Source organism: Bacteroides sp. 1_1_14 (assembly GCF_000162515.1).
In the GTDB taxonomy this organism is placed as follows: Bacteria; Bacteroidota; Bacteroidia; order Bacteroidales; family Bacteroidaceae; genus Bacteroides; species Bacteroides thetaiotaomicron.
The window spans coordinates 4,406-58,867 of sequence record NZ_GG774705.1 but is presented as its reverse complement, the minus strand read 5'-3'; the positions used below and the strand labels follow the sequence as shown (position 1 = coordinate 58,867).

39 protein-coding genes and 4 pseudogenes are annotated in these 54,462 nt (G+C 43.0%); 8 read left to right on the top strand and 35 right to left on the bottom strand.

The annotated features are described in order from the left end of the window. The 5 genes and pseudogenes from HMPREF9007_RS27650 to HMPREF9007_RS14710 form a co-directional block, all read right to left on the bottom strand. Nucleotides 1-3,446 (bottom strand): annotated as a pseudogene (locus tag HMPREF9007_RS27650) (hypothetical protein); the annotation flags it as partial. Beyond that, nucleotides 3,440-6,451, bottom strand: a complete 3,012-nt coding sequence (locus HMPREF9007_RS27645; RefSeq protein WP_008761275.1) for a hypothetical protein — start codon at nucleotides 6,449-6,451, stop codon at nucleotides 3,440-3,442. The gene HMPREF9007_RS27645 and the pseudogene HMPREF9007_RS27650, both read right to left, overlap by 7 nt. Then, nucleotides 6,340-9,321, bottom strand: coding sequence for a hypothetical protein (locus HMPREF9007_RS27640; RefSeq protein ID WP_008761274.1), 2,982 nt, complete (start codon nucleotides 9,319-9,321; stop codon nucleotides 6,340-6,342). The genes HMPREF9007_RS27645 and HMPREF9007_RS27640 overlap by 112 nt, the downstream gene beginning before the upstream one ends. Nucleotides 9,322-9,331: 10 nt before the next feature. Next, nucleotides 9,332-10,447 carry a hypothetical protein gene (locus HMPREF9007_RS14705; RefSeq protein ID WP_008761273.1) on the bottom strand — a complete coding sequence of 372 codons (1,116 nt, stop codon included), beginning with the start codon at nucleotides 10,445-10,447 and terminating at the stop codon, nucleotides 9,332-9,334. A 16-nt stretch (nucleotides 10,448-10,463) separates the two neighbouring features. After that, entirely contained in the window at nucleotides 10,464-10,943 is a 480-nt protein-coding gene (locus tag HMPREF9007_RS14710; protein ID WP_008761272.1) for a hypothetical protein, read from the bottom strand. Between the two features lie 102 nt (nucleotides 10,944-11,045). Between HMPREF9007_RS14710 and HMPREF9007_RS14715 the strand changes: the two genes are divergently transcribed. Next, the gene (locus tag HMPREF9007_RS14715; RefSeq protein WP_008761271.1) at nucleotides 11,046-11,348 is read left to right on the top strand and encodes a hypothetical protein; all 303 of its coding nucleotides are present in this window, start codon (nucleotides 11,046-11,048) and stop codon (nucleotides 11,346-11,348) included. Nucleotides 11,349-11,499: 151 nt separating this feature from the next. On the opposite strand, the gene HMPREF9007_RS14720 is transcribed toward HMPREF9007_RS14715, so the two are convergent. Together HMPREF9007_RS14720 and ppdK are read right to left on the bottom strand one after the other, a co-directional pair. Further along, nucleotides 11,500-12,981, bottom strand: coding sequence for a phage integrase SAM-like domain-containing protein (locus HMPREF9007_RS14720; protein WP_008761270.1), 1,482 nt, complete (start codon nucleotides 12,979-12,981; stop codon nucleotides 11,500-11,502). Nucleotides 12,982-13,280: 299 nt separating this feature from the next. Further along, complete coding sequence (ppdK, locus tag HMPREF9007_RS14725; protein ID WP_008761269.1) at nucleotides 13,281-16,001, bottom strand: pyruvate, phosphate dikinase; 2,721 nt, start codon at nucleotides 15,999-16,001, stop codon at nucleotides 13,281-13,283. A 199-nt stretch (nucleotides 16,002-16,200) separates the two neighbouring features. On the opposite strand from ppdK, the gene rlmD reads away from it, so the two are divergent. Then, the gene (rlmD, locus tag HMPREF9007_RS14730; protein WP_008761268.1) at nucleotides 16,201-17,619 is read left to right on the top strand and encodes a 23S rRNA (uracil(1939)-C(5))-methyltransferase RlmD; all 1,419 of its coding nucleotides are present in this window, start codon (nucleotides 16,201-16,203) and stop codon (nucleotides 17,617-17,619) included. Nucleotides 17,620-17,654: 35 nt separating this feature from the next. Next, entirely contained in the window at nucleotides 17,655-18,575 is a 921-nt protein-coding gene (locus tag HMPREF9007_RS14735; protein WP_008761267.1) for an RluA family pseudouridine synthase, read from the top strand. 120 nt (nucleotides 18,576-18,695) lie between these two features. Here HMPREF9007_RS14735 and HMPREF9007_RS14740 read toward each other — a convergent pair whose 3' ends face one another. Further along, entirely contained in the window at nucleotides 18,696-19,097 is a 402-nt protein-coding gene (locus tag HMPREF9007_RS14740) for a hypothetical protein (RefSeq protein WP_008761266.1), read from the bottom strand. A 111-nt stretch (nucleotides 19,098-19,208) separates the two neighbouring features. On the opposite strand from HMPREF9007_RS14740, the gene HMPREF9007_RS14745 reads away from it, so the two are divergent. The 4 genes from HMPREF9007_RS14745 (at nucleotide 19,209) to rmuC (ending at nucleotide 24,002) form a co-directional block, all read left to right on the top strand. Beyond that, on the top strand, nucleotides 19,209-20,852 hold the full coding sequence (locus HMPREF9007_RS14745) for a B12-binding domain-containing radical SAM protein (protein ID WP_008761265.1): 1,644 nt from the start codon (nucleotides 19,209-19,211) through the stop codon (nucleotides 20,850-20,852). A 358-nt stretch (nucleotides 20,853-21,210) separates the two neighbouring features. Beyond that, nucleotides 21,211-21,837, top strand: coding sequence for a DUF4858 domain-containing protein (locus HMPREF9007_RS14750; protein ID WP_008761264.1), 627 nt, complete (start codon nucleotides 21,211-21,213; stop codon nucleotides 21,835-21,837). A gap of 81 nt (nucleotides 21,838-21,918) precedes the next feature. Beyond that, a complete protein-coding gene (gene map / locus HMPREF9007_RS14755) occupies nucleotides 21,919-22,773 on the top strand; it encodes a type I methionyl aminopeptidase (RefSeq protein WP_008761263.1) in 855 nt (284 codons plus the stop codon). Continuing rightward, nucleotides 22,773-24,002: a DNA recombination protein RmuC gene (gene rmuC, locus HMPREF9007_RS14760; protein ID WP_008765517.1), complete on the top strand. Its 1,230-nt coding sequence runs from the start codon at nucleotides 22,773-22,775 to the stop codon at nucleotides 24,000-24,002. Before map ends, rmuC begins: the two co-directional genes overlap by 1 nt. A gap of 114 nt (nucleotides 24,003-24,116) precedes the next feature. On the opposite strand, the gene HMPREF9007_RS14765 is transcribed toward rmuC, so the two are convergent. From HMPREF9007_RS14765 to dnaB, 13 genes and pseudogenes are all read right to left on the bottom strand, one after another. Next, nucleotides 24,117-25,505 (bottom strand): M56 family metallopeptidase, encoded by a 1,389-nt coding sequence (locus HMPREF9007_RS14765; protein WP_230850722.1) that lies wholly within the window; start codon nucleotides 25,503-25,505, stop codon nucleotides 24,117-24,119. A 324-nt stretch (nucleotides 25,506-25,829) separates the two neighbouring features. Beyond that, nucleotides 25,830-26,199 (bottom strand): annotated as a pseudogene (locus HMPREF9007_RS14770) (BlaI/MecI/CopY family transcriptional regulator). Nucleotides 26,200-26,417: 218 nt separating this feature from the next. After that, nucleotides 26,418-27,737 (bottom strand): Na+/H+ antiporter NhaA, encoded by a 1,320-nt coding sequence (gene nhaA, locus HMPREF9007_RS14775; protein WP_008761259.1) that lies wholly within the window; start codon nucleotides 27,735-27,737, stop codon nucleotides 26,418-26,420. 45 nt (nucleotides 27,738-27,782) lie between these two features. Continuing rightward, nucleotides 27,783-28,961 carry a hypothetical protein gene (locus HMPREF9007_RS14780; RefSeq protein ID WP_008761258.1) on the bottom strand — a complete coding sequence of 393 codons (1,179 nt, stop codon included), beginning with the start codon at nucleotides 28,959-28,961 and terminating at the stop codon, nucleotides 27,783-27,785. A 141-nt stretch (nucleotides 28,962-29,102) separates the two neighbouring features. Then, nucleotides 29,103-30,885 (bottom strand): annotated as a pseudogene (gene lepA / locus HMPREF9007_RS14785) (translation elongation factor 4). A 128-nt stretch (nucleotides 30,886-31,013) separates the two neighbouring features. Beyond that, nucleotides 31,014-31,214 (bottom strand): winged helix-turn-helix domain-containing protein, encoded by a 201-nt coding sequence (locus tag HMPREF9007_RS14790; RefSeq protein ID WP_008761257.1) that lies wholly within the window; start codon nucleotides 31,212-31,214, stop codon nucleotides 31,014-31,016. A 156-nt stretch (nucleotides 31,215-31,370) separates the two neighbouring features. Further along, nucleotides 31,371-31,829 (bottom strand): C-GCAxxG-C-C family protein, encoded by a 459-nt coding sequence (locus HMPREF9007_RS14795; RefSeq protein ID WP_008761256.1) that lies wholly within the window; start codon nucleotides 31,827-31,829, stop codon nucleotides 31,371-31,373. 14 nt (nucleotides 31,830-31,843) lie between these two features. Further along, on the bottom strand, nucleotides 31,844-32,605 hold the full coding sequence (locus HMPREF9007_RS14800; protein ID WP_016267370.1) for an exodeoxyribonuclease III: 762 nt from the start codon (nucleotides 32,603-32,605) through the stop codon (nucleotides 31,844-31,846). 30 nt (nucleotides 32,606-32,635) lie between these two features. Continuing rightward, nucleotides 32,636-33,889, bottom strand: coding sequence for an Nramp family divalent metal transporter (locus tag HMPREF9007_RS14805; RefSeq protein ID WP_008761254.1), 1,254 nt, complete (start codon nucleotides 33,887-33,889; stop codon nucleotides 32,636-32,638). 164 nt (nucleotides 33,890-34,053) lie between these two features. Beyond that, a complete protein-coding gene (locus tag HMPREF9007_RS14810) occupies nucleotides 34,054-34,299 on the bottom strand; it encodes a TIGR03905 family TSCPD domain-containing protein (protein ID WP_008761253.1) in 246 nt (81 codons plus the stop codon). A gap of 7 nt (nucleotides 34,300-34,306) precedes the next feature. Continuing rightward, nucleotides 34,307-35,050 (bottom strand): YebC/PmpR family DNA-binding transcriptional regulator, encoded by a 744-nt coding sequence (locus HMPREF9007_RS14815; protein WP_008761252.1) that lies wholly within the window; start codon nucleotides 35,048-35,050, stop codon nucleotides 34,307-34,309. 35 nt (nucleotides 35,051-35,085) lie between these two features. Continuing rightward, nucleotides 35,086-37,548: a phenylalanine--tRNA ligase subunit beta gene (gene pheT, locus HMPREF9007_RS14820; RefSeq protein WP_008761251.1), complete on the bottom strand. Its 2,463-nt coding sequence runs from the start codon at nucleotides 37,546-37,548 to the stop codon at nucleotides 35,086-35,088. A gap of 322 nt (nucleotides 37,549-37,870) precedes the next feature. After that, nucleotides 37,871-39,424: a replicative DNA helicase gene (gene dnaB / locus HMPREF9007_RS14825; protein WP_008761250.1), complete on the bottom strand. Its 1,554-nt coding sequence runs from the start codon at nucleotides 39,422-39,424 to the stop codon at nucleotides 37,871-37,873. Nucleotides 39,425-39,622: 198 nt separating this feature from the next. Here dnaB and ispE point away from each other — a divergent pair, with 198 nt between their 5' ends. Further along, on the top strand, nucleotides 39,623-40,447 hold the full coding sequence (gene ispE / locus HMPREF9007_RS14830) for a 4-(cytidine 5'-diphospho)-2-C-methyl-D-erythritol kinase (RefSeq protein WP_008761249.1): 825 nt from the start codon (nucleotides 39,623-39,625) through the stop codon (nucleotides 40,445-40,447). Nucleotides 40,448-40,679: 232 nt separating this feature from the next. Here the strand turns inward: ispE and galE are convergent. The 14 genes and pseudogenes from galE to gmd all read right to left on the bottom strand — a co-directional run bounded on the left by galE (nucleotide 40,680) and on the right by gmd (nucleotide 54,028). Next, nucleotides 40,680-41,715, bottom strand: a pseudogene (galE, locus tag HMPREF9007_RS14835) (UDP-glucose 4-epimerase GalE). A 258-nt stretch (nucleotides 41,716-41,973) separates the two neighbouring features. Continuing rightward, nucleotides 41,974-42,546: an electron transport complex subunit RsxA gene (rsxA, locus tag HMPREF9007_RS14840; RefSeq protein WP_008761247.1), complete on the bottom strand. Its 573-nt coding sequence runs from the start codon at nucleotides 42,544-42,546 to the stop codon at nucleotides 41,974-41,976. Between the two features lie 22 nt (nucleotides 42,547-42,568). Beyond that, the gene (locus HMPREF9007_RS14845) at nucleotides 42,569-43,153 is read right to left on the bottom strand and encodes an electron transport complex subunit E (RefSeq protein ID WP_008761246.1); all 585 of its coding nucleotides are present in this window, start codon (nucleotides 43,151-43,153) and stop codon (nucleotides 42,569-42,571) included. Nucleotides 43,154-43,170: 17 nt separating this feature from the next. Continuing rightward, nucleotides 43,171-43,884, bottom strand: coding sequence for an RnfABCDGE type electron transport complex subunit G (locus HMPREF9007_RS14850; RefSeq protein ID WP_008761245.1), 714 nt, complete (start codon nucleotides 43,882-43,884; stop codon nucleotides 43,171-43,173). After that, the gene (locus tag HMPREF9007_RS14855) at nucleotides 43,881-44,873 is read right to left on the bottom strand and encodes an RnfABCDGE type electron transport complex subunit D (RefSeq protein WP_008761244.1); all 993 of its coding nucleotides are present in this window, start codon (nucleotides 44,871-44,873) and stop codon (nucleotides 43,881-43,883) included. Before HMPREF9007_RS14855 ends, HMPREF9007_RS14850 begins: the two co-directional genes overlap by 4 nt. Before the next feature lie 6 nt (nucleotides 44,874-44,879). Continuing rightward, the gene (rsxC, locus tag HMPREF9007_RS14860) at nucleotides 44,880-46,217 is read right to left on the bottom strand and encodes an electron transport complex subunit RsxC (protein WP_008761243.1); all 1,338 of its coding nucleotides are present in this window, start codon (nucleotides 46,215-46,217) and stop codon (nucleotides 44,880-44,882) included. A gap of 24 nt (nucleotides 46,218-46,241) precedes the next feature. Continuing rightward, on the bottom strand, nucleotides 46,242-47,123 hold the full coding sequence (locus HMPREF9007_RS14865) for a Fe-S cluster domain-containing protein (RefSeq protein WP_008761242.1): 882 nt from the start codon (nucleotides 47,121-47,123) through the stop codon (nucleotides 46,242-46,244). 6 nt (nucleotides 47,124-47,129) lie between these two features. After that, nucleotides 47,130-47,555 carry a SoxR reducing system RseC family protein gene (locus HMPREF9007_RS14870; protein WP_008761241.1) on the bottom strand — a complete coding sequence of 142 codons (426 nt, stop codon included), beginning with the start codon at nucleotides 47,553-47,555 and terminating at the stop codon, nucleotides 47,130-47,132. A 230-nt stretch (nucleotides 47,556-47,785) separates the two neighbouring features. Then, nucleotides 47,786-47,878 (bottom strand): smalltalk protein, encoded by a 93-nt coding sequence (locus tag HMPREF9007_RS27110; RefSeq protein WP_008765124.1) that lies wholly within the window; start codon nucleotides 47,876-47,878, stop codon nucleotides 47,786-47,788. Between the two features lie 35 nt (nucleotides 47,879-47,913). Continuing rightward, nucleotides 47,914-48,435: an HU family DNA-binding protein gene (locus tag HMPREF9007_RS14875; RefSeq protein WP_008761240.1), complete on the bottom strand. Its 522-nt coding sequence runs from the start codon at nucleotides 48,433-48,435 to the stop codon at nucleotides 47,914-47,916. A gap of 156 nt (nucleotides 48,436-48,591) precedes the next feature. Continuing rightward, a complete protein-coding gene (locus HMPREF9007_RS14880; protein ID WP_008761239.1) occupies nucleotides 48,592-51,030 on the bottom strand; it encodes a tyrosine-protein kinase in 2,439 nt (812 codons plus the stop codon). Nucleotides 51,031-51,040: 10 nt separating this feature from the next. Beyond that, entirely contained in the window at nucleotides 51,041-51,838 is a 798-nt protein-coding gene (locus tag HMPREF9007_RS14885) for a polysaccharide biosynthesis/export family protein (protein ID WP_008761238.1), read from the bottom strand. Between the two features lie 18 nt (nucleotides 51,839-51,856). Beyond that, the gene (locus tag HMPREF9007_RS14890; RefSeq protein ID WP_008761237.1) at nucleotides 51,857-52,933 is read right to left on the bottom strand and encodes a GDP-L-fucose synthase; all 1,077 of its coding nucleotides are present in this window, start codon (nucleotides 52,931-52,933) and stop codon (nucleotides 51,857-51,859) included. A 12-nt stretch (nucleotides 52,934-52,945) separates the two neighbouring features. Continuing rightward, nucleotides 52,946-54,028 (bottom strand): GDP-mannose 4,6-dehydratase, encoded by a 1,083-nt coding sequence (gene gmd / locus HMPREF9007_RS14895; RefSeq protein WP_032850380.1) that lies wholly within the window; start codon nucleotides 54,026-54,028, stop codon nucleotides 52,946-52,948. Between the last annotated feature and the right edge of the window lie 434 nt (nucleotides 54,029-54,462).

Sequence of the window (54,462 nt, the reverse complement as noted above, 5' to 3'; positions counted from 1 at the left end):
CGGTTTCCTTTTTCATCTGCCGTTTCTTCAAACTTTTCAAGAGCGTATACATTGGCATAGTCCACATCATTTCGGAGAAACGCAATGGCGGTGTTCTTGTTGAAGTGTCCGTATGTGCCGACAAAATCATCGTATACTTTGTTGAGTTTGTCAAGCAACGGTTTAAGTCCCTCATCGCTTTCATTCGCAGTCTGATAGGAAAGGACTTCCGCAAGAGCTTCCTTGATAGCGGTGTATGCCTCAAAGCATTCCACTTTCGTATGCCCCTTTACCTTGTTGGTATTCACTTCGAGAGGTTGTGCGCTTGCAGTTGAGTTGATGTATAGTTTTCCGTCTTTGACAAACACTTCGCCAATCTTCTTGCCGGGCATTACATCGGTGGCAAGCTCGGTATTGCGCTCACCAAATTCCTCTGCTCGGAATGAGCGGACAAATTCAGCCAACATTTCTTCCTGTTTCTTATTCTGTTTAGGATATAAGCCTTTGCTGGTCGGGCGGAAAGTATCGCCTTTCTCAAATGCAAAGTGCATTTCACCTGCCATGTTTTCGGGGTGTTCAATGAAATAGCGGTTGTAGTCCATTGAAAGCTGCCTAATGACTGGTATCTCCTTGCCTTTAACCTTGCGTGTTTCCCCGGTATCGTACTCTGCCATGCGCTCTCCGCTCACATCACTTACATCAATGGCATGGATAGACTTCTGCCCGTTCACACGCTTGCGGATAACAACGATGTCAGAGGTTACTCCGGTGCCACCGAAAGTCTTGTTGTGCATACGGAAAGCACCCACGAAGTCTGCGCCTCCCTCGCTCACAATCCAGTCACGGAGTTTCTTACTGTTGTCAAGCGTACCATTGGACGTGATGAAGATACCCAAACCGCCCTCACGCAGTTTGCGCACATTCTTTGCTATACAGAAATCGTGTATGTTGTGGAATTTCTTCGACAGGTCTTTGTCGCCCGTGGTATCATTCACACGGAGTCCGGTAACGAACGGAACATTAGTAATAGCTAAGTCCACACTTCCATTAGGAATACGTGTCTGCTCAAAACCCTGTATCTCTACTTTGGCATCAGGATAAAGGAGTGAGAGAATGCCGCCCGAAGTCCCGTCAATCTCAATAGCATGGATGTCGCTGTGCTCGCTGATATTTGTAGGCATCTGCCCCAAAATGTTGCCGATACCTGCAGAACCTTCAAGAATGTTGCCTCCCTTGAAACCCATTTGTTCGGCAATGTCCCAAAGAGTATCTACAACGTATGCCGGAGTGTAATAAGCACTGTTTGCACTCATTACAGCCTCTTGGTATGCCTTTTCGCCAAGCAACTCACGGAGTTTCTTCGCAATAGGATTGAGAACATACGATGTACCCTCGTTGAAAGCCTTACCCAATCCGCCCCAACCGCTGAACTTTCGGAGGGTCTGCATTTGCTTTTCGGTAGCCTGTTCACCGCTTTCAAGCAACTGCTTTGCCAACTCAATAGCCTTGATATTGGCTTCGATACGTGCATCTACCGATGTAGGGGCATGGTCTTTGCCACGTTCCGAATGGTGGTTGCGGGTATTCTTTTTTTCTTCTACGGAATCTGAAAGTCGAGGTCGCACAGTCCTATCGACTGCATTGCCTGTTCTTTCTCCTCTGTTGTCAGTTGCTCGACTGCTTTGTTGTTTACTTCCGCTACCTGTTTCAGTGCTTCTTGATAATCCTTGTTCGTGTCGATTATCGTTGGCTGGCATTCCTTCGGAGCGTTCTGCATCAGTTCTCTGTAATCCATTTTCGTTGATTTTATCGTTCTTTATTAGACCGTCAAACAAACCTAACTCATTTGACTGCTGTAAATTTACTGTTTTTTTCTCACTCTTCTTGCGCGTTGAACGAGTTTTCTTTATACGTTCCTGTGCAACTTCAACTTCCCCCGCCACTTCCGCCTCTTTCGTTACGGTTTCAGCGGTGGCGAGTGCATCAATGCCGGACTTGTCAAAGTTGGCCACGTCGAACTTCTGCACCTCATCGTAAGAGGTCATGTCGGTATTAAATCCGTTTTCTGACACCTCTGGCAAATCTCTCGCACCATTGTAAAATGCTTTAAGGTACGGACGTATGGAATCACCCAAGTCTGCAATCATAGCCTTTGCATATTCTGCAAACTTCCGTGAGCCTTTCTCCAAATGGTAAACAGCCATTTCTGTACCAATAGCAAGTATTTCGGGGTCAAAACCAATATTCATTTGACCGAGTAACTTCTTACGCATACGCTCACGAAGTTCCGCATAACGCTCATCAGTAACAAGACGGTTACCACTCGCTTCAGTCTTTTTCTGTGAATTGTCTTGTTGCTGCTTACTCCGCATATCGTTGATAAGAGTTCGAGCTTCATTAGCAAACTTGTCTGCACTATCTTTGGTCAGGAAAATAATATTTCCTTCATGATAAACGTCTCCACCACGCTTCTCTCCTAAATCCATCACAGCCTGCTTTTCCGCATCAATCATCTTCATCAAAGTACGAACAGAATATCTGTTATCCATTTCTTTATCAACAACGAAATCTGTCCTGCTGTCATGAATTTCATCCTTTGCCTTGCGATCAAGTTCTCGGGTCTTAATTTTATTTTCAAGCAAAACTCCAACTGCATCCAAAACTTCTTGCATGCCATTCTGCGGATTGCGAAGAATGCCTAACATTTCCTCCGGGCTGTTGGTTGTCTGACGAAAACGTGCATCACCAATAGGTATGGGACCACTCACATCATCACGAGTCAAAGTCGTATATCCAGTTTCCTTATCAACAAAAACAGAGTATTGCCATACAGGGGTGTAGTCCTGTTTTTCATCCTTTGCTAGTGCTTTGGGTTCAGTAAACAGCACATCACCATCATTTACAGCCTGTATATCCAACATTGATATGGGAGGTTGGCCTTGTGCATCTACTGCGTACTCTGCTAATCGTTTGGCATCTTCTTCGCTACGCATCATAAAGCCGTGTTTTTCCCTATCCCACCAACCTTTCATTTCTTTGGCGAACATACTTACATGCTTTTGAACTTCCTTGCGCAATTCCGATTGGAACTCAACAAGTTGCATGTCTAACACCTTACCTCGCTTGGTGATGTACTGCGCCGGAGTAATGGTGTACGGAGCATCAGTCGGTGCAATCGCTTCTTCAGTAGAAGCGTCTTGTTCCAACTTGCGTTGTTCGGTAAAAAGGTCGTTAATTTCAGAAATAATACGAGCCTCCTCAAAAATGTCGCTACGGTTGTGCGCTGCTTCTTGTTCCTTGTGCAATTCTTCAATACGGGACTTGACTTCTGAAAGTCTGTTGCCTTGCGTGCCGGAACTTTGCCCCTCGATCGTCTTTACAGACCTGTATTCCGAAAAAGCCTTGGTCTTGCGATGGCTGCTCTCTATCCACTTCTCGAACTCCTCCAAGTTAACGCCCGTCAGCATCGTCTTGTGCTTCTTCGCCCAATTTCTGTCATAATTAGCAAGTAAGCTGCTTCAGCATCGTCAGCCTCATTGAAGCCCAGCATAACCTTGTGTTCGTCAAACGTGCCGTCCTCGTTATATTGGTCAACCACAAACACCTTGCGACCATTCCACCCGTCAATATCATCAGAGAGGAACACGTCTATATGGTCGCCGTCTACACCTTCCGTGCCACGAATATAGCCATAGGTGTTCTGCATGGTCGTTTCCCATTTGTTGCCCTCTGTATCTATTCCACTACGAACGGATCCTTTCGGGTTCTCAATGGTGATATTGAATGTACCAACCTGCACATGACCTTTCTTATAATTGCCGGCTTCTTTCTGTTTCTCCGTAGGAGTAGTATCGGTTTCTTTCTCTGCCACTGCAACGGCATTGGCTAAAGACGAAGATGCATCAATATAATTAACAACATCCAATAAATCTCCGAATGTTTGACCGTCATACTCATAAGTACTACCTGTATAATTACCTTTCGTATCGGGTGCATCAACTTTTATAACTTTATGAGTACCATCAACAATAATTGTCTGTTTATAAGTATCGCCATACTTTCCGCTTTCAACCCAATCATCTTCTTGAACTTCAATGCGTCTTGCTATTTTTGCACTAAGTTGATTGTCAGTATCATCAGAAGATAGCATTTCTTCTTGTGATAAAGAAGGTTCTATTTCGCTTTGTTCACCAATGCTTTCAGTTCTTCCTGTATCATCGGTTGTCCCATTTCCGTCCTCAACTCGTTCTCTTGGCGTAAGAGCTCCATTGCTTCCTTGCTGCCCTCGTTGGCTTGTTGCAGTATCGCCAACCAATACATTGCTTCGCTGTTGTCCATTGTAATCTAAATTTAATGCTTCTTTAATAGCCTGTACGAGCGTCCGAGGGGTATTGTCCGGCTGTTCGAACAGAGTTTCTTCCTGTGTACCTTGTATAAGGTCATAAATCTTGCCGAATGTGTTTTGAATGAAGCTTTGGCTTTCACCTTTATACATTGCGGCCAAATGCAAGACAAAGTTACTGAAATTATCAGCAGGGAGATAACTTTCCCCTGTAACATCATCCATTTGATACTGGCGTTTCCAGTTTTCTACAGCAATACGTGCTTCCTTGAAATTCTTTGCCTCTGCAAACATTTTATCTTGGGACAAAGCATAGTAAGCGCGAACGGAATTCTGTATCTCATCTACCATTCGTTCACTGTTCGGACTGTCATAATCACGGAAAGCAGTAGCAAGAATAGCCTTTTGTGCTTTTACCGGCAATACGTTGAACATTTCCTCCAACCGTGTGCTGCCGTCCTTGAAGATGCTTTGATACATGATGCCACGCAAATCATTCTTGGATTCAGGAGTTAAGTTGCCCTTGCTGTCAAACGCACTCTTGTATTGTGTGTGACTGATGAAACCTCTTTGACTCATCCATTTTAGAACATTTGCACCATTGGCATCCACAAGTCCGGCAAACGACATTTCATCATCCGAAGTCCTAAGCAACAGGTTGGCAAACGAACGCATTTCGGTTCCCATGCGCTGCAAGGTGTTTTTAGGTTTGATACGTTCAACACCTCCACTTTCTGTGTCTTGTGCAACAAACTGACCAAGATTGAGGGCTTCTGTATCGTCCACATGAAGCATATTTACCAACACCGGGCTTTGTATGGGCGCAATGTCCTCGGCACGCAGTCCAAACTCTTCCGCATGGTCTTTCAGGTATTGTCTATATGCTTCGGCCTGTTCCGAATGACTTTCCCACATCAGGCGCAAGGCATCACTACGGTTGTTTCCCTGTATTACTTCACCACGTTCGTTTACGGTCGGCGCACCGGTGTAAGCGGTAATACTTGATGTGATTTCTTCCGGACGAATGTTCTCGGCGATTTTCCGTGCAGACAATACGCTTGCTTCGTCATTGCGTTCCTTTGGTTGCGCTTCATCAATAAAATGCAGAGGATTGCGCACACCTTGTATATGACTCGGTTGCAACAATGACGCATCAATCACAGTCACATTGCCGGGAGCCACTACATCATTGCTAAATTTCACATTCACCTCTTTGCCTTGTACAGCCTGTAATGGTTCTTGTCTGTCAACCTTATGGCCGTTTACACGTCTATATCCTCTTGCACGAGCATCTTTAGGAACATCTTCCACTATATCGGGAACTCCGTTAAGTGCTTCACGTTCCTTGCGTTCTGCTTCCTCACGCTCTGCACGCAATTTTTCTTCTTCCGCCTTGCGCAATGCGGCAGCTTCATCGGCAATGCGTCTGCGCTCCGCATCTGCTTCCATTTTTCTGCGGTTGGCAGTGCCGGCTATCTTTTGCCAGATGGACAATTCCTGTTTGGCTGCATCAATTGCCGCTTTGCGCTCCTTTTCAGCTGCGATCTTCTCTGCAATAGTGTTTCCACCAGCAGATTTCGTTTTCTCGACTTTCTTCAATACTGCTTCCTTGTCCGCAACCATTCCGTCAGCCACGGACTGGGCCATAGCTTCGTCTCCCTCTGTTTGCTCAACAATAGCATCCCAAGCAACATCCGGGGTTTCCGCCTGTTCATAGATAGGATTACCTTGTTCATCTTTAGGGATTCGTTCTAATACAGACGCTTGCAGCTGCTGTTCCCCCAGAGAACTTTCTGCCACTTCCGAATTATCATTCACACTTGAATCGGCAATCTCAACAAGTTGCCCATTGTGTTCTATCAGCATGGAATCAAGCTCTTCACGGGTAAACATATTCACACGCTTACCATTCAAGGCATCTTCCGTATAAACTTCATATAGTCCATCGGCATCCACATCGGCGGTGATGTTACCACGAATACCTATACCATTTTCATCACGGAGCGTCACAAGGTCATTCATTGCATATTGCGGTCGGTCTGCTTCCTGCTCTTCCTGCTGCAAAGCAAGGTTTTCTTCAGCTCTCTGTTGCTCAAACTCTGCGATTCGTGCAATGTTAGATGCATCCACAACTGTTGGATAGCCTCTTTTGCTATAGGGAATACATTTGTTCCGTCTGTCACATTGATAGTTCCGTCGCCATTGTCTATGATTCCGTTCTCATCTGAAACTATTGTGACCTGTATTTGCGAACCGCCTTCACCGGCAATGGTATAGGTTTCGCCCGGATTGAATGTGACAACACCATCAATCTTATCCGCAGCTTCACGTGCAAATTGTTCTCTGATAGATTGTGCAACCAACTCCTTCTGCTCGTATGGGTCTTGTACATCATCAATAGACAATATAGCATCGGGAGATACTTGTTCAAGCCCACCTGTGTCCGCATCACGAACAATGATGCTATTGTCAGAATCAGTCACACTTACACCGCTACCATCTGCATATGGTACAAGAGTCCCACTAAGAACATACACCTTGCGTTCATCCTGCTTCATGGTTGCCCCCTGTATCATACCTGTCTTGCGGTTCACACGTGCATCTATCATCGAATTGCTCTGTTCCACCCGTCCGTCTATATCATCACGTACACGTTGAATCATGCCATTGTAAACCTGCTTGGCATTGATATAGTCGATAACAGAAGACTTATCCTCATCACTCCATTGCTCATTCCCGTTCACAAACTCCAATGCGGCAATCGGATTCTCTTCAATCATCGCAAACATATTCTCATCTGCAAGGTCTGCCACTTGTGTTCGATGGTATTCGTACAGGTTCTTCGCATCGTTCATTTCCTGCGAGGAAGTAACGTTGTATCCGTCAAGATAACTGTCATTTGCCTGTTGTTCGCTTTCACTTTGAACACCGCCACGGGACCGGGCCATAGAAGCAAGATTGAATCCACGCAAATTCAACGAACGTTCCATATAATTCAGTACGGCTGCTTTCTCATCAGCGGTAAAATCTTTATCACCGGCAACAAGTTCCGCAACTTCACCGATATTCTCATTGGTAGTAAGGTCAAGTGTTGCCTTCAACGGCTCCCATACTTCTTTTCCAAGTAATTCATTCACTTTTGCATCTGCTTTGTTCACGCCATGCTTCATGGATGCATAATTTGCGGCAGACAAGGTATGTTTTCCTGCCCCCATCACCCCCATAGAGAGTGCCATTCCACCCCAAATATCACCGTGAAATTGTCCAGTTGCAAATAAGTTAGTACGTGTGCCGTCCGGATTCTGCTGATAAGCATCATCAAGACTAAGCATTGTGCGCCACAATTGACCGTAGTATTCTTCAGAGACTTCACCAACATAATCACTGACACCCATTTTATTGAACATCTGATGAGTTTGTCCCATTATGCTATTCAATGCACCGGCATCTGCCTTTGAGAGTACACCTCCCAATCGCTTTGCCCCTAGAACATTGGCGAGTTTACTCATATTACCAAGTGTAAAAATGGGATCAAGGTGCGCACCGAACATTTCCGAATAATTCTCAATGATAGCATTGGCTTCACCTTGCCATATTGCACTTCCCCAGGTCTTATCATTGGAGAAATCATAGTTACCGTTTTCATCAACAACCACATCACCTAGCTTCCGGTCAATGATGTCAGAGACCGTTTTTCCTGCCTGTATGGTGTTTGTCATCGCCGGAGCACGTACAAGCAAATCATCTGCGGTTGTCCCAAGCGCTTTGATAGTCCAATCTGTTGCGTACTGTCCTAACCCTCTGACACCATTCTCTTTAATATAGGATTTGAACCCCTGGTGAGCCATTTTTTCAGCTGTTTCTTTACCTATGACCTTTGCGGTGACTTTAGTGCTTCCTTTTGAGAATGTAGACAAACCCTTAAATCCGCCACCAGTCAAAATGAAATCCAACATAAATGAAGGCATATATCCAGTCATGACACCGGCTCTGTTCCAAAAGTCGGCATTTCCACCGTATCTTTCCTCTGCCTGTTGTTTCTCATGGATTGCACCCATCATCATATCATGAGATTCACGCTCGCCCTCTGTGGCATTATCACCTTTAAGTTTGTCGGCATTCATCATGGTCATGGCATCCGCCATATCACCCATACCGAAATCCCACGTGCGTACATCACCCATAGTACGACCAAAACCACGCCAAAAGCCTACATCAACCCCATTTTCACGGTCTTTCTGTTCTTCAAGGTTCTTGATGAGCTCTTCTGTTTCTCTAATGGCTACTCTCAATGTGCTGTTTTCCTTGTCTGATTGCTGGCGCGGTGTGTAAGTGGCTGCTCCCAATATGGCAGCGAGCGGCGCTTTGTTCTTTTCCGTTTCTTCTACCCATTCTTTATGCACTTCGGAGGCTCTTTCCGCTTGCTTAGCTTTTAACTCCTGCAAACGGAGATTAGCCTTGCGTAACTGTCCGCCGATTGACATATCGGCAGCTTGTCGGTACCGGAAACTCTCGATGTCAGCAAGAGGTTTACTAGTAGTCTTGTTACCAAGTGGAGTAATATATGTTTTTTCCAGTTTCCCATTTTCAGGATTAAACTGCATTTTACCCTCTTTAGTTTGCAATCCGAGATTCAACCCGTATTCTTGTATATTATCTACACGTTCATTTGCGTCTTGTATCTGTGTTTCCACATTCTGCATCATACGGTTTGTACTGGCAATCATCTCTGCTTTCTCTTGTTCGGTAGGTTGCCACGCCTGTTCTGTTTGTACAGCAGACTCCGGTACAGGTGTTTGAATCTTTCCGAAACCTATATTATTCTCAAACTCTTCAAACGGTTCCATCTCATAACCTTCTTTCACTAGAGCATCATAAGCTGCCTTGCGTTTTGTAGAATCCGATAAGTTCTTGCGGAAATCTTCTTCACTCTCCATATCGTAACCATCAGAAACAAACGTATCGTATAGTTTCTTTATTTTATCCTCATTTTCAGGCATAATGTTTCATTTATGATGTTGGACTTTTCTTTTTATTACTACTATTATCTCCGGCTGTTGGACTTTTCTTCTTATTCGATGCCATTTCAACTTCACCGGCAAGTTGGCTGATAGGTTTTGGAGTAGAGACATTCTTTTCTTTTGCCCCCATTACATCATTTTCTGTGGTTTTCACATATTGGTGAGTCTTAATACCTAACCGTTTAGCCTCACGCTGCACCGCTCTCTCATAATCTTCTTTCGTATCATAGTAAGTGGTCTTACCATCAATAGTAAGTGTCATCCTTTTCTTATTGCCGCCACTACCACCACGGTTATAATACCCAGCTCTAGCATTGGATGCGGAAGCAGAAGCTTTTGAAGCGCCCGCTTTAGCCTTTTCAGTTTCAAGTCTAGCCTTTGCAAGATCATCAGCATATTCGGCCTCCACTCTTTTACGTTCTGCATCAGCTTCGGCTGCTGATATTTTATTGTTTTGGAGCTTAACGTTGAGATCAAATATCTGGTTATCTCGTTTTTCCTTTGCGTCCGCAATGGCATCGGCTCTTTTCTCGCGTGCTAACTGATGTCTCCAATTACGATCATCTCTCGCTTTGACATCATCAGCCTGCATAGCACCGAACAGGCCGCTCAAATAAGCCCGGGCATTCTCATTACGTTCTTTCATTAATCGATCATACCTAACCTGTAACCTTTCCGAAGCTGTGTTTTTTCCACTATACATATTCGGTGCACCCTGTGTTGTAAAGTACAGATTGGAGAGAGCAGATATGCCATCACCAATTGCAGCAAAAATTTGGTCACGTTTCTGCTTTTTCTTCTCTTTAGCAAGTTCTTCGTCGGTCGGTGGAGTATAAGGATTAAGTTTCTTGAACAGTTCAGCATATGAAAGGGCACCACCGTCCGAGCCTTCTTGCTTGGTCGGAGGGGGCGGTGTAGTAGTTGTGTCAGGTTTAGGTGCGGTAACAACAGGAGCCGTAGCCGCTTTTTGTTCCACCCATTCCTGTGTACCCTTTACAGGTGGAGGTGCAGAAGAACCGTCTTGTTGCTGTTCATGCCATTCTTTAGAACCTTTCGGAAAAGGTGTGCCACCTCCATTGCCTAATATATCATCATATGTCGCCATAAGTTACCTCCACACATTAAAATGGCATTTTGCTTGCCGCACTCGTTACTCCTTGTACGGCTCCGGCTATCGCTTCTGCCTTACCTTTTTCTAACTGATTGAGTTGCTCAACAAAAGCATTGTCATTCTGCATATAGGTGGCCTCGATGTTGTCTTTGCGTGCATCCGCCTGTGCTGCAATCTGTGATGTTGCATCAGCAAGAGCCTTGCTATTCGCTTCTTTTGTAGCTGCTACACTTTCATCAGTACCGCCCATTACAGCCTGTATACCAGCTGCCTGCTTATTACGGTTCTTGATACTCTCTTCCGTCTGCGTGAGAATACGTTGCGCATCGGCTCGTTGCGTATAATCCTCATTGTACCTGCGATCATACCAATTTTGGTTCTTCTGTCGCTGCGCCTCAACGTTGCTCTTAATTTTCTTCATTGCTTTCGATGCAGAGATACCGCCAAATATGCTACCTGCCGCTCCTATAGCACTTCCAATTAATCCCATAAAACCTTTGTTTTAATTATTAAAAGTTATACCTCATTTGCGAAAGTAAGCCCTTATCTTCGCAACATCATTTTATCTTTTTACACTAATAATCATTATGGTATGGCAAAAGGGAAAAAGACAGGAGGACGACAAAAAGGAACACCTAACAAAATAACAGCATTGGCCAAAGGCATGATTGAAAAATGGCTTGAAACTCACAATACGATACCTGAAGGGGATATGGCACCGCTAATAATGCAAGACTTTTTAGAACTTGATCCTAAAGACCGAGTGAAGGTTTCTATGGAGTTCATTAAAATAATTATGCCGAGAAACATCAGCATTGATGATAACGAAATTCACCTTACCATTGAAGATAAGTTGGTCGAACTTGCTGGGGATGAAGAGGACGACGAAGAATAATCTACTTCTCTCTACTTTAGACGCGAGGAGTTGCTTACCCTTAGGGGTAATATAATACAGTTTTGCTTGAAAGCGATATCCGAAAGGATGTCGCTTTTCTTCATAAAAACAAAAACCTACAAAGAAAAAGTTCCTTGTAGGTTCGAAAAAATCAGAAGCCCTTTCCTTTCTGCCGCTGATATACTACCGTCTGATTCTTATCAAGATTGACGATTTTAAACATCACCATAGAACGGTTAGGAATATCTTCGGGTAACATTGTCACAAGTCGTGCTATAACATCGTCCACGTTGTTGAATCCTACATCAGTCAACTCTGCAACTTTCTGCCCATTGTGGTAAGCCGCCCCATTTACCATATATCGGAATGATAATCTAAAATGCGTATCTTCCTGCTTCTGCTCGCGAACAGATGTCTTACCGGAGAAGAAAATGAAATCAACCACTTTCTCGTTTAATTCCCAAGCAGGTGAATAATCTATCTTTATATAACCCCGTGTTACCTTATGTCCAGCAGCATGATTCATCGCAAATGCAACCTCATCAATTGAAGCTCTCACGTCATTCTGTGCCACAGTACCCCACGTGTGCCGGAATGTATAGACCGAATACCGTTCTTCTTTTGCCATTCCCATGGCCTCACATATTTGCCTAATTCCACTGTTAACATTGGAACCAAAACTGTCAGATGTTGTCATACGCTGATAAAAATTGAACAGACGATCGTCATCCTCCTTCGTATTGAGATATTTATCGAAGAGTGGTTGAATAATTGCCGGCACGCGCATTTCCATATATGCACCGTCGGCACGAAACTTCTTTGTCTTGGCACGCTGATAGTGAATGATGCCGTTCCGATAATCCTGCTTTTTCAAATTGTATAGATCGACTGTGTTGATTCCTGCCAAACAAAGCACCATCATGGCTATATCACGTCCAAACTCCGTCTGTGGATATTTCATCTTACTTTCCGGCAGAGGAAATGAAAAGAATTCCCGACACGCTTCGGGTGTAATGGCTAGTTTTTCTGCACGATCTGCCGAAGGAATCTCCACTTTCACCCATGGATTAGTCTTTATACGAATAATCCCATTATCATAGTCGTTATACTCCAGAATAGCAGCTTTAAATACTTGTCGCATACAGATAGGATACATCTCCTTAGCTCGGTGTGTCTGTTCAAGCGACTTAATCCACCTATTCATCAAGTGCGATGTAAGGTGTGAGAACATTATCTGCGTTGTTCCTAAAAAACGCTCCAGATGTTGCAATGCCAGCTGATAGTTCTTAGCATTACGTTGTTGACCGTTGTCAATCATTCGGTTGATATGCTTTCGTGCATAATCTGAAAAACAAACGTCATCATTCCCACTTGCAAGAAACTCGACTACTTCCTTGACTGTCCAATACTCGATATTTTTGCTATTAAGCCTCTCCGTATACTCCAATATTCTCTGCGAACAGAATTGCAAAACATACGGGTCTTTAATCTCATTAGTTTTGGTGAGTTCCTTCTTCGTCACCATCTTGTCTGTCTTAATGAACGCAGAGCTTCGATGATGAGTCACCCGGATATACACCGGATAAAATCCGTCAGCCCGTGCCGTTCTCACTACTGCTTTCAATGTTGCCATTTTATATTCGTTTTATAATTAAACATTCTGTTTGGGCGTACTATGTTCCAAAGCGATTGTTCCGTGTTCCAATGTGATTGAGGCAAAACGCCCGTAACTTATTGACTATACGGAAAAAGCATTTGTACAACACTTGTACAACACTGTTGTCAAAACTGCATAACTATTGTACAACATTTGCGTTTATTCTACTCATTTTTTGTGCAAAATGCACGTACATTTTTAAAATACAATAGGCGGTAAGCCTTTGTAAATGAAAAGCATACCGCCTAATTAACTGAATATCAGCTATACCGCCTTTATCCCTCGATTGCTGCCTGAGCCGCTGCTAATCTTGCGATAGGCACCCGGAACGGAGAGCAACTAACGTAATTCAAACCTACTCTATGGCAGAACTTCACTGAAGACGGTTCACCACCATGTTCGCCACAGATACCGCATTTCAAATCCGGACGGATAGCACGGCCCTTTTCTGTAGCCATACGTACCAACTGACCTACACCGTTCTGATCGAGCACCTGGAACGGGTCTACTTTCAGAATCTTCTTTTCCAGATAGACCGGAAGGAAGGAAGCGATATCGTCACGAGAATATCCGAAGGTCATCTGAGTCAAGTCATTCGTACCGAATGAGAAGAATTCAGCAGATGAAGCGATACGATCAGCAGTCAGAGCTGCACGAGGAATTTCAATCATAGTACCTACTTTGAAATCAATGCTGTCGCCCACTTCTTCAAACAACTTGGCAGCCTCTTCACGAATCACCTTCTCTTGTTCCTTGAATTCATATAAAATACCGGTCAACGGAACCATGATTTCAGGATGAGTCTCTACTCCTTCTTTCTTCAGTTCAAGAGCAGCACCCAAGATAGCGCGTGTCTGCATCTGAGTGATTTCAGGATATGTATTTCCCAGACGGCAACCGCGGTGACCCAACATCGGATTGTGTTCACACAGCGATTCTACACGTTGCTGGATATATTGCAGGCTTACACCCATCGTATCAGCCATTTCCTGCTGTCCCTTCGTATCATGAGGAACAAACTCATGCAAAGGAGGATCGAGCAGACGAACAGTCACCGGACAACCGGCCATTGCTTTAAAAATACCCTTAAAGTCGGCTTGCTGATACGGAAGAATCTTAGCGAGTGCTTTACGACGTCCTTCTGCATTTTCTGCCAGAATCATTTCGCGCATTGCCTTGATCTTTTCACCTTCGAAGAACATATGTTCCGTACGGCAAAGACCGATACCTACTGCACCAAAGTTACGTGCTACTTCCGCATCGTGAGGAGTATCCGCATTGGTACGTACTTGCAGACGGGTATATTTATCTGAGAGTTTCATCAAATCGGCAAAGTCTCCGGAAAGTTCGGCAGCCTGAGTTTCTACCTTACCATTATATACTTCGCCTGTACTACCGTTCAAAGAAATATAATCGCCTTCTTTCAAAACAATGCCGTCAATTTCTACTGTACGAGTCTTATAGTCGATATTCAATGCTCCTGCACCGGATACACAGCATTTACCCATACCACGAGCTACCACAGCAGCATGAGAAGTCATACCACCACGAGCTGTCAGGATACCTTCGGCAACTGCCATACCAGCCAAGTCTTCCGGAGAAGTCTCGATACGTACCATTACCACTTTCTTTCCGGCAGCATGCCATTCGGCGGCATCATCAGCGAAGAATACAATCTGACCGGTTGCAGCACCCGGAGAAGCCGGAAGTCCGCGAGTCAGCACTTTCGCCTGTTTCAAAGCAGATTTATCGAATACCGGGTGAAGAAGTTCATCCAGTTTGTTAGGTTCTACACGCATCAAAGCAGTCTTTTCATCAATCATTCCCTGACGGAGCAAGTCCATTGCGATTTTCACCATAGCCGCACCGGTACGTTTACCGTTACGAGTCTGCAGGAACCATAACTTACCTTCCTGCACGGTGAATTCCATATCTTGCATATCTTTATAGTGGTTCTCCAATTTAGTCTGCAATGCATCCAGTTCCTTATAGATTTCCGGCATAGCTTCTTCCATTGAAGGGAATTTTGCAGCACGAATATCTTCTGTCACACCTGCCAGTACAGCCCAGCGCTGAGAACCAACCTTCGTAATCTGTTGTGGAGTACGGATACCGGCTACCACATCTTCACCTTGTGCGTTGATCAGGTATTCACCGTTGAAAAGGTCTTCACCTGTACCGGCATCACGAGAGAAGCAAACTCCTGTTGCAGAAGTGTCACCCATATTACCGAATACCATAGCCTGTACGTTTACAGCTGTTCCCCATTCATCAGGTATACCTTCCATCTTACGATAAAGGATAGCACGTTCGTTCATCCATGAATCAAATACGGCACAGATAGCTCCCCAAAGTTGTTCGTAAGCACAAGTCGGGAAATCTTTTCCGGTCTGTTCTTTCACAGCGGCCTTGAACTTCTTCACAAGCTCTTGCAGGTCTGCTACTTCCAGTTCGTTATCAAGCTTTACTCCTTTTGATTCTTTTACTTCTTCAATGATTGCTTCGAACGGATCGATATCTTCCTTGTTCGTCGGCTTCATGCCCAGAACAACGTCACCGTACATCTGTACAAAACGACGATAAGAGTCCCATGCAAAACGGGCATTACCAGTCTTGCGGATGATACCTTCCACCACCTCGTCATTCAGCCCCAGATTCAGAATAGTATCCATCATACCCGGCATAGACGCACGGGCACCTGAACGTACAGAAACCAACAATGGATTTTCGATATCACCGAATTTAGATTTCATCAATTCTTCTACACGGGCAATGGCCTTTACTACTTCATCTTTCAGCAACTCAACCACTTTATCACGTCCCAACGTATTATACTCCGTACAAACTTCTGTAGTTATTGTGAATCCGGGAGGAACGGGAATTCCAATTAAATTCATCTCGGCAAGATTGGCACCTTTACCACCTAACAAATTCTTCATGTCGGCCTTTCCTTCTGCCTGACCATTTCCAAAGGTATAAACTCTTTTTTTATCCATAATATTGTGTTTAAAGTTACATTATGATTTTTTTCTGTTCGCAAATCTAAGTATATTTCGCAAACCAGAAAACTTTTTGAGAAAAAACTTTCTATTAAAATGCAATTTCGACATTACAATCTGGAATATTTTCATAGACACGAAAGTTTTCCAAAAAAAATACCTACTTTTGCATCATAATTATTAGATTGGTGTAAAAGTGGCAAGAAAGAGAAAAGAACTTCCCCTGCTGGAGAAGGTAACAATAACGGATGTGGCTGCCGAAGGAAAAGCCATCGCAAAAGTAAACGACCTGGTGATTTTTGTTCCTTATGTAGTGCCAGGTGATGTTGTAGACCTGCAGATCAAGCGCAAAAAGAACAAATACGCCGAAGCCGAAGCTGTGAAATTCCACGAGCTATCGCCCGTACGTGCCGTTCCTTTCTGCCAACACTACGGCGTATGCGGCGGTTGTAAATGGCAGGTGCTCCCCTATTCGGAACAAATCAGGTATAAGCAGAAACAAGTAGAAGACAATCTGAGACGCATCGGGAAAATCGAACTTCCGGAAATTTCACCGATTCTGGGTTCTGCCAAAACAGAGTTCTACCGGAATAAACTGGAGTTCACTTTTTCGAACAAACGCTGGCTCACGAACGATGAAGTTCGGCAGGATGTGAAGTATGATCAGATGAATGCTGTAGGTTTTCATATTCCCGGAGCTTTCGACAAAGTGCTGGCTATTGAAAAATGCTGGTTACAGGACGACATCTCCAATCGTATTCGTAATGCTGTACGCGATTATGCTTACGAGCATGGTTACTCCTTCATCAATCTGCGTACTCAGGAAGGTATGTTACGGAATATGATTATCCGCACTTCATCAACAGGAGAGCTGATGGTCATTGTCATCTGCAAGATTACGGAAGACCATGAAATGGAACTATTCAAGCAACTGCTGCAGTTCATTGCCGATTCATTCCCCGAAATCACTTCTCTCCTATACATTATTAATAATAAGTGCAACGATACGATCAATGATCTGGATGTACATGTATTCAAGGGAAAAGACCATATGTTTGAAGAAATGGAAGGACTGCGTTTCAAAGTCGGTCCGAAATCATTCTATCAGACTAACTCCGAACAGGCATACAATTTATATAAGATAGCCCGCGAATTTGCCGGGCTGACCGGAAAGGAACTGGTATACGACTTATATACCGGAACGGGAACCATTGCCAATTTTGTATCCCGCCAGGCCCGTCAGGTGATTGGTATCGAGTATGTACCGGAAGCTATCGAAGACGCAAAGGTAAATGCCAAGATTAATGAGATTAAGAATGCCTTGTTCTATGCCGGAGATATGAAAGATATGCTGACTCAGGAATTTATCAATCAGCATGGACGTCCGGATGTGATTATCACCGACCCCCCACGTGCAGGTATGCATCAGGATGTGGTTGATGTTATTCTGTTTGCCGAACCGAAGCGGATTGTGTATGTAAGCTGCAACCCGGCTACGCAGGCACGCGACTTACAACTGCTTGACGGCAAATATAAAGTGAAAGCTGTGCAACCTGTAGATATGTTCCCGCATACGCATCATGTGGAAAATGTAGTGTTGCTGGAGCTTCGATAATACGTTAGTTGAATTGTTCGCAAAAGAAAAAAGAAATGGAAAAAAGACCGAGAAGAACTCCTGCAGAAAAAGCACGTGCCCAATATACGAACTATGCAGTCAAAGAGCCCATGGAACTAATGGAGTTTCTGGCTGCCAAAATGCCGGACGCAAGCCGCACGAAACTGAAGTCATTACTGAGCAAACGGGTGGTATTGGTAGATAACGTAATCACCACTCAGTTCAACTTCCCGCTGCAACCCGGAATGAAAGTACAAATCAGCAAGGAAAAAGGAAAGAAGGAATTTCATAACAGACTGCTGAAAATTGTATATGAGGACGCTTATATCATTGTAGTGGAAAAAATGCAAGGACTCTTATCTGTCAATACCGAGCGACAAAAAGAGCGCACCGCTTATACGATTCTGAATGAATATGTACAGCGCTCGGGCAGACAGCACCGTGTGTTTATCGTACATCGTCTGGACAGGGATACATCAGGATTAATGATGTTCGCAAAAGACGAAAAAACACAACGGACATTACGTGACAACTGGCATGAAATAGTGACTGACCGCCGTTATGTAGCTGTTGTTGAGGGAACAATGGAGAAGGATTATGACACTGTGGTTTCCTGGCTGACGGATAAAACTCTTTATGTAAGCTCCAGCGATTATGATGATGGTGGTTCAAAATCCATCACACACTACAAGACAATCAAACGTGCTAACGGTTATTCACTGTTAGAACTTGATCTGGAAACAGGACGTAAGAATCAGATCCGTGTACATATGCAGAATTTAGGACATCCTATTATAGGTGACGGAAGATATGGAGGCGAAGAATCGCTTAACCCAATCGGAAGACTGGCACTCCACGCCTTCAAACTTTGTTTCTATCATCCGGTGACGGGAGATTTAATGGAGTTTGAGACACCTTATCCGGGAGAGTTTAAGAAGTTGTTCCTGAAGAAATAAAATAATAAAAATTCCCCTTATTTGCTGACAACTCTGTACATAGATTAGCCTTCAATAAGGGGAACTTTTATAAAAAAATCGATATTTTTTCCAATTCCACAATTCTTTTTTAGATCTTCACTAATTACTCATTTCTAAAGTAACGGTTCCTTGATCTATATTATTTGAATACAAACGCCCTGTAAGATATCGGCCTTCAACATAAACATCTGCTAATATTAATAAAGGATAGCCATTACCATAATCCAAGAATAAATCTCCATCTTCAATCCACCAGCGGACATCTAAAACAGCCGCTACTCTATCCCAATCATAATACCATTGTTCATCTACACCAAAACCATTACTCTTAAAGGTTATTCCACTTTCCACCGGACTATTATCTACCCAAAATCCTAAATCACCAACCCATGTACGCCCTACTATGTGATCAAATATAGTTTCATCATCTTCGCACGAAGTAAAGCCAACCAATAAAGTCAGCAACATGAGAACACCTACGTATTTTTTCAAATTCTTCATAATTTTCTAGTTTATTGCGTTTATTATTGCAAAATTAGCGTTTTTATTTTACTATATGCCTTAAGATGCAAGTTTTTTGTACCTTTGTCCCACTAATAGTAAAATTTACACATGAAACTTCTTTGGCTTGATTTAAATAGCTCCTATGCGCACTCATCGCTGGCATTGCCTGCATTACATGCTCAAATAGCAGATGACACTACCATTGAGTGGTGTACAGTATCGGCAACCATCAACGAAAATACCGGAATGGTAGTCAACCAAATCTATCACCATCAACCGGATATTATTGCTGCTACCAACTGGCTATTTAATCACGAGCAACTGTTGCATATCGTTTCACGTGCTAAAGCTTTGCTACCTCATTGCTGCATCGTACTCGGCGGTCCGGAGTTTTTAGGAAATAACGAAGCCTTCTTAAGAAAGAACAAATTTGTCAACGGAGTGTTTCGGGGAGAAGGAGAAGAAGTATTCCCTATTTGGTTAAAAGTATGGAATCACCCTGTGAATGAGTGGAATCAGATATCCGGATTATGCTATCTGGACGAATCAGACCAATATAAAGACAACGGTATTGCCCGTGTCATGAACTTCTCTCAACTTGTCCCACCGGAGAAAAGTCGTTTTTTTAATTGGAGCAAGCCTTTCGTACAACTGGAAACTACCCGAGGATGTTTCAACACATGCGCTTTCTGCGTCAGCGGAGGTGAAAAACCGATTCGCACCATTTCATTGGAGGCAATCCGCGAACGATTGAATGTTATCCATCAGCATGGCATCAAAAATGTGCGTGTACTCGACCGTACTTTCAACTATAATAATAAGCGAGCCAAAGAACTTCTTCACCTCTTCCGTGAATATGCCCCGGACATCTGTTTCCATTTAGAAATTCACCCGGCACTTCTCTCCGAAGAATTGAAAGAAGAACTCGCTATTTTACCTAATGGTTTGCTACACCTCGAAGCAGGTATTCAAAGCCTTCGTGAACCCGTATTAGAGAAAAGCCGACGTATCGGAAAATTATCTGATGCCCTTCAAGGTCTGAAATATCTTTGTTCCCTTAAGAACATGGAGACACATGCTGACTTAATAGCCGGTCTTCCTCTCTATCACCTATCCGAAATATTTGAAGACGTTCGTACACTTGCCGAATATGGTGCAGGGGAAATACAACTGGAATCATTAAAATTACTTCCCGGCACGGAAATGCGAAGAAGGGCGGAAGAGTTAGGCATCCAATACTCTCCTCTCCCTCCCTACGAAGTTTTGCAGACTAAAGAAATTTCCGTAGAAGAATTGCAAACCGCCCACTATCTGTCCCGTCTTTTAGACGGATTCTATAATACACCTACATGGCGAAGTCTGACTCGTACCCTCATTTTGGATAATCCGCATTTCCTGCACGAGTTACTTGACCATCTAATACAGACAGATGTCATCGACACTCCTTTGAGTCTAGAAAAAAGGGGACTTATCCTCTATAATTTCTGCAAGAATCATTATCCCGATTACGTGACACAAGTCAGTATTGCATGGATAGAAGCCGGTATGTCGTTAAAAAAAATCCCCGCTGAAAAAGTAAAGACAAAACGCCAAGTTCCTCCCGATAATTGGGAAATTATATATGGCTCATATCGTGAGAACCTCTGGTTATGTTTTCTTCCTATTGACGAAGAAGGACATGGCTATTGGTTCGGATTTGAATCGGAGATTCAGAAGATAGAACCGGTATTTAAAGCAAAAAGATTATCTTAAATACAAAACATTAAAGAATGATAATAAGAACTATGAGTCCTGCAATGCTCAGAAAAAAAGTGGTTGTAATTATAACATCTATATTTTTCCACCTCATTTTTTCTCTCAATATCATTCAAGATTTATGAAAGATGAACCAATCAAGAAACTAGAACTTATCACTCAATACATAAAAAAACAGCTATATAGGTTTTGTTTCCATAGGTGCGACTGGACACGATAAATGTGCTTAATACACCTATACAAAAAAAAGAAAAGTATTCTCATATTATGTGAAATACCCATTATTTATTGATTACATAAAGCAGCATTTTCACTTTTTCGTCGTCCATATAATTAAACTTAACTAGCACATTATATGGACGTTTATAAATATCGTTTAAGCACTCTTTGTCTGATATTACTTCCTTTATCCGTAACAGGACAAGAGTGGAGCAAACAAGATTCATTGAGGCTACAGCAAGCATTAAATTCTGAGCAAGAAATCAGATTCAACAAGGAATTCGTAAAGAAAACAGAACAAAACATGTTATATCATACAAAACCCTTTGTTGACTTTGATCCAACATTACCGACTCTTAAATCAACAATCATATCTCCGAAATTACCTTTTCATACTCATAACATCTTTCAACAGACCAATTCTACTTTCTTACCCACTTATTCACGGCTCAAAATAAACAAAAATTTCACTCTGCATAGTAAAAGTAACTTTAGTGAAAGTTCAAACCACTTTCATATCCAAACTCAAATGGATTATAAGCTCTCTAAAAAATGGTTTCTTAGCATATGTGGTAAACAAAATCTGGACACCCGAAGATATCGTGGACTTTCCTCTGAAGCAATACCAACCACACTAGGCAGCGACATTGTTTTAAAAGTAGGTAAAGGCTGGAAATTGAAAACCGGCGTACAATATCAATACAACACCATACAAAAAAGATGGGAATGGGTGCCTCAGATCTGTATTTCTTATGAATGGTAAAAAAGGAATCACATGATAAACGATTTCATTTTCCATTTATTCTCGTACCTTTGTAGTACGATTAAAAAACATCCTATAATAATGAAGAACTTTATCAAGGGATTCCGGTTTACTCCCTCCAATTACCCGGCTGAAGTAGAAGCGAAAATACAGAAATACAGAAAACAAGGTTACAAACTCCCACCGCGCAAAGTACTGCGTACTCCCGAACAACTGGAAGGAATCCGTGAGAGTGCCAAAATCAATACTGCCCTGTTGGATTATATTTCGGAGAATATCCGTGAAGGAATGTCAACTGAAGAAATCGATGTCATGGTATATGACTTCACCACAAAGCACGGTGCCATCCCTGCTCCTCTTAACTACGAAGGATTTCCTAAAAGCGTCTGTACCAGTATCAATGATGTGGTATGCCACGGTATTCCCAGCAAAACAGAAATACTGCAAAGCGGAGATATCATCAATGTAGATGTTTCTACCATTTACAAAGGATATTTCTCCGACGCATCCCGTATGTTTATGATCGGTGACGTAAGTCCCGAAATGCGCAAACTGGTTCAAGTGACTAAAGAGTGTATGGAAATAGGTATAGCCGCCGCACAGCCTTGGAAACAATTAGGAGATGTAGGCGCCGCTATTCAGGAACACGCAGAAAAGAACGGATTCAACGTGGTACGCGATCTTTGCGGGCATGGTGTAGGAATGCAGTTTCATGAAGCACCGGATGTGGAACATTTCGGACGCCGGGGAACAGGAATGATGATCGTTCCGGGCATGACCTTCACCATTGAACCGATGATAAATATGGGTACTTATGAAGTATTTGTTGACGAAGCTGACGGATGGACGGTATGCACAGATGACGGACTGCCCTCTGCCCAATGGGAGAATATGATTCTGATTACTGAAACCGGAAATGAAATTCTGACTTATTGATGGAACTGATTCTACTTATTGTTATTGCCGCATTAGCAGTAATCTCGATTGTACTATCACTGGCAAAAGGAAATAATCATGCGCAAGCGGAACAATTACAGGCAGCCTTGCGACAGCAAATGCAAGAGAACCGCGAAGAACTAAACCGCAGTATCCGGGAACTTCGCATGGAAATGACCCAAACGCTGAATCAGAATATGCAACAATTGCAAGACGTACTGCATAAGAACATGATGACAAACGGGGAACTGCAACGCCAAAAGTTCGACACAATGGCACGCCAGCAAGAGGTCTTGATAAAATCGACTGAAAAGCGGCTGGATGATATGCGACTGATGGTGGAAGAAAAATTGCAGAAGACATTGAATGAACGCATTGGACAGTCCTTTGAAATCGTCCGCTCACAACTGGAAAATGTACAGAAGGGACTGGGAGAAATGAAATCTCTCGCACAAGACGTCGGTGGACTGAAAAAAGTATTGAGTAACGTAAAAATGCGCGGTACATTTGGTGAAGTTCAGTTAGGAGCATTGCTGGAACAGATGATGAGTCCGGAACAATATGACGCCAATGTGAAAACCAAGAAAAGCGGAACTGAATTTGTGGAATTTGCCATTAAGTTACCGGGTAAGGATGATGCGAACAGCACTGTATACCTGCCTATCGATGCAAAATTCCCGAAAGATGTATATGAGCAATACTACGACGCTTTCGAGGCAGGAGATACTGCATTGATGGAATCATCCGGCAAGCAGCTGGAAACAACCATCAAGAAAATGGCGAAAGATATTCACGATAAATATGTAGACCCGCCTTTCACCACAGACTTTGCCATCATGTTCCTGCCTTTTGAAAGCATCTATGCAGAGGTGATCCGAAGAACAAGCTTGGTAGAGACGCTACAAAAAGAATATAAAATTGTAGTGACGGGACCAACTACCCTTGGTGCTATATTGAACAGTCTTCAGATGGGGTTCCGCACGCTGGCTATTCAAAAGCGTACCGGAGAAGTGTGGACAGTTTTGGGAGCAGTTAAAACTGAATTCAGCAAATTCGGAGGCCTACTCGAAAAGGTACAGAAGAACCTGCAAAGTGCCGGTGACCAACTGGAAGAAGTGATGGGAAAAAGAACCCGCGCTATTGAACGGAAACTACGCCAAGTAGAACAATTGCCCCATGAGGAAAGTCAGAGAATTCTGCCGATAGCGGATGACGGAGATGATGAATAAAACAAAAATTATAGACCTTTTAAGATGGTGTCGCTATCCGGTTGGGATAGTGTCACCATGTTGATTGGATAGTGTCACTATGCTGGCTATATAGTGACACTATTTATAAACTAATTAGTTATCAGTTGAATAATTAATCTTCAATGCACTACATTCCCTCAACACCTGCTTGGTATCCGTCACGTATCCTATCTTACACCCTTTCTCTATCTTGAGGCCAATAACCAAACTTTCCGGATCAGCTTGCTTTGCACGTGCAGCAGTGACTTTCTGTTTCAATTCCGTTAAAGTAAAATCTTTCATTACTTCCTTCCCTTCCGAAGTGTGAATTGTTACCACAATCCCACTGATTTTCTCCTCCATTGACAGCTCTTTCAATCCATAATTTCTCGCAGCACCTTCCGACAGTAGAACAGGAAACAATCGGTCCAACGCTTCTTCACTTTTATCTGTCAATGTAATAGACAAATCAGCACGAATTTGCTCAAATGCTCCTTTTACTTCTTTGAGTATAGTAGTGAGTGCAGCAATTTCACTTCCGCGATCAACCTGAAAAGAAATAACTTGGTATTCTTTCCTCTTACTTTCTTCCCAGGATTTCATCAAATTCTTCACAATAGTAGACTTCAACTCATCCACTGAACATACATCATTATCGAACATCACCCTATTTTGTTTATTAACAAAAAGGGAGTGAACCTGTCTTGCTTTAATCTTAGAGGGTGGATACGCTCCATTAACCAGCTTGCTGTATCTCTCTCCCCCTTCTTTGAAAAAAAACATCAAAGATGAATAATCATCCGCTTCTTTCTGCTGAAGTTCAGACTGAATCTGTCGCGGAACTTCTTTCACTTCCGGCTGTGCAAACACATAAAGCGCTCCAGCCATCACAGGCACGGCAAGCAACAGCTTTAATCGTGCCCAACGATTGGTTCTTTCTTTTAACATCATAGTGATACGTTTTTTAAGTTTAGAGTGATTAAAGCCATTAGCCATAGAGTAGAGCCTTGTACCAACAGCTTTTTTCACCAGTAATAATTGATATTTAGTTGCATCGATGCCTGTATTAATTACGCCATTATCGGCTTCAAATTCATGTACTTCCTGCAACTCCCGTTTTAGTAGCCAAACGACAGGATTAAACCAATAAACAAGCAGGAATATCTGCATAAACAATAAGTCCAAAGTATGATGATTTCGTAAATGCATCGTTTCGTGGAGGAGTATTTCTTCGGACTGTTGAGAGTAGTCAGCTGCTGAAATAACAATATATTTACCCCAGCTAAATGAAGCAGTTGGCTGCTGAGGAATCACTAATACATAGTTTCCAAACTGTTTTTTCTCTGACGTACGAATCAACTGAATCAAACGACAAGTGGACAAAGACAACCAGATCAGTGTCACCAAAGCCCCCACTCCATATATAAAAGCTAAAGTCACAGGAATCCAATTCAAAGAGTTTATTTCCGGATTCTTTTCAGATATAAGAATAGGATCTTCCATCTGTTCCGGATTTAGAATGACAGACTCCGTACTTTGCAATATCTCGTGAATGGCATACAACGGAGTATGCAAAAAAGTCTCCTCGGTAGTTGTCAGCTCTATAAGTGGAAGCAAAGTACATCCTAACAACCCAACCAACAAAGTGATGCGGTTGAAACGGAAAAAAGTACTCCGGCTCATCAGCAGCTTAAAGAAAATATAAAAGACCACTAAGCAACATCCGGATTTCAGCAGATAGAATAAAAAAGCTCCCATTGTGTTTTCAGATTAAAAGTTGTTTGTCCATAGAATAAAAATCGTATCTTCCGATAGACCAGAGAGAGATTACTTCTTCTTTTTACTTTGCTCTATATACTCTATAAGCGATTTTAGTTCATCAACAGACATCCCTTCTTCTTCAATAAAAGAAGACACTACATTGATATAGGAATTATTATAATACTGGGAAACCACTTCTTTGAGTGCCGAACTCTTATACTCCTTTTCCGAAACAAGAGCATAATATTGATAAGTATTTCCGTAGGCTTTATACCCCACAAAAACCTTTCTCCTCCAGCCCTCGAACAAGGGTAGAAACTGTGTTATAATGCGGTTTTGGTTCATCATAGAATGATAGAAGTTCACGAACAAACATAGGTCCATGTTCCCAAAATATACGCATAATTTCTTCCTCTTTGACGGTCAATCGTCTCATCTGTTTCATAGTCTACATATTTATTGTTCTTCCAATGGCACAAATATAATACTATTTTTCAAACAAACAACTAACACTATTAGTTAATCTACTAAATAAAGCAGTTGTTTAACTAATATTATTAGTAGATATCATTTTCACCTTATATTATATATACAATAAAAAAGGCATATCGCCTGATGAATATCCGATATGCCTGAACGACTGATCTCTAGTTATTATTTCCGCTTTCGGACAGGTAATACTATCCTGAGTACAATGTATCCTAATAATCCGGAAAGAATAGTCCCCGATAGCACTCCGAACTTAGCCTGATTCAACAGAACAGGATAATTTGCACCAAAAGAAAGATTGGCAATGAAAAGCGACACCGTAAAACCGATCCCTCCCAACAGAGCTATACCGGAAAGATTCTTCCAAGTCATACCCGGCGGCATTGGAGTAAGTTTTATCTTTATAGCCAACCAGGTAAAGAAATAAATTCCCGCAAATTTACCAAACAGCAACCCTGCTGCCACTGCCATCCCTACACTTCCTACCAACTCACCGCTGCCACTAAAGACAACGCCTGCATTGACAAAGGCAAACAACGGAAGAATCAGATAATTGACAGCTCCATGCAAATTATCCTCCAAAGACTGCAGAGGACTGATAACACGGTCGGAAGCAGATTCGACCTCTTTCAGTTTGGCAATCTGCTCATTAGTCAATACGATACTTCCCGATTCCACCACCGGGAAACCTGCAATTGTATGACGAATATGCTCGATATATTTTCCAACATCCAGACGGGGTTTCGCCGGAATAACAAACGCCAGAATAACTCCCGAAATGGTACTATGAATACCGGATTGCAAAAATAAATACCATATAACGACACCGATCACTAAAAAGAAAATCTTATTGGTAGTCCCACGCTTTCCTATAAAATAAAGTAAAACGTAAAGCAATGCGGCTATCAGAATATACCCATACGACACATGCGAACTATAAAAAAGAGCAATTACAAGGATACCTCCGATATCATCAACTACCGCAAAAGCCGTCAGAAATATCTTCAGGCTCAACGGCACACGGCTTCCCAACAGACTTAATACCCCTAACGAAAAAGCAATATCCGTTGCCATTGGAATGGCCAATCCCTGACTTCCCGCACTGCCCGGAGGACAGATTGACATATAAACAATCACCGGAAACAGCATACCGCCACAGGCAGCAATAAAGGGAAGCGCCGCCTTGCGGAAGGAAGAAAGCTCACCAACCAACAACTCCCGTTTGATCTCCAATCCTACCAGCAAGAAAAAGATGGTCATCAACCCGTCATTGATGAACTCGATCATCCGCAGATTCTCTCCGCCATGAGAAAGCAGATTAAAATTACCGATCTGCAAATGAAGTTCATGCAAAAGGAACTCCTGATAAACCGGAGCAACCGGAGAATTGGCTATGATAGCAGCCGCTATTGCCGCTACAAACAAAAGGATACTCGCCGCAATATTCATTGACGAGAAATTTCGCATTGTACGCAAAATTGTCATAATGAAAGGTGTTTATAGTATTTGATCCGCAATATATGGATTTTTTTAATCATTATAGCTCCTTAAAGCCAAGTTTTTCACCCAAAGGACAAATATTCCTGTCAGAATAAGATTCAACACCAATGTAAGTACGGAAATGACCAGTGCCGGACCGCCGAGATTATAACCCAATGCAATAAATATAATTCCGGCACCTACCTCACCGCGGGTAAACATACCAATGGAAAGTGCCAGTCGCTCACTCAACTTCCGGTCACGATAGAAGAACATCGGACAAAGTTTGCCTATATTCGATAAGAAAGAGACTATGACAACATGGAACAAAATCATTCCCCAGGACATCATCTCCTGCGAACCTGTCACCGAATGCGTTCCTGTATGAGTTTCCGCAAAGTTAACTCCGATAAAATGAGGCATACTCATACCTACCAAGAACATAAACAGGAAGGAGATTCCAGTAGAGACTTTTCGTTCTACAGGAGTATCGTGCTCTTTATGCTTCATGATCATACCCAATACAAATGCCGGCAACAGAACTTCGATATGGATACTTCCTTCTTCTCCATACAGCTCTTTACTGCCGAGATAAAGTATCTGCGTAGCTAGAAATATGATAACGGAATAGAAGAGAATAGCTTTCCAATCCTGCCGCCAGTTATACTTATTCAGTTGTTTCCATCCAATGGACAACAGCATAAATACAATAACCACCACAATAATCAGCTGCCAACGCAAACCAATCATCATGATCTGAAGAGGGATCATCAAAAGAATGGTATCCAGATCATCAAAAATAGCCAGGACCTGAATCTTCTTATATATCCAGCTGGACTTTAACCCGATAGCCGCCAGCATCGTAAACAAGATGCCGGCCGACGTAGGTGCGGCAAAACGACTTAGTAACAGATTCTCTTTCCAAGCCTCCCAACTATTCCAGTAATCAGGCGGAAGAAGCACGAATACATAATAGATAGCAATCATGAACCAAGGCAGGGCAGCTGTAGCCATCGCTATAAAATAATCCTCGGCATAACTTTTCCAGCGGACTTTGTCGAGCACAAACTCCCGACCCACATTAATCATTATAAAACTAAGACATACATAAAGTAGTATATTCGACAGGACCTTAACAGTTCCATATCCTTCTCCCGCTATCATCGGGAGGAATTGTGAAATGACGAGCCCCAACATCAGGAAGCCCGAAAAAGACAGAACTTTTCTCATATTTATAGTTGTTTGTTTCAAAAAAGGTGATTGCCAAGGAAAGCTCTGCAGACAGAAGACAATCACCTGGTGTATTAAAAAACTAACCGCAAGCCGATTTGTTCAGAATAACTCTCTGAAAAATCGCTTGCGGTTCATTTTTTAATCCAGCTTCAGTACGGCGAGGAAGGCTTTCTGCGGCACTTCCACATTACCGATTTGTTTCATTCGTTTTTTACCTTTTTTCTGCTTTTCAAGCAGTTTACGTTTACGGCTTACGTCACCACCATAACACTTCGCAGTTACATCCTTGCGAACTGCCTTAATAGTTTCACGAGCTATAATCTTAGCCCCGATAGCTGCCTGAATAGCGATTTCAAACTGCTGGCGAGGGATTAATTCTTTCAGTTTCTCACACATCCGGCGTCCCATATCATACGCGTTATCGAAGTGAATCAGCGTAGAAAGCGCATCGACCGGTTCACCATTCAACATGATGTCCAGTTTCACCAACTTGGAAGGACGGAAACCATTGGGATGATAGTCGAACGACGCATATCCTTTCGAAATACTCTTCAACCGGTCATAGAAGTCGATCACGATTTCACCCAAAGGCATGTTATAATATATTTCCACACGATTACCGGAAATATACTCTTGTTTCAAGAGTTCTCCACGTTTCCCCAGACAGAGGGTCATAATCGGGCCGATATAATCGGTAGTCGTAATAATAGACGCTTTGATATAAGGTTCTTCAATATGGTCGATCAACGTCGGATCAGGCATACCACCGGGGTTATGCACTTCTTTCATATTGCCTTGTTTATCATATATATTATAAGATACGTTAGGCACGGTAGTAATCACATTCATGTCGAATTCACGATCCAGACGTTCCTGTACAATCTCCATGTGAAGCAATCCGAGGAAACCGCAACGGAAACCGAAGCCCAGTGCCAATGAAGATTCCGGCTGGAAAGTCAGCGAAGCGTCATTCAACTGCAATTTTTCCAAAGAAGCACGCAGATCCTCAAAAATCTTCCGCCTCAATCGGATAGACTCCGGCAAAAACCATTGGCTTCACTTCTTCAAAACCCGCAATCGCTTTATCACACGGACGGGCAACATGAGTAATGGTATCTCCCACTTTCACCTCTTTCGAGGTCTTGATACCCGATATAATGTAACCTACATCGCCCGTACGAAGTTCGTTACGTGGAACCAGTTCCATTTTCAGTACACCTACTTCATCGGCATCATACTCTTTTCCGGTATTAAAGAACTTCACTTTATCTCCCTTGCGGATTACTCCATTTTCGATCTTAAAGTAAGCGATAATACCACGGAAGGAGTTGAATACAGAGTCAAAAATCAATGCCTGCAACGGAGCTTCCTCATCACCTTCGGGATGCGGAATGCGTTCGATAACGGCTGCGAGGATTTCCTCCACGCCCATTCCGGTCTTACCGGATGCACGGATAATCTCATCACGCTTGCAGCCCAACAGTTCTACGATTTCGTCCTCTACCTCTTCGGGCATGGCACTTGCCATATCACATTTATTGATAATGGGGATAATTTCGAGATCATGTTCGATAGCCATATACAGATTGGAGATGGTCTGTGCCTGCACTCCCTGCGATGCGTCTACGATAAGCAACGCACCTTCGCAAGCGGCAATGGAACGGGATACCTCATACGAAAAATCCACGTGCCCCGGAGTGTCAATCAGGTTAAGGATATACTTTTCACCTTTGTAGTTGTACTCCATCTGGATAGCGTGGCTCTTGATGGTGATACCTCTCTCCTTCTCCAAATCCATATCATCAAGCATCTGCCCGTTAGTCACCTGAATAGTGTTGGTAAACTCCAGCAAGCGGTCTGCCAGGGTTGATTTACCGTGGTCAATGTGGGCAATGATGCAGAAATTTCGTATATTCTTCATTCTGAATTCTTATTATTTTGTCTTTTTGGTGTGCAAAGATACGTAAATGGCGGAATATAAAAAAATGCGTTGATAACATTATAATCATGTACCAACGCATTTTTTTATTGCTTAAGTGAGTTACTCGCTTAGATCAATTTGATGAAGAGTTCACCTTCTACTTCTTCAGCAGAAACTTTATCTTCTCTCAATAACCAGCCAAGGCCGAGGAACAAATCTTTGTCAACCAATTTAGTTGCTTTTTTCAGTTGCTTGGCAGTCATTCCTTCTGTTTCATTCAGTGCATTCCAGATATTACCTGCGATTACACCTGCTTTTTCTTTCAACATTTGCTTTTGAAATTATAGTTAGACATGCTTTAAAAATCATCCGGCCCGAAAGCTTTCAGATTTTATTTCGGGGACAAAGATAGTTATTTTTATGTTATATAACACTTTATTGAATCTTTTTTTGCTGATTTTGTAATAAAAAAGCATTTTATCCCCTTATTTAGGGTGTTTTTCGAGGTATTCTACCCAAATTCTTGCCGCTTCTTCCACCATTTTAGCACACGGACGTTTGCTATAATATTGAGTATTACGTTCTTCGGGAACAGTCGAAATCGGCTCTTTTTTCTTTAATCCCAACAATACTCCGCAAATCAACGACCCGTTGCGTTTTTTAAATTCGGCAGCCAATTCCTGCACTACCGCATAGTTTGCAGCTTTTCCTTCACGATCTGTCGCTTCGGTAGCTCCGGTTTCCAGTCCGGCTATCAGGAACAGTCCGCAAGCAGCCCCGCATGTCTCACGCATCCGCCCGATTCCTCCGCCAAAAGAGGCTGACATACGCACTGCCTGCTCCTGTGTGAAACCATACATATCGGCAAATGCAGCTACTACAGACTGCGAGCAGTTATATCCGCTCTTAAAAAGTTCTACAGCTTTTTGTATTCTATCTTCCATGCTATTTTCTGTTTTTATTCTATTTCCAAAGCCATTGGACAATGATCTGAATGTACGGCATCGTTCAGTATGCTGGCACTTTTCAGCATCGGACGTACCGGCTCACTGGTCATGCAATAGTCAATCCGCCAGCCTTTATTCTTGGCACGCGAATTAAAACGATAGCTCCACCACGTATACTCCTGTTTCTCCGGATAGAGCAGACGGAAAGAATCAATAAATCCTGCAGAAAGGAAACGAGTCATCCATTCCCGTTCTTCGGGCAGGAAGCCGCTGTTCGTGGCATTCCGGACAGGATCATGAATATCAATCGGCTCATGACAGATATTATAGTCACCGCAAAGGATAAGGTTCGGACGAGTCTTGCGCAGCTCTGTCACATATTTCTGAAAGTCTTCCAGCCACACCATTTTAAATGCCTGCCGTTCGTCTCCGCTCGTTCCCGAAGGATGATAAACACTGACTACGGACAAGTCGCCAAAATCCGCACGGATAAAACGCCCTTCATTGTCATAAGCTTCTATCCCCATACCATATTCCACATGATCGGGTTCCTGCTTAGTAAGGATCGCCACACCGCTGTATCCCTTCTTTTGTGCAGAATAGAGATAAGCCTTGTAACCCAAAGCTTCAAATACTTCTGCCGGATATTGGTCCGGCTGTAGTTTTGTCTCTTGCAGACAAAGAATATCCGGATTCTCCTGCACCAGCCATTCCGGCAAACCTTTAGAAACGGCAGCACGAAGCCCGTTCACATTATAAGTAATAATCTTCATCATTTTATAGTTTATAGATTTATGTTCGTTTTATGAAAACAGCAGCATTATATTCAATGCCGAAACAATGACTGCAATAGCATATAATACAAAAGTACTCCAACGGCTATTGACATAATTCCCCATTACCTTTCGGGATGAAGTCAACCCTACTTGCAGGAATACCGTGAAAGGCAACTGAATACTCAATATCATCTGCGAAAGCAGTAATCCCTTGAATGGATCGCCAATAAAGAAAATCAGCAACAGCGCAATTCCCAACGAAAGGATTACTCCTACCTGCGAGTGACTGTCTTTAATATGATATGACTCTCCAAAGATACCTGCAAAGATAGAACCTGCCGCCATTCCGCTTGTTATAGTGGACGAAATACCTGCCATCAACAGAGCCAATGCGAATACGATTGCCGCATTACTTCCCAACAAAGGTTCAAGCAGTGATTTGGCTTGTTGCAATTCTTCCACCTGAATGCCGCTTTTAAAGAAAGTAGCAGCAGCCAGCAGAATCATAGCACTGTTAATTGCCCAGCCAACGATCATCGAGAAAAGCGTATCGAACAACTCGTATTTCAATACTTTCTTGATAGACGCATCGTCTTTCTTATTATACTCGTGACTCTGTATTACTTCCGAATGCAGAAACAGATTATGAGGCATCACAACCGCTCCCAGCACACTCATAATAATCAGCATACTACCCTTCGGGAAAGCAGGCGTCACCCAACCCATCGTCGCAGCCGGCCAGTCTATTTCTACCAGAAACAATTCATAAATAAATGAAAGACCGATCACCGAGACAAAAGCAATAATGGAACGTTCTATCTTTTTATAGGAGTTGGTAAAGAGCATGATGGAGACAAAAAGTGTGGTCAGCACCGCCCCCCACATAATAGGCATATCAAACAGCATCTCCAATGCGATGGCTCCTCCCAGAATCTCAGCCAATGAAGTAGAAATAGACGCCAATACCGCCGTACCCAAAATAGGACGGGATACCCATTTAGGAGTATATTTCGTAGCGGCTTCCGAAAGGCAAAGCCCCGTAACAATCCCCAAGTGAGCAACATTATGCTGGAGGACAATCAACATGATAGTGGATAAGGTGACCACCCAAAGAAGTGAATAGCCGAACTCGGAACCTGCGGCAAAATTTGATGCCCAGTTGCCCGGATCAATAAATCCGACAGTTACCAAAAGTCCGGGACCAATATATTTAAAAACATCCAGTCCGCCCAGATAACGTTTATGATCTTTCCGTTTCAAGTCTTGAAAAATATTCTTCATCATTGCATAATAGTTTATTCAGCACAAATATACTTATAAATAACGACCGAAGGTCGATTTTGGTTCAAAATACCGACAAATAGGGAAAGGTACGGCACAATAAAAAACCTCCGGCAAAATGAATTGCCGGAGGCCAGTGTATATTTTATAAAGGGAGACTTCCGTTAATATCCCATTTCATGCAGTGCATGGCACAACTGATCGGGACATGACGTCGGTCTGCCACTGCAACGTACTCCTTCAAGTTTCTTGATAACCTCTTCTACCTTCATTCCCTTTACCAGACGTGAAAGTCCCTGAAGATTTCCGTTACATCCTCCCCAAAAGGCAACTTCCTTCACAACTCCATCTTCTACATTCAGTTCGATGTTTGTGCTGCAAGTACCCTGGGTTCTATAAACATATTCCATAATCCGCTTACTCCTCGTTTCCGCCTTCTTCCGGCTTCATGTTTGTATAAACAGTCTGCACGTCATCAAATTCTTCAAGACGTTCTATCATCTTATCTAAAGTTTCGCGTTGTTCCGGAGTTACCTCTTTCAGATCGTTCGGGATATAAGTAAAATCACCGCCGACATCCTCGAAGCCACACTCTTCAAGATGTTTCTGAATAGCGGCATAGCTCTTAGGATCACCGTAGATAGTGATTGTTCCTTCTTCGTCATCCTGTTCGTACTCATCTTCTACGTCGTAATCAATCAGATCAAGGATCAGTTCTTCCATATCCATGCCGTCCTTTATCTTGAAAGTGAACATACATTTATGGTCGAAAAGGAAAGCCAATGATCCCATTGTTCCGAGGTTACCACCAAATTTATTGAATACAGAGCGTACATCGGCTACCGTACGAGTCGTATTATCAGTCAGCGTATCTACAAAGACAGCAATTCCGTGAGGACCGTATCCTTCGTAAGTCATGCTCTTGTAATCGCTCTGATCCTTACCCATTGCATTCTTAATCGCACGTTCGATATTGTCCTTCGGCATATTCTCACGCTTACAAGTAGCGATGACCGAACGCAGTGTCGGGTTATTTTCCGGTTCCGGACCACCCGCCTTCACGGCAATAGCGATCTGTTTACCCAGTCTTGTAAATGTTTTAGCCATGTGGCCCCATCTTTTCAGCTTTGCGGCTTTTCTATATTCAAATGCTCTTCCCATTGGTTTGTATTAATTTTGAATTGTGAATTTTAAATTTATCTCAATTTTGCATTCAGCTTATCTTCCAGATTCTTCACCAGTTTAGACATGATCTTATCGATCATCTTATCGTTCAGCGTCTGAGTTTCATCCTGAAGCAGGAAGCTGACCGCATACGATTTCTTACCTGCTTCGATGTTCTTACCTTCGTATACATCGAAGAGTTCCACTTCTTTCAGCAGTTTCTTTTCTGTATCGTAAGCGATTTTTTCGATTTCGGCAAACTGTACGTTCTTGTCGAGCAACAATGCCAAGTCACGCTTCACAGCAGGGAATTTGGAAATTTCCTTGTAGCTGATCTTCACTGAACGGATAGCCTTCATCAGTTCTTTCCAGTTCAAGTCGGCATAATACACCTCATTATCTATATCGAATGCTTTCAGCAGTTTCTTCGTCACAACGCCGAAAGAGGCAAGACGCTTCCCCCCCTTGGTATGAACAGAAAGTGCGGTAGCGAAAATATCGTCAGTCAGATTGCCAACTACCAGGTTGTGCAAATCCAGTCCCAGGCGCTTCAATATATTCTCTACATAAGCCTTCAATTCGTATACCGAACTGTTTTCATCCGGGTGTGCCCATGAATTAGCGACTTTCTTTCCAGTCACCCACAAACCCAAGTGATAGTCTTCCGAATAGGTAGCCAGTACTTTTTCCGGATTCTTCTTGTCCGCATCGAAGTAATAGCAGTTACCGAATTCGAAGAATTTCAAATCGGCATTCTTGCGGTTTGCATTGTGAGCGATACTTTCCAGTCCACCGAACAGCAATGTCTGACGCATACAGTTCAGATCGGCACTCAGTGGATTCAGCAGCATCACCAGATGGTTGGATGAATAGTTCTCCAGACCGTCGTAGTAAGCGGCACGAGTCAGAGAATTATTCAGTATTTCATTGAAGCCACAGCCAACCAGCTGTTCTGCAACCAGATTCTGTAATTTGTTTGATTTATCATGCTCACCCTTGGTTGTCAGACTGGAGTTCAGCGTAGTCGGGATTTCTACATTATTATATCCATAGATACGTAGAATATCTTCGATCACATCGCAATCACGCTGTACGTCTACACGATAAGGAGGAACGGCCAATGTCAGTCCGTCAACTGTCTCATTCATGATTTTCATTTCCAGGCTGGTAACAATGCTCTTGATCGTTTCCACGGGAATCACTTTACCAATCAGCGAATTTACTTTCTCATAAGAAAGTTCTACCATAAAGTCTTGTGGAGCTGCAACGCAAACATCCTTAATTTCGGATGAGATAGTGCCACCGGCCAGTTCTTTCACCATCAGAGCAGCCAGTTTCAGACAATAGATTACTCCGTTCGGATCGATGCCACGTTCGAAACGGAAAGAAGCATCCGTATTCAGACCGTGACGACGGGCAGTCTTACGCACCCATGTAGGATGGAAATAAGCGCTTTCGATAAATACATCTGTCGTAGCTTCCGTAGAACCGGAATCCAGTCCGCCGAATACACCGGCAATACACATCGCTTCTTCTTTGTTGCAGATCATCAGATCGCGTTCGTTCAACTTGCGTTCCACTTCATCCAATGTGACGAATGGAGTGCCTTCCGGCAATGTCTTGACAATTACTTCATTGCCTTTTATCTTTCCGGCATCGAAACAATGCAATGGCTGACCGAAAGCATGAACGATATAATTAGTAATATCCACTACATTATTAATAGGACGTACACCGATCAGGCGCAATTTATTCTGCAACCATTCGGGGCTTTCCTTCACAGTAACGCCTTTCACCGTAACGCCGGCATAGTGAGGACAGGCTTCGCTGTTTTCAACCACTACTTCGATATCCAAATCATGATTTTCCACCTTAAATCCATCTACAGATGGACGTTGCAAAGTAGCCTGCTTGCCATTCTGAATCAGGTAAGCATACAAGTCGCGGGCCACACCATAGTGTGAGCAAGCGTCTGCACGGTTAGGAGTAATATCTACTTCGAGTACGTAGTCACTCTTGATATTATAATAGTCTTTGGCGAGAGTACCCGGAACAGCTTCAGCCGGCAACACGATGATTCCTGCATGATCGGTACCAATACCGATTTCGTCTTCTGCACAAATCATCCCTGTAGATTCTACACCACGGATTTTTGACTTCTTGATAGTAAAGCATTCATCACCGTCATAAAGTTTGGTACCCAAAGTGGCAACCACTACTTTCTGTCCGGCAGCTACATTCGGAGCACCGCATACAATCTGTACAGGTTCGCCGTCTCCCAGATTGACGGTAGTGATATGCAAATGGTCGGAATTCGGATGTTCTTCGCAAGTCAGCACTTCACCGATTACGAGTCCTTCCAAACCACCCTTAATGGTTTGCACTTCTTCTACACCACCTGTTTCCAAGCCGATTGAGGTCAGCGCAGCAGCCGTTTCATCGGGGGTCAAATCAAAGTTGACATACTCTTTCAGCCAGTTATAAGAGATATTCATATAATTAAATTTTTATTGTTTCTCAAAAAGTTTCGCAAAGTTAATAAGATTTTTCGGTTGACATAGAACGATTTGAGAGAAAAATGTCAAGAGAAGCTAAACTAACAAGGACCTGACTGTATTATTCCCCAATAAATTCATGGTTGGTGACAAAGTGGCAAAAAATAAAGGGGTATTCTTTGTCATTTTTGCCACCTATCCCTATCAGAATACAACCCGGCTATACTCTATAAAAAATAATCGACCGCTCGATTGGAGTAAATCGAGCGGTTATTTTCATCTGACTAAGCGGTCATTTCTATTCAACCCAAACGAATGTTTTTTAGAAAGGTAACGGCCCTTCCGTTGCACCGAACGGATTATTTCCCTGCGGAACAAAGTCCGGTTCCGGCGGAGGCGGAGGCATAGCACCGGCATTCAGTTTAGACCCCAGCATGGCACCTGCAGGTTCACCCGGCATCGGTATAACCATATCATCTTCCGGATTAGAGAATCGTGTAAACTCACCTTTGAATCGGAGCAAGACTTCACCTACCGCACCATTACGATGCTTGGCTATCACAATTTCCGCCATACCGCGAAGGTCGTTACCACGATCATCCTGATAAATCTTATAATATTCCGGACGGTGAATAAAACACACCATATCGGCATCCTGCTCGATGGCTCCGGATTCACGAAGGTCACTCAACTGAGGGCGTTTACCGTCAATACCTTCACGACTCTCCACACCACGATTCAACTGCGACAAGGCTATAATGGGAATGTTCAACTCCTTTGCCAATCCTTTCAACGAACGAGATATCGTACTAACCTCTTCCTGACGGCTACCGAATGCCATACCACTCGCATTCATCAACTGAAGGTAGTCAATAATAATGATTCTCACCCCATGTTCACGCACCAGACGACGCGCTTTGGTCCGGAGTTCAAACACAGACAAAGACGGAGTATCGTCCACATAAAGCGGAGCATCCAGCAGATCTTTCAGTTTGTAGTCCAACTGTTGCCACTCATAGCTTGCCAATTGTCCACTTTTGATCTTCTCACTCGGAATCTCACAAACATTGGTGATAAGACGGTTGACCAACTGGACGTTACTCATTTCAAGAGAGAACAACGCTACCGGATTCCGATAATCAACAGCAATATTTTTAGCCATAGAAAGTACGAAAGCTGTCTTGCCCATGGCAGGACGGGCAGCGATTATAATAAGGTCGGAGTTCTGCCAACCGGAGGTCATCTTGTCCAGTTTCGTAAATCCACTTTCAAGACCACTCAGACCGTCTGTTCGTGCAGCCGCTTTCTGAATCAGCTTATACGCTTCGTCAATTACCGGATTAATCTGCGTATAGTCTTTCTTCATATTCTGCTGGGAAATCTCAAACAACTTACCTTCCGCCTCCTGCATCAAGTCATCCACATCCAGTGTCTCATCAAAAGCCTTGCTTTGAATATTACTGGTAAACGTTATCAATTCGCGCGCCAACGATTTTTGTGCAATAATACGGGCGTGATATTCGATATGTGCGGAAGAAGCAACCTTACTGCTCAACTGAGTAATATAGAACGGTCCACCGACCTCTTCCAACTCACCTCTTTTGCTCAACTGCTCTTTGACCGTCAGAATGTCCACCGGCTTCTGATTAACGGCAAGATCAGTAATGGCAGCATAAATCAACTGATGACGATGCTCATAAAATGACTCCGGGCGAAGAATCTCACTCACCAGCGAATAAGCATCCTTCTCAATCATTAAAGCACCCAACACCGCCTCTTCCAGCTCCGGTGCCTGAGGTTGGATACGACCATAATCATTGACCGGTTGTACTTTAGTTGATTTTGTGTTACGGGAATTTCTTCTTTGTTCAGCCATCTGCTTATATACAATTTTATGATTTACAATTTATGATCCCCGGCTTTTATACATAGTAAAAGCCGAAAGGGATGACAAAGATAGAATATAATAATGAAGAAAAGATAAGGAAAAATGAAGATTTTAGTAACTTTGTCACCAATAGCATAAATTCGCAACCCATAATTTAAAATTCTAAAATAATAATTCAGAACGAATATGATCACTTTCCCAAACGCAAAAATAAACCTGGGACTCTCTATTACCGAGAAGCGTCCGGACGGATATCACAACCTCGAAACCGTATTCTCCCCCGTCGCTCTCGAAGATGCGCTGGAAATCCGGACCAGCCCCGAAGCGGACAAAAAGTTCTCCCTGCATCAGTACGGAATGGAGATATCCGGTAATCCAGAAGACAATTTAGTGGTGAAAGCATATCTGCTATTAGATAAAGAGTTTCACCTCTGTCCTATCGAGATCCATCTGTACAAACACATTCCTTCCGGTGCCGGACTGGGAGGAGGCTCATCAGACGCGGCTTTCATGCTGAAATTACTCAACGAACACTTTCAGCTGAATTTATCCGAAGATCAGCTGGAAATATATGCCGCAACTTTGGGAGCAGACTGCGCTTTCTTTATCAGAAACGCCCCGACCTTTGCCGAAGGAATCGGTAACATATTCTCCCCCATTCCACTATCCTTAAAAGGATATAAGATTCTGATCATCAAACCGGATGTATTCGTATCAACGCGGGAAGCTTTCGCCAATATTCACCCTCATCATCCCGAATACTCGATCAAAGAAGCGATCAAACGCCCGGTAAATGAATGGAAAGAGATATTAATCAATGATTTTGAAGACAGCGTATTCCCCCAGCATCCGGTGATCGGAGAAATTAAAGCCGAGCTATACAGGCAAGGGGCTGTTTATGCCTCTATGAGCGGTTCCGGTTCTTCCGTATATGGATTGTTCGAGCCGGAAGGGACTTTACCTGAAACCGATTGGGGAACTAACGTATTCTGTTTTAAAGGCAGGCTGTAAAAGAGTAACAAAAAACGGTACCACGACTCCCGTCGTAGTACCGTCACAACACAAACACAAAATAAAACACGACAAAACTACTATGCAATCATACCTGTCTATGCCGGAGAGGCATAAGTACCATTTACTCATATTCACATACTCACAAACAGATCAAGCTGATTAGCATCTAATAAACAAATCGCATGAACGATTTGTTTAAACTTTTATGTTAATTAAAACAAATATCTTTTTACTGAATGCCTCTTTCACCGGAGTTTCAGCTGCCAATTCCATGCAGAGCGTAAAGTATCTTCTAATGTTTCTACCGCTTTCCAACCCAGTTCCTGGTTGGCAAAATCGGGGTTAGCCCATACCTTTTCAATATCACCTGCGCGACGGCCTACAATCTGATAATTCAGTTTAACGCCAGTAGCTTTTTCAAAGCCATTAATCAGTTCCAATACTGAAACACCGCGTCCTGTACCGATATTGAATACTTCTACTTTTTCTTTCTGTTTTTGCTCCAAAATACGGCGGATTGCAATCACGTGTGCTTTAGCCAAGTCAACAACGTTGATAAAGTCACGGATACAAGAACCGTCAGGAGTATCATAATCGTCACCGAATACACTTAGTTTTTCACGGATACCCATCGCTGTCTGAGTCAGATAAGGAATCAGGTTTTGAGGAACACCGTTCGGAAGTTCACCCAGCAATGCTGTAGGATGTGCGCCAATCGGATTGAAATAACGCAGCAAAATAGCATTGATCGGGGCACCGGAAGCTATTGTATCACGGATAATTTCTTCATTAATCTGTTTTGTATTTCCATAAGGAGATTCCGCTTTCTTGATCGGAGCCTTTTCCGTTACAGGCAACTCATCCGGTTGACCATATACTGTACAGGAAGAAGAGAACACTATGCCTTCTACTCCATGTTTAGGCATTAACTCCAGAAGGTTGATTAAAGAAACCAGGTTGTTACGATAATAAAGCAACGGCTTCTCTACCGACTCTCCTACTGCTTTGCTTGCTGCGAAATGAATAATCGCTTTAATTCCTTTATATTTGGCAAATACGGCATCAAGGCCAGCAAAATCAAGACAATCCAGTTTCTCAAAAGCTGGGCGGATACCGGATACTTTCTCTATATTGTCAACAACGTCAGCACTCGAATTTGATAAATTATCGATAATGATTACTTCGTATCCACTGTTTTGTAGTTCTACAACGGTATGAGACCCAATATAGCCTGTTCCTCCCGTTACTAAAATTCTTTCTTTCATATAATTTTAAAATATGGTTAGTTTTTCGGTTTTCAGTTTGTTTGAGGTACAAATGTATGGAAATAAAATGGAAATGCAATAAACTATCGCAATTTTATTCACAGGAAGATACTTACGGGACGATTTGAGGGCGTTTTGGTATGATAAAAAACATATTCGGTATGAACATATATAAAGAAAAAGGCCGGAAACAAACTGCCTGTATGTTGCCATACGACAGAGTTTCCAGCCTCTTTATCTAATTATCAACTTAGTCTTTTACACGACGCCAGAGAAGCCCATGAATGCCATTGCCAGCAAACCTGCGGTAATCAAAGCAATCGGAGTCCCCTGCATTCCTTTCGGAATCTTCACCAGGGTCATCTGCTCACGCAATCCGGCAAACAATACCAGTGCCAGACCAAAGCCAAGAGCAGTAGAGAATGCGTATACAACACCTGTCAGCAGATCAAAGTCTTTCTGGATTACCAGGATTGCCACACCGAGAATACAGCAGTTCGTTGTAATCAACGGCAGGAACACCCCCAGTGCCTGATACAAAGAAGGAGAAACTTTCTTCAGAATAATTTCTACCATCTGCACCAGTCCGGCAATAACCAGAATAAAAGTGATTGTCTGTAAGTACCCCAATCCGAAAGCGTCCAACACAAACTTCTGAATCAGGAATGTGACGATGGTAGCGATAGTCAGCACGAAAGCAACTGCCGCACTCATACCCATCGCTGTTTCCACCTTCTTGGAAACACCCAGGAACGGACAGATTCCCAGGAACTGCGACAACACAATGTTGTTTACAAAGATTGCCGAGATAAATATCAATATATATTCCATATTCTTTTCTTATTTAATAGAGTTAGGCTTTCTTCAGACTATTAATAATGGCAATCAGATAACCTAAAGCGATAAAGGCACCCGGAGCCAGAACAAAGATCAGCATTCCGTATTCTTCCGGCAGAATGGTCAGATTAAATATCTTACCTGTTCCGAGAAATTCACGTACGGCACCCAACAGAGTCAGGGCAATGGTAAAGCCAAATCCCATACCGATACCATCAAACATAGAGGCCAGCGGATTGTTCTTCGCTGCGAAAGCTTCCGCACGTCCCAATACGATACAGTTTACTACGATCAGCGGAATGAAAAGACCGAGAGTAGCATACAGATCGGGCACGTATGCTTGCATTATCATCTGCAACAGTGTCACGAATGACGCGATCACCACGATAAATGAAGGGATGCGTACCATATCCGGAATCAGATTCTTGATAGATGAAATTACCACGTTCGAGCAAATCAGGACGAACATAGTGGCCAGTCCCATACCCATACCGTTGATTGCCGATGATGTCGTACCCAGTGTAGGACACATACCGAGCAGGAGCACAAAAATAGGATTCTCTTTGATAATCCCGTTCATCATTACTTTAAAATTATTCATAACTGTCTCCTCCTTTCTTAGTTATTAGTGTCATTAGCAACTGCTTCACCTTCCGGTGCAGCAGCCGGTTCATTTTTCTGGGAAGCTCCGGAATTCGTATCCACCTCACCGCCTTTATATGCCTGATAAGCAGCATTCACCGCATTCAGGAAAGCACGTGAAGTGATAGTAGAAGCCGTGATAGCATCTACCTGTCCATTCATGTCTTTGGTCACAGCCAATGGAGTCTCTCCCGGATTCATGCCCAAAATAGACTTTGCACTTTCTTCGTGAGATACCGGTTTTTCGTTCTTTGCAGGATCATAAGCTCCAAACCATTTGTCCGCTTTCGAACCCAATCCCGGAGTTTCAGCGTGCGCCAATAAAGAGTAGTTATAAATCTTGCCTTCAGCATCAAAGCCCACCAGCACTTTCAGTTCACCGCCAAATCCCATTGACTTGGCTTCAACGGCAGAACCTACCCACTTTTCGCCATTCTTGGCCGGATAGATAATGAAATCCACGATTTTCTTTCCGTCTTTCTCGCTGAAAACAGTATCGCTTTCAGCTACCGGATTATTGGTATATTCAGGAAGCACCTTTTTCAAGGCCTCGTTCAGCGTCTTTGCATTCGCTTCGGCAATCGGGCCTTTCGTCAGTTCGTTCACATAAGCCAGCAACGCTACGGAAACGGCTGTAACGCCCGTAAGTACCAGCAACATATTCTTTAAAGATGATTGTAACTTTTTCATTTCTTCTTCGCTACCTCCCCAAAGCGTTTAGGTTTACAATAGGTGTTAATCAGCGGAGTGAACGCATTCATAATCAGGATGGCGAATGACATACCTTCGGGATATGCACCGAACAGACGGATAACCACCGTCAGCAGACCGATACAAACACCGTAAATCAACATACCTTTCTTGCTCATCGGAGAAGTCACATAGTCGGTTGCCATAAAGACAGCTCCCAGCATCAGACCTCCGGAGAGTAGTTGCAATATCGGAGAAACATACTTTTCGGGATCCACCATGTGCATAATGCCTGCAAATACAAATACAGTCACAATGATAGAAACCGGAATATGCCAGGTGATGATCTTTTTCCAGAGCATGTATACCAGTCCGAGCAACAGTGCCAGCGCACTTACTTCACCGATACATCCGCCGTTCTGTCCGATAAACAGAGTCAGCGCATCAGGTATCTGGCTCAAAGCACTTGCATCGCCGTGAATAGCCTGTTTCATCAATGCCAGCGGAGTAGCACCGGTGGTAGCGTCCATATAAGATGTCAGCTGACCTACTACCGGCCATGTTGTCATCTGCACCGGGAAAGAAAGCAACAGGAATACACGTCCCGCCAATGCCGGGTTGAATGGGTTGCAGCCCAGACCACCGAAAGACATCTTGCCTACACCAATTGCGAACAGTGCACCCAGAATGATAATCCAGATAGGCAGATTGGAAGGTAGATTAAATGCCAGCAACACACCTGTAATGACAGCAGAACCGTCACAGATGGTTGTAGCAGGTTTCTTCATTAAGAATTTAACGATCGCCCATTCGAAGAATAAACAGGCTGCTACCGAAGTAGCCGTGACAATCAGAGCCCCCAGGCCGAAGAAATAAAGCGACACCAGAAAAGCCGGAATCAGTGCGATCAGCACACCATACATATTTTTCTGTACGCTGTCTCCGCCATGCACGTGGGGTGATAGTGATACGATTAATTTATTTTCCATACTTCGTTATTTTTTAGCTTGACGTGCACGAATCATAGCTCCTACTTTACCCTTACCCAAGCGGCAGTAATCAAGCAGCGGACGGTTGGCAGGACAAGTGAACTGACAGGAACCGCACTCGATACAATCCATGATTCTTTCTTTTTCCATTGTTTCAAAATCTCCGTTTTCGGACAAAGCTCCGAGCAAGTACGGCTCCAGTCCCATCGGACAAGCGCTCACACACTTTGCGCAACGGATACAGGTTTGTGCTTCACCACGTTTGGCTTCCTTCTGATTCATAATCAGGATACCGGAACTGCCTTTTGCGGTAGGAACTTCGATATTCACCAGAGCCTTACCCATCATCGGACCGCCACCGATCACTTTTCCCGTATCCTCCGGCAGACCGCCACAAGCATCAATCAGCTGTTTCATCGGTGTACCGATACGAGCCAGGAAGTTGGAAGGTTTGGTCACAGACTTACCAGTTACGGTAATCACACGCTCAAACAACGGTTTATTTTTCTGAACAGCTTCATAAACAGCAAATGCCGTACCCACATTCTGCACAACTGCCCCAGTAGAGATAGGCAGCGCACCACTTGCCACCTGGCGTTTGGTAATCGCATCAATCAACTGTTTCTCACCGCCCTGCGGATATTTCACTTTCAAAGGAACAACTTCGATGCCTGCATAACTAGAAGCAACTTTCGTCATCAGTTCAATAGCATCCGGCTTGTTATTCTCAATTCCGATAAATGCCTTATTTACCTTCACGGCTTTCATCAGAATGGAGACACCTACCATGACTTCTTCCGCGTGTTCCAGCATCAGCTGATGGTCGGCAGTCAGATACGGTTCACATTCCACCGCATTGATAATCACACATTCTGCCTTGAACGAAGGAGGCGGACAAAGTTTCACCTGTGTAGGGAAACAAGCACCACCCAAACCTACGATACCGGCATCGGCAATCTTCTTCACGATTTCTTCGGACGAAAGCTCACATTCTTTGACCAGTGTCTTGCTACGGTCAATGGTTTCTTCCCATTCGTCGCCTTCTACATCAATAAAGATAGCAGGTTTTGCATAACCGCTCGCATCGACTACTGTATCAATCTTCGCCACTTTTCCACTGACAGAAGAGTGAATTGCTGCCGAAACGAAGCCGGCAGGTTCGGCAATCTTCGTGCCTACCTTCACCATATCACCTTTTGCTACTATCGGTTTGGCAGGTGCGCCAATGTGCTGCCCCAACAGAATAACTGCCTTTGCAGGAACTTCCGCTGTGATGATAGGTTGATGTGCCGACAATTTATTTTCGTGTGGATGAACTCCACCAATTGAAAATGTCTTTAACATACAATTCTGTATTTTATTCTGTTATTATTCTGTTACCTTCGGAGCTTCTGCAGCAACTGTTTTTGGTGCTTCTTCCGCCTTCGGTTTACGTGGAGGGAAGTTCAGCTCGATAATCGTGTTCTGCGGACAAACTTCCACGCACTTACGGCATGATTTACACTTGTTCGGATCGATGTAAGCCAGGTTGTTCTCCAGCGTAATGGCTTCGAACGGACAAGTCTTGACACACTTACCACAGCCGATACAGCTCACTGTACAAGCCTTACGTGCTACGGCTCCCTTGTCTTTGTTCACACAAGAGATGTACACACGGCGTGATTTCTTGCCTTGCGGACGAATCTCGATGATCGCCTTCGGACAAGCCTTCACACAAGCGCCACAAGCTGTACATTTGGCTTCATCCACTTCCGGAAGTCCCGTTTCAGGATTCATGTGGATAGCGTCAAACTGGCAGGCAGCCACACAGTCGCCACATCCGAGGCATCCGTAGCTACAACCTGTTTCTCCACCATACAATGAAGCGGCAATAGCGCAACTCTTCGCACCATCGTATTGATTAATACGCGGACGATTGGCACAGCTTCCGTTACATCTTACTACTGCTACCATCGGTTCAGCTTCAGTAGCTGCCAGTCCGAGAATATCAGCAATTTGTGCCATGACAGGCTGACCGCCTACAGGGCAGAATTTACCATCCAGCGAACCGGCTTTGACGCAAGCATCGGCAAATCCGCTACAACCAGGATAGCCACATCCACCACAGTTTGCCTGGGGCAACACTTCCCCCACCTGGGCAATCCGCGGGTCTTCATACACGGCAAATTTCTTGGAAGCTACATAAAGAATAGCGGCCAGCACGAGCGCTATAGCTCCCAATGAAATCACTGCAATCAGAATCAAATTCATAATGTTTTAGTTATTTATTGGTTTTATAGTAAATGAAAAATGTTGTTTCATTCGCGTTTTATTGAGCCACAATACGAAATAATAAGGAATAAGAACTGCCAGAGAAAGAAGAGCCGCATACAGTTCATTCCCTATCAACGCCATCCATGCGAACAGGGAAACAATCAGAAGTACAAAAGGAATTATGAATGCAAGGGTTACAGCCATCATGCCCATCGACGTTTCGCCGATCACCATCACCCGCTCTCCTACCTGATAGGAAGCAGCTGTAACATCCGTTATATCTATGACTTTGTCTTTACTATCCGCCGAAGAACAGTGGCCTTTTGCGCTACAAGCCGCACAAGCCGACGTCTGAACGATTCTCACCGACAGATGAGAACCCTGTATGTTTTCCACAATACCTAGATGCTTTATAGTATTATTCGTCATTTTGCAAACTCAACATTACAAATCGCGGCAAATTTAATCATTATTTGTGAACTACGAAGCATTCCCTCATTTTTTTCTACATAATAAAATGTTATTTTTTGTGTTTTCGTTATCGCACACGAAAAAGTAACGCCAACTATTTGATATTTTAGCATACAACAAAGCAGGCGGGAAAGTTCTTCCCGCCTGCCTGTCTTATCTAACCAATTACTTTATTTACTGAATGCTGCTTACAATGATGCAGCCTGTACTCCCAGTACTCCGGCAATCGCACCGGCTACAGCAATGATTACTTTCAAAACTACACTCCAAGTTTTCTTCATAGATTTTTCCTCCTTTCTTTTTTAAGCTTTTCAGATTATACAGTCGGATCCGGAGCTTCCTCATCTCCTCCTCCTTCATTTCCACCACCGCCATTTTCACCATCATCCGGATCATTCGGAGTCACAGAGGCATTCAACTTCTTCAGATATTCATCCAAACTGATCAAATCCAGTTTTTCATCTGCACGGGTAGCCGTCTTCGTGATACGCAGTTCCTTATTCGCCTGAAAGAAGATGCGCACGCTATCCACACTTTTAGCATTGACATCTTTCGCTGCATCCGCTCCTTTCGAACAAGCAGTCAGCATAAATACCCCCAAGCCTTCGATATTCACAGACTTACCTTCCAGAAGTTGCTCTTTCATTTTCTCCACAAAATTCTGAATCACACTCTTGATATCACCGATAGATAAAGAAGAATAGCCCTGCATTTTCTGCGCAATATATTTCAGATTGACAGACTGACCTAAAGTGATCAGATGCGGATAATATTTCTTGGGAGAATTGGGAACACGCGGGTCAGATGGTCGCGTAACAACTTTGTAAATTACACTCATAATACGTTTTTTTAAAGATTTAAATTCAAGTTATTTTATTCACGTTTTGTTGATCAACAATGCAAAGGTGAGGCTTTTATTTCAGATAACAAAAAGAAAAGCCCCTTGCGGGGCTCTTTTTCTGAAAAAAGTTATAATTCATAGATATTCAGATATTTATCTTTTTGTATCTTGACCATATCCATAGCCGTAACCATAACGTTTACCATAACCGTAGTGTTTGCCATACTTACCGTAGCCGTAGTAATAACCGTATTTTCGCTTCTTCAGGTCTACGCCGTTGATGACGGTACAAAGATTAGGCAGCTTCTTCTCAAAAGACAGTTCATTGATCAATGTATATTCTGCCTTATGAGTGTAGTCAGCACGGCATACGTAAACTGACAAGTCTGCTACACGACCTATTAATAAGGTATCCGTTACCATGCCGATAGGAGCAGTATCAAGGATGACATAATCGAAGTTCTTCTTCAAGGTTTCTATCGCTCTGTCCAGTCCGTTACGAGCTAACAATTCTGTTGGATTAGGAGGAACAGTACCACCCGGAAGAATAAACAGATTCTTATTCACATCAGAAGGTTGAACAAGTTCCATCAAATCCATTTCAGGATTGGAAAGATACTGAGTAATACCTTTCTCCTTATTAGAGAGCTGGAATACTTTATTCAATCCCGGCTTACGAATATCAAGCCCGACAATCACCACCTTCTTTCCCAAAAGAGAAAGACTGATAGCCAGGTTCGATGAAACGAATGATTTTCCTTCGCCACTGACAGTTGAAGTCACAAGAATCACCTTCTGATCATTATCGAGCATAAACTGAAGATTGGTCCGAATATTACGGAAAGTTTCACTCATCAGATTATTCTTGTTCTCGAAGACAGCAATGGAACCATTCTTATCATTCTTCTCATCAGTCAATGGAATATCACCGACAATAGGAACACTTGTCAGTTTCTCTACATCGGCACGACCTTCGATCTTGAATTTTGTCAGTTCAATTAAATAGATGATACCAACCGGAATTCCAACACCAAGTACCAATGCAATCAAATAGATCATAGAGCGTTTAGGAGATACCGGAATATCGTCAGCTATCGCTTCATCAATAATCTTCGCATTATTGGCAGTAGCAGCAAGTGCAATCGCATTCTCTTCACGTTTCTGTAACAACATCAGATACAATCCGGCTTTAATCTCCTGCTGACGGGCAATACTTACATAAGCACGTTCCTGTCCCGGAGCGTTACTGATACGACGGGAATAGCGGCTCGCTTCACGGTCAAGGCTCTCTTTGGTAATCATCAACCCCTGCAAGGTTCCTTCAAGGATAGCCTGTACATTGGCTTTCATGGCACGGATACTCGTATCCAAATTCACAATCGTAGGGTTGCTCTCTGTTGATGTACGCAACAGGCGTTTACGCTCAATAAGCATTTCGTTATAACGTTCAATAGCACCAATCAAGGCAGCATCCTGCAAACCTACATTACTCGGCAATACTTCGTATTCATTGCCTCTCAAGTATTTACGCAAATCATTTACCAGACTGATTTGAGTACGGTTCTCCACACTCTTTTTTTCATATTCAGCATTACCGGCCAAGGCGATCTGGGCTTCGCTTGTCAAATCCGTGATACCCGCATCACGCTTGAAAGTCTCCAGATTAGCTTCCGTACTACCTAATTCTTTTGAAATAATGCCAATACGTTCATCGATAAACTCTGCTGTCTTCTGGGCGATCTCGTTCTTATCATTGTTCGTATTACGATTATACATTTCAAGCAACTGGTTGATAAAGTCCTGACCACGCTGCAAACTGGAGTTCTTCAACGAGATTACGGCTACGGAAGTAGTCTTGGAAGTGGGGGCAATAGACAGGCTGTTACAATAGCCTCTTGCCACTCTCATCGGTTTGCTTATTGTCGCAGTTATATGACGTACGTTCTTCTCTATCCGAGGAACTTTCGTTCCATCCTGCAAGGTTACCGAATCAGCTACCTGAAAGAAAGCCAGCGTACCTTCATCTGTCGGGAAGATAGCAGGCAGCTTTTCAAAATGCTTCTGATAGCCTTTCTCACCTATAGTCACATTTACGTCCATACCCCCTTCAGGCTGTAAGGTCATTTCTACTACCATCGAAGTATTCAGTTTTTCAGCCTCCTGAGATGTCAGACTCACTTGGACCGGAGATGTCTTATATAAACCTTTAGCAGGAAACTCATCCTCATCTTTATAGGTAATATACAGTCCCAACTGATTAACGACTTCTTTTACCAAGGTTTTCGAACGCAGAACTTCCAACTCGTTATCAATGTTTTTAGAAGATGTCATCAGGCCGCTTAACCCCATATCCTCCAATTCCGAAGAAAGTCCTGCACCTCCGCCCTTCTTCTCATCTTTCATAAGAACAGTGGCTGAAATATTATAAATTGGCGTAGCCCAATGCAAATAACCCCAGGCACCAACCAAACAGAGCAGTACCGCTCCTACAAACCAGGGCCAGTGGATGATATATTTAAAAAGCAGTGCCCGGAAATCGATCTGTTCCTCAGCTATTTCACGTTCCTTACTGTTTTGATTTGCTTCTTTCATAACTCTTTCTTTATTTCAGGATATTAAACAACAAACTGGCAATAGAAACAAGGATCGAAGTAGCAGAGAACCATAAGCTTGTACTATTTCCCACGTCTGAATTTCGGGCTTTTGCCTTATTAGGAGTTACGTAAATAATATCATTCTGCTGCAAATAGTAATAAGGAGAAAGAATAGTCTCTGCCTTATTCAAGTCCAATGGAATAATTTCCTGCTTGCCATTAGCATTCTCCCGTATTAATTTCACATCATCACGCAGACCATAAACGGTCATATCACCTGCCATAGCCAAAGCCTCCAGGATATTCACCTTTTCATTGGAAATCGTAAATGTACCGGGACGGGCAACCTCACCAATCACGGAAATCTTATAATTCACCATACGTACCGTTACAATAGGCGTTTCCTTTATATAAGGTTTCAATTTTTCCACAATCATCTGTTCAGTCGCCTTCTTTGTCAATCCACCCACATGAAGTTCGCCCAGTACCGGAAAGTTAATATTACCGTCATTATCCACCAAATATTGCTGCAGAACAGGCTGAGTAGTCGTATAATTCAAAGCAGCATTATTCTGCGTAGCCACCGTCAGGTTGAAAGGTGCCGCCAATTCAGGACTGGTACATGACACTACAATAGTTAACAAGTCTTTGGGCATGATTTTAGCATCATATAATTGCTCATTCTGAGTACTGTACAAAACGACTTCAGCATCCTGCAAGTAAGGTACCTTTTTGTAAGACTGACAAGCTGTAAGAAGCAAAATCAACAACAGTATTAAAACATTCTTTCCGTTTAATTTTTCCATAATATATAAATTATAAATTTAGACACCTTTCAAATACCATTCATAAAGGCGCTCAATTCCTTCATCAATCTCAATCTTATGATGCCAGCCTAAACTGTGTAACTTCGATACATCTGTCAACTTACGTATCGTACCGTCAGGCTTAGAACTATCCCAACGCAAATCGCCCTTAAACTGAACTTCCTTCATGATCATCCCGGCAACTTCACGGATACTGACTTCCTTGCCTGTACCCACATTGATATGACAGTTACGGATGTCTTTGCTACCCTCCCTGTAGGTATCCTTGAAATCAACGTTCAACAATACATGAACACTCGCATCAGCCATCTCTTCGCTCCACAAAAACTCACGCATAGGTGTACCGGTACCCCAAAGAGTTACAGACTCAGGAGTAATGCCAAACTTAGCCAGTTTATCCAATATTTCAGTATCAGAATTACTGCCACTCACACCTTCCACAGGACGCAAGTCAAGGTCTCTGCGAACTGCTTCCCAGTCAACTTCATTTAAACATTTTGCCAGATGAATCTTACGAATCATAGCAGGGAGGACATGACTGTTTTCCAAATGAAAATTATCATTCGGACCATAAAGGTTGGTAGGCATCACAGCAATATAGTTCGTACCATACTGAAGATTAAAGCTTTCACACATCTTCAAACCAGCAATCTTGGCAATGGCATAAGGCTCGTTCGTATATTCCAAAGGAGAAGTCAGCAAAGCATCTTCCTTCATCGGCTGTGCGGCATCGCGAGGATAGATACAGGTACTGCCTAGAAAAAGCAGTTTCTGTACGTTATGACGGAAACTTTCCCCTATCACATTCTGTTGAATCTGAAGGTTCTGATAAATAAAATCGGCACGATACTGCAAGTTTGCCATAATACCACCGACATGCGCAGCAGCTAGGACAACAGCATCAGGCTGTTCTTCATCAAAAAATTGTTTTACGGCTATGCCATCAAGAAGGTCCAGCTCTTTATGGGAGCGTCCTACAAGATTTGTGTAACCACGACCTTGTAAATTATTCCAGATAGCGGAACCCACCAAACCATGGTGGCCCGCTACATAGATTTTCATATTCTTATCCATTCTTATTCTTCTCTATTTATTCATCAGTTCTTTCATGTGAAGCTTCTTCACAAACTTCATATCATGCGATACCATGATTTTCACCAGTTCGGGGAAAGAAGTCTTAGTGGGATTCCAGCCAAGTAACGTACGGGCTTTCGTAGGATCACCCAGTAACTGCTCTACTTCAGCAGGACGGAAATATTTAGAATCGACTTCAACCAGAACTTTTCCCGTCGATACATCAATACCTTTCTCATCCACACCTTCACCGTCCCAACGAAGTTCAATGCCAACTTCTTTGAAAGCCAGTGTCGTAAATTCACGTACAGTGTGGTATTCTCCCGTAGCAATTACAAAATCTTCAGGAGTATCATACTGGAGGATCAACCACATGCATTCAACATAGTCCCTAGCATATCCCCAGTCACGAAGTGAGTTTAAGTTTCCCAAATAAAGTTTGTCCTGAAGCCCTTGTGCAATACGGGCAGCGGCCAATGTGATCTTACGAGTTACGAAAGTCTCGCCTCTACGTTCACTTTCATGATTAAACAAAATTCCGTTGACAGCATACATGCCATAGCTTTCACGATAATTCTTGGTGATCCAGAAACCGTATTGCTTGGCTACTCCATATGGGGAACGGGGATAGAATGGAGTAGTTTCCTTCTGCGGAACTTCCTGTACCAAACCGAATAGTTCGGAAGTAGAAGCCTGATAAATGCGTGTTTTCTTTTCCATTCCAAGGATACGGACAGCTTCCAGCATGCGGAGCGTACCGATAGCATCCGCTTCGGCTGTATATTCAGGTACGTCAAAAGATACTTTCACATGACTTTGTGCAGCCAGATTATAAATTTCATCCGGCTGTATCTGCTGGATTATACGGATCAAGGAACTAGAATCTGTCATATCTCCATAATGAAGATTGACCAGACGGTCCTTTTTCATGTCACGTACCCACTCATCTAAATAAAGATGTTCGATACGCGCGGTGTTAAAAGAAGAAGAACGACGAAGGATACCATGGACTTCATATCCTTTTTCTATTAGAAACTCGGCTAAAAATGAACCATCCTGACCGGTGATTCCTGAGATTAAAGCAACCTTTTTCATTTTATTCATTAATATTTATTTATAGTATATACAATATCTTTATCAGTTCTACACAAAGACCGCTTAGTAGACAAAACCTCATAGCCCCATTTTGCTCGGCCAATACAACATACAGATCTGAATTATCGAGTATTTTTCACTTCTTTTATATCATAATCAAACAAACTGCGAGCAAAGCATCTTTTGATCTTATTGCACCTTCTTTTTCTACTTCTGGTATACTCATGTATATCCCCATGCCCTCTATTTCGAGAAATATCTTCCACTCCTCCAACATATCCTAGTTTATTTTCCAACAGACAAATTTTATCTTGTTCAAGAGTCTGATATACTTATTCAAGAAATGATAGTTTTCAGAGAGATATGTTCTTAACTCATCACAAAAGGCAATAAAGTCTTGATCATTCTTTTCTGTCCATTAACTCGCAATTAAC

Excerpts from the sequence above, each read along its gene's own strand:
- HMPREF9007_RS27640 (WP_008761274.1), bottom strand. The coding sequence starts at position 9,321 with ATGCCTGAAAATGAGGATAAAATAAAGAAACTATACGATACGTTTGTT.
- HMPREF9007_RS14705 (WP_008761273.1), bottom strand. The coding sequence starts at position 10,447 with ATGGCGACATATGATGATATATTAGGCAATGGAGGTGGCACACCTTTT.
- HMPREF9007_RS14710 (WP_008761272.1), bottom strand. The coding sequence starts at position 10,943 with ATGGGATTAATTGGAAGTGCTATAGGAGCGGCAGGTAGCATATTTGGC.
- HMPREF9007_RS14715 (WP_008761271.1), top strand. The coding sequence starts at position 11,046 with ATGGCAAAAGGGAAAAAGACAGGAGGACGACAAAAAGGAACACCTAAC.
- HMPREF9007_RS14720 (WP_008761270.1), bottom strand. The coding sequence starts at position 12,981 with ATGGCAACATTGAAAGCAGTAGTGAGAACGGCACGGGCTGACGGATTT.
- ppdK (WP_008761269.1), bottom strand. The coding sequence starts at position 16,001 with ATGGATAAAAAAAGAGTTTATACCTTTGGAAATGGTCAGGCAGAAGGA.
- HMPREF9007_RS14735 (WP_008761267.1), top strand. The coding sequence starts at position 17,655 with ATGGAAAAAAGACCGAGAAGAACTCCTGCAGAAAAAGCACGTGCCCAA.
- HMPREF9007_RS14740 (WP_008761266.1), bottom strand. The coding sequence starts at position 19,097 with ATGAAGAATTTGAAAAAATACGTAGGTGTTCTCATGTTGCTGACTTTA.
- HMPREF9007_RS14745 (WP_008761265.1), top strand. The coding sequence starts at position 19,209 with ATGAAACTTCTTTGGCTTGATTTAAATAGCTCCTATGCGCACTCATCG.
- HMPREF9007_RS14750 (WP_008761264.1), top strand. The coding sequence starts at position 21,211 with ATGGACGTTTATAAATATCGTTTAAGCACTCTTTGTCTGATATTACTT.
- map (WP_008761263.1), top strand. The coding sequence starts at position 21,919 with ATGAAGAACTTTATCAAGGGATTCCGGTTTACTCCCTCCAATTACCCG.
- rmuC (WP_008765517.1), top strand. The coding sequence starts at position 22,773 with ATGGAACTGATTCTACTTATTGTTATTGCCGCATTAGCAGTAATCTCG.
- HMPREF9007_RS14765 (WP_230850722.1), bottom strand. The coding sequence starts at position 25,505 with ATGGAAGATCCTATTCTTATATCTGAAAAGAATCCGGAAATAAACTCT.
- nhaA (WP_008761259.1), bottom strand. The coding sequence starts at position 27,737 with ATGACAATTTTGCGTACAATGCGAAATTTCTCGTCAATGAATATTGCG.
- HMPREF9007_RS14780 (WP_008761258.1), bottom strand. The coding sequence starts at position 28,961 with ATGAGAAAAGTTCTGTCTTTTTCGGGCTTCCTGATGTTGGGGCTCGTC.
- HMPREF9007_RS14790 (WP_008761257.1), bottom strand. The coding sequence starts at position 31,214 with ATGTTGAAAGAAAAAGCAGGTGTAATCGCAGGTAATATCTGGAATGCA.
- HMPREF9007_RS14795 (WP_008761256.1), bottom strand. The coding sequence starts at position 31,829 with ATGGAAGATAGAATACAAAAAGCTGTAGAACTTTTTAAGAGCGGATAT.
- HMPREF9007_RS14800 (WP_016267370.1), bottom strand. The coding sequence starts at position 32,605 with ATGAAGATTATTACTTATAATGTGAACGGGCTTCGTGCTGCCGTTTCT.
- HMPREF9007_RS14805 (WP_008761254.1), bottom strand. The coding sequence starts at position 33,889 with ATGAAGAATATTTTTCAAGACTTGAAACGGAAAGATCATAAACGTTAT.
- HMPREF9007_RS14810 (WP_008761253.1), bottom strand. The coding sequence starts at position 34,299 with ATGGAATATGTTTATAGAACCCAGGGTACTTGCAGCACAAACATCGAA.
- HMPREF9007_RS14815 (WP_008761252.1), bottom strand. The coding sequence starts at position 35,050 with ATGGGAAGAGCATTTGAATATAGAAAAGCCGCAAAGCTGAAAAGATGG.
- pheT (WP_008761251.1), bottom strand. The coding sequence starts at position 37,548 with ATGAATATCTCTTATAACTGGCTGAAAGAGTATGTCAACTTTGATTTG.
- dnaB (WP_008761250.1), bottom strand. The coding sequence starts at position 39,424 with ATGGCTGAACAAAGAAGAAATTCCCGTAACACAAAATCAACTAAAGTA.
- ispE (WP_008761249.1), top strand. The coding sequence starts at position 39,623 with ATGATCACTTTCCCAAACGCAAAAATAAACCTGGGACTCTCTATTACC.
- rsxA (WP_008761247.1), bottom strand. The coding sequence starts at position 42,546 with ATGGAATATATATTGATATTTATCTCGGCAATCTTTGTAAACAACATT.
- HMPREF9007_RS14845 (WP_008761246.1), bottom strand. The coding sequence starts at position 43,153 with ATGAATAATTTTAAAGTAATGATGAACGGGATTATCAAAGAGAATCCT.
- HMPREF9007_RS14850 (WP_008761245.1), bottom strand. The coding sequence starts at position 43,884 with ATGAAAAAGTTACAATCATCTTTAAAGAATATGTTGCTGGTACTTACG.
- HMPREF9007_RS14855 (WP_008761244.1), bottom strand. The coding sequence starts at position 44,873 with ATGGAAAATAAATTAATCGTATCACTATCACCCCACGTGCATGGCGGA.
- rsxC (WP_008761243.1), bottom strand. The coding sequence starts at position 46,217 with ATGTTAAAGACATTTTCAATTGGTGGAGTTCATCCACACGAAAATAAA.
- HMPREF9007_RS14865 (WP_008761242.1), bottom strand. The coding sequence starts at position 47,123 with ATGAATTTGATTCTGATTGCAGTGATTTCATTGGGAGCTATAGCGCTC.
- HMPREF9007_RS14870 (WP_008761241.1), bottom strand. The coding sequence starts at position 47,555 with ATGACGAATAATACTATAAAGCATCTAGGTATTGTGGAAAACATACAG.
- HMPREF9007_RS27110 (WP_008765124.1), bottom strand. The coding sequence starts at position 47,878 with ATGAAGAAAACTTGGAGTGTAGTTTTGAAAGTAATCATTGCTGTAGCC.
- HMPREF9007_RS14875 (WP_008761240.1), bottom strand. The coding sequence starts at position 48,435 with ATGAGTGTAATTTACAAAGTTGTTACGCGACCATCTGACCCGCGTGTT.
- HMPREF9007_RS14880 (WP_008761239.1), bottom strand. The coding sequence starts at position 51,030 with ATGAAAGAAGCAAATCAAAACAGTAAGGAACGTGAAATAGCTGAGGAA.
- HMPREF9007_RS14885 (WP_008761238.1), bottom strand. The coding sequence starts at position 51,838 with ATGGAAAAATTAAACGGAAAGAATGTTTTAATACTGTTGTTGATTTTG.
- HMPREF9007_RS14890 (WP_008761237.1), bottom strand. The coding sequence starts at position 52,933 with ATGGATAAGAATATGAAAATCTATGTAGCGGGCCACCATGGTTTGGTG.
- gmd (WP_032850380.1), bottom strand. The coding sequence starts at position 54,028 with ATGAAAAAGGTTGCTTTAATCTCAGGAATCACCGGTCAGGATGGTTCA.